General features: G+C 54.2%; 52 protein-coding genes, 1 pseudogene and 1 riboswitch (1 of these 54 running past the window's edge). Of the genes and pseudogenes, 32 read left to right on the top strand and 21 right to left on the bottom strand.

Annotated elements, in window-relative coordinates; all coding sequences use genetic code 11:
• Positions 1 to 484 precede the first annotated feature (484 nt).
• Complete coding sequence (locus FHS30_RS03205; RefSeq protein ID WP_183908239.1) at positions 485 to 3,298, top strand: CHASE domain-containing protein; 2,814 nt, start codon at positions 485 to 487, stop codon at positions 3,296 to 3,298.
• Between the two features lie 17 nt (positions 3,299 to 3,315).
• Here the strand turns inward: FHS30_RS03205 and FHS30_RS03200 are convergent, their stop codons facing one another.
• Positions 3,316 to 4,104 (bottom strand): ABC transporter substrate-binding protein, encoded by a 789-nt coding sequence (locus tag FHS30_RS03200; protein WP_183908237.1) that lies wholly within the window; start codon positions 4,102 to 4,104, stop codon positions 3,316 to 3,318.
• Positions 4,105 to 4,225: 121 nt separating this feature from the next.
• Between FHS30_RS03200 and FHS30_RS03195 the strand changes: the two genes are divergently transcribed.
• The gene (locus tag FHS30_RS03195; protein ID WP_183908235.1) at positions 4,226 to 4,894 is read left to right on the top strand and encodes a tRNA (adenine(22)-N(1))-methyltransferase TrmK; all 669 of its coding nucleotides are present in this window, start codon (positions 4,226 to 4,228) and stop codon (positions 4,892 to 4,894) included.
• Between the two features lie 73 nt (positions 4,895 to 4,967).
• On the opposite strand, the gene FHS30_RS03190 is transcribed toward FHS30_RS03195, so the two are convergent.
• Positions 4,968 to 5,426, bottom strand: coding sequence for a thioesterase domain-containing protein (locus FHS30_RS03190; protein ID WP_183908233.1), 459 nt, complete (start codon positions 5,424 to 5,426; stop codon positions 4,968 to 4,970).
• A gap of 54 nt (positions 5,427 to 5,480) precedes the next feature.
• Entirely contained in the window at positions 5,481 to 6,686 is a 1,206-nt protein-coding gene (locus tag FHS30_RS03185) for an MFS transporter (protein ID WP_183908231.1), read from the bottom strand.
• A 158-nt stretch (positions 6,687 to 6,844) separates the two neighbouring features.
• Here FHS30_RS03185 and FHS30_RS03180 point away from each other — a divergent pair, with 158 nt between their 5' ends.
• From FHS30_RS03180 to FHS30_RS03170, 3 genes are read left to right on the top strand one after another with little or no spacing between them, the layout of a single operon-like run.
• A complete protein-coding gene (locus tag FHS30_RS03180) occupies positions 6,845 to 9,277 on the top strand; it encodes a TonB-dependent receptor (protein WP_183908229.1) in 2,433 nt (810 codons plus the stop codon).
• A 50-nt stretch (positions 9,278 to 9,327) separates the two neighbouring features.
• Entirely contained in the window at positions 9,328 to 10,224 is an 897-nt protein-coding gene (locus FHS30_RS03175; RefSeq protein ID WP_183908227.1) for an ROK family protein, read from the top strand.
• Entirely contained in the window at positions 10,221 to 11,309 is a 1,089-nt protein-coding gene (locus tag FHS30_RS03170; protein WP_183908225.1) for a glycoside hydrolase family protein, read from the top strand. Before FHS30_RS03175 ends, FHS30_RS03170 begins: the two co-directional genes overlap by 4 nt.
• A 1-nt stretch (position 11,310) precedes the next feature.
• Here the strand turns inward: FHS30_RS03170 and FHS30_RS03165 are convergent, their stop codons facing one another.
• From FHS30_RS03165 to FHS30_RS03135, 7 genes are all read right to left on the bottom strand, one after another.
• Positions 11,311 to 12,333, bottom strand: coding sequence for a LacI family DNA-binding transcriptional regulator (locus tag FHS30_RS03165; protein ID WP_343048906.1), 1,023 nt, complete (start codon positions 12,331 to 12,333; stop codon positions 11,311 to 11,313).
• 96 nt (positions 12,334 to 12,429) lie between these two features.
• Positions 12,430 to 13,383, bottom strand: a complete 954-nt coding sequence (gene meaB, locus FHS30_RS03160; RefSeq protein ID WP_183908223.1) for a methylmalonyl Co-A mutase-associated GTPase MeaB — start codon at positions 13,381 to 13,383, stop codon at positions 12,430 to 12,432.
• Positions 13,384 to 13,428: 45 nt separating this feature from the next.
• Positions 13,429 to 15,570, bottom strand: a complete 2,142-nt coding sequence (gene scpA / locus FHS30_RS03155) for a methylmalonyl-CoA mutase (protein ID WP_183908221.1) — start codon at positions 15,568 to 15,570, stop codon at positions 13,429 to 13,431.
• A gap of 101 nt (positions 15,571 to 15,671) precedes the next feature.
• Positions 15,672 to 16,082, bottom strand: coding sequence for a methylmalonyl-CoA epimerase (gene mce, locus FHS30_RS03150; RefSeq protein ID WP_183908219.1), 411 nt, complete (start codon positions 16,080 to 16,082; stop codon positions 15,672 to 15,674).
• A gap of 3 nt (positions 16,083 to 16,085) precedes the next feature.
• A complete protein-coding gene (locus tag FHS30_RS03145; RefSeq protein WP_183908216.1) occupies positions 16,086 to 18,944 on the bottom strand; it encodes a biotin/lipoyl-containing protein in 2,859 nt (952 codons plus the stop codon).
• 41 nt (positions 18,945 to 18,985) lie between these two features.
• Positions 18,986 to 20,665: an acyl-CoA carboxylase subunit beta gene (locus FHS30_RS03140; RefSeq protein ID WP_183908214.1), complete on the bottom strand. Its 1,680-nt coding sequence runs from the start codon at positions 20,663 to 20,665 to the stop codon at positions 18,986 to 18,988.
• 339 nt (positions 20,666 to 21,004) lie between these two features.
• Positions 21,005 to 22,045 carry an AraC family transcriptional regulator gene (locus FHS30_RS03135; protein WP_183908212.1) on the bottom strand — a complete coding sequence of 347 codons (1,041 nt, stop codon included), beginning with the start codon at positions 22,043 to 22,045 and terminating at the stop codon, positions 21,005 to 21,007.
• Positions 22,046 to 22,296: 251 nt separating this feature from the next.
• Between FHS30_RS03135 and pepN the strand changes: the two genes are divergently transcribed.
• From pepN to FHS30_RS03100, 7 genes are all read left to right on the top strand, one after another.
• Entirely contained in the window at positions 22,297 to 24,909 is a 2,613-nt protein-coding gene (pepN, locus tag FHS30_RS03130; protein ID WP_183908210.1) for an aminopeptidase N, read from the top strand.
• A 143-nt stretch (positions 24,910 to 25,052) separates the two neighbouring features.
• Entirely contained in the window at positions 25,053 to 25,619 is a 567-nt protein-coding gene (locus tag FHS30_RS03125) for a cob(I)yrinic acid a,c-diamide adenosyltransferase (RefSeq protein ID WP_183908208.1), read from the top strand.
• Positions 25,616 to 26,269 (top strand): Rossmann-fold NAD(P)-binding domain-containing protein, encoded by a 654-nt coding sequence (locus FHS30_RS03120; RefSeq protein ID WP_183908207.1) that lies wholly within the window; start codon positions 25,616 to 25,618, stop codon positions 26,267 to 26,269. Before FHS30_RS03125 ends, FHS30_RS03120 begins: the two co-directional genes overlap by 4 nt.
• Positions 26,270 to 26,338: 69 nt before the next feature.
• Positions 26,339 to 26,698: a DUF6249 domain-containing protein gene (locus FHS30_RS03115; RefSeq protein WP_183908205.1), complete on the top strand. Its 360-nt coding sequence runs from the start codon at positions 26,339 to 26,341 to the stop codon at positions 26,696 to 26,698.
• Positions 26,699 to 27,244 (top strand): sigma-70 family RNA polymerase sigma factor, encoded by a 546-nt coding sequence (locus FHS30_RS03110; RefSeq protein WP_183908203.1) that lies wholly within the window; start codon positions 26,699 to 26,701, stop codon positions 27,242 to 27,244.
• Positions 27,231 to 27,572, top strand: a complete 342-nt coding sequence (locus tag FHS30_RS03105) for a hypothetical protein (RefSeq protein ID WP_183908202.1) — start codon at positions 27,231 to 27,233, stop codon at positions 27,570 to 27,572. Before FHS30_RS03110 ends, FHS30_RS03105 begins: the two co-directional genes overlap by 14 nt.
• Before the next feature lie 92 nt (positions 27,573 to 27,664).
• The gene (locus tag FHS30_RS03100; RefSeq protein WP_183908200.1) at positions 27,665 to 28,246 is read left to right on the top strand and encodes an acyloxyacyl hydrolase; all 582 of its coding nucleotides are present in this window, start codon (positions 27,665 to 27,667) and stop codon (positions 28,244 to 28,246) included.
• Here FHS30_RS03100 and FHS30_RS03095 read toward each other — a convergent pair.
• Positions 28,243 to 28,428 (bottom strand): sterol desaturase family protein, encoded by a 186-nt coding sequence (locus FHS30_RS03095; protein ID WP_183908198.1) that lies wholly within the window; start codon positions 28,426 to 28,428, stop codon positions 28,243 to 28,245. The two genes, FHS30_RS03100 and FHS30_RS03095, sit on opposite strands and share 4 nt — an antisense overlap.
• A 107-nt stretch (positions 28,429 to 28,535) precedes the next feature.
• Here FHS30_RS03095 and FHS30_RS17055 point away from each other — a divergent pair.
• Positions 28,536 to 28,752, top strand: a pseudogene (locus FHS30_RS17055) (ATP:cob(I)alamin adenosyltransferase).
• Between the two features lie 799 nt (positions 28,753 to 29,551).
• On the opposite strand, the gene FHS30_RS03085 reads toward FHS30_RS17055, so the two are convergent.
• Complete coding sequence (locus tag FHS30_RS03085) at positions 29,552 to 32,425, bottom strand: TonB-dependent receptor domain-containing protein (RefSeq protein WP_183908196.1); 2,874 nt, start codon at positions 32,423 to 32,425, stop codon at positions 29,552 to 29,554.
• An 895-nt stretch (positions 32,426 to 33,320) separates the two neighbouring features.
• On the opposite strand from FHS30_RS03085, the gene FHS30_RS03075 reads away from it, so the two are divergent.
• Complete coding sequence (locus FHS30_RS03075; RefSeq protein ID WP_183908191.1) at positions 33,321 to 33,770, top strand: acyloxyacyl hydrolase; 450 nt, start codon at positions 33,321 to 33,323, stop codon at positions 33,768 to 33,770.
• Here FHS30_RS03075 and FHS30_RS03070 read toward each other — a convergent pair.
• Entirely contained in the window at positions 33,767 to 34,576 is an 810-nt protein-coding gene (locus FHS30_RS03070; protein ID WP_183908189.1) for a sterol desaturase family protein, read from the bottom strand. The genes FHS30_RS03075 and FHS30_RS03070 overlap by 4 nt on opposite strands.
• Before the next feature lie 62 nt (positions 34,577 to 34,638).
• Here FHS30_RS03070 and FHS30_RS03065 point away from each other — a divergent pair, with 62 nt between their 5' ends.
• The 10 genes from FHS30_RS03065 (at position 34,639) to FHS30_RS03020 (ending at position 40,619) form a co-directional block, all read left to right on the top strand.
• Positions 34,639 to 35,025: a MerR family DNA-binding protein gene (locus FHS30_RS03065; protein ID WP_183908187.1), complete on the top strand. Its 387-nt coding sequence runs from the start codon at positions 34,639 to 34,641 to the stop codon at positions 35,023 to 35,025.
• Positions 35,026 to 35,105: 80 nt separating this feature from the next.
• Complete coding sequence (locus FHS30_RS03060) at positions 35,106 to 35,336, top strand: GDCCVxC domain-containing (seleno)protein (RefSeq protein ID WP_183908185.1); 231 nt, start codon at positions 35,106 to 35,108, stop codon at positions 35,334 to 35,336.
• A 20-nt stretch (positions 35,337 to 35,356) separates the two neighbouring features.
• A riboswitch (yybP-ykoY riboswitch) is annotated at positions 35,357 to 35,446 on the top strand.
• A 78-nt stretch (positions 35,447 to 35,524) separates the two neighbouring features.
• Positions 35,525 to 36,085, top strand: coding sequence for a TMEM165/GDT1 family protein (locus FHS30_RS03055; RefSeq protein WP_183908183.1), 561 nt, complete (start codon positions 35,525 to 35,527; stop codon positions 36,083 to 36,085).
• A gap of 82 nt (positions 36,086 to 36,167) precedes the next feature.
• On the top strand, positions 36,168 to 36,938 hold the full coding sequence (locus FHS30_RS03050) for a hypothetical protein (protein ID WP_183908181.1): 771 nt from the start codon (positions 36,168 to 36,170) through the stop codon (positions 36,936 to 36,938).
• A gap of 111 nt (positions 36,939 to 37,049) precedes the next feature.
• A complete protein-coding gene (locus tag FHS30_RS03045) occupies positions 37,050 to 37,394 on the top strand; it encodes a metalloregulator ArsR/SmtB family transcription factor (RefSeq protein WP_343048926.1) in 345 nt (114 codons plus the stop codon).
• Positions 37,395 to 37,409: 15 nt separating this feature from the next.
• Positions 37,410 to 38,408 (top strand): ArsJ-associated glyceraldehyde-3-phosphate dehydrogenase, encoded by a 999-nt coding sequence (locus FHS30_RS03040; RefSeq protein WP_183908177.1) that lies wholly within the window; start codon positions 37,410 to 37,412, stop codon positions 38,406 to 38,408.
• Between the two features lie 4 nt (positions 38,409 to 38,412).
• Entirely contained in the window at positions 38,413 to 39,597 is a 1,185-nt protein-coding gene (gene arsJ / locus FHS30_RS03035; protein WP_183908175.1) for an organoarsenical effux MFS transporter ArsJ, read from the top strand.
• A gap of 106 nt (positions 39,598 to 39,703) precedes the next feature.
• Positions 39,704 to 40,063, top strand: a complete 360-nt coding sequence (locus FHS30_RS03030) for a mercuric transporter MerT family protein (protein WP_183908173.1) — start codon at positions 39,704 to 39,706, stop codon at positions 40,061 to 40,063.
• Positions 40,064 to 40,099: 36 nt separating this feature from the next.
• Entirely contained in the window at positions 40,100 to 40,405 is a 306-nt protein-coding gene (gene merP / locus FHS30_RS03025) for a mercury resistance system periplasmic binding protein MerP (protein ID WP_183908171.1), read from the top strand.
• The gene (locus tag FHS30_RS03020) at positions 40,398 to 40,619 is read left to right on the top strand and encodes a GDCCVxC domain-containing (seleno)protein (RefSeq protein WP_183908169.1); all 222 of its coding nucleotides are present in this window, start codon (positions 40,398 to 40,400) and stop codon (positions 40,617 to 40,619) included. The genes merP and FHS30_RS03020 overlap by 8 nt, the downstream gene beginning before the upstream one ends.
• 9 nt (positions 40,620 to 40,628) lie before the next feature.
• Here FHS30_RS03020 and FHS30_RS03015 read toward each other — a convergent pair whose 3' ends face one another.
• Complete coding sequence (locus tag FHS30_RS03015; protein ID WP_183908167.1) at positions 40,629 to 41,426, bottom strand: DODA-type extradiol aromatic ring-opening family dioxygenase; 798 nt, start codon at positions 41,424 to 41,426, stop codon at positions 40,629 to 40,631.
• Positions 41,427 to 41,483: 57 nt separating this feature from the next.
• Complete coding sequence (locus FHS30_RS03010) at positions 41,484 to 41,870, bottom strand: DoxX family protein (RefSeq protein ID WP_183908165.1); 387 nt, start codon at positions 41,868 to 41,870, stop codon at positions 41,484 to 41,486.
• Positions 41,871 to 41,989: 119 nt separating this feature from the next.
• Here FHS30_RS03010 and FHS30_RS03005 point away from each other — a divergent pair, with 119 nt between their 5' ends.
• Positions 41,990 to 42,895, top strand: coding sequence for a LysR substrate-binding domain-containing protein (locus tag FHS30_RS03005; RefSeq protein ID WP_183908163.1), 906 nt, complete (start codon positions 41,990 to 41,992; stop codon positions 42,893 to 42,895).
• Here the strand turns inward: FHS30_RS03005 and FHS30_RS03000 are convergent.
• Positions 42,892 to 47,250 (bottom strand): PAS domain S-box protein, encoded by a 4,359-nt coding sequence (locus FHS30_RS03000; protein WP_183908161.1) that lies wholly within the window; start codon positions 47,248 to 47,250, stop codon positions 42,892 to 42,894. The genes FHS30_RS03005 and FHS30_RS03000 overlap by 4 nt on opposite strands.
• A 45-nt stretch (positions 47,251 to 47,295) precedes the next feature.
• On the opposite strand from FHS30_RS03000, the gene mgtE reads away from it, so the two are divergent.
• From mgtE to FHS30_RS02970, 6 genes are all read left to right on the top strand, one after another.
• Positions 47,296 to 48,654 (top strand): magnesium transporter, encoded by a 1,359-nt coding sequence (gene mgtE, locus FHS30_RS02995; protein ID WP_183908158.1) that lies wholly within the window; start codon positions 47,296 to 47,298, stop codon positions 48,652 to 48,654.
• Between the two features lie 94 nt (positions 48,655 to 48,748).
• Positions 48,749 to 49,711: a sensor domain-containing diguanylate cyclase gene (locus FHS30_RS02990; protein WP_183908156.1), complete on the top strand. Its 963-nt coding sequence runs from the start codon at positions 48,749 to 48,751 to the stop codon at positions 49,709 to 49,711.
• A gap of 95 nt (positions 49,712 to 49,806) precedes the next feature.
• Entirely contained in the window at positions 49,807 to 50,538 is a 732-nt protein-coding gene (locus tag FHS30_RS02985) for a TSUP family transporter (RefSeq protein WP_183908154.1), read from the top strand.
• A 77-nt stretch (positions 50,539 to 50,615) separates the two neighbouring features.
• On the top strand, positions 50,616 to 52,388 hold the full coding sequence (locus tag FHS30_RS02980; protein ID WP_183908152.1) for a DUF885 domain-containing protein: 1,773 nt from the start codon (positions 50,616 to 50,618) through the stop codon (positions 52,386 to 52,388).
• A 97-nt stretch (positions 52,389 to 52,485) separates the two neighbouring features.
• Positions 52,486 to 52,935 (top strand): hypothetical protein, encoded by a 450-nt coding sequence (locus tag FHS30_RS02975; protein ID WP_183908150.1) that lies wholly within the window; start codon positions 52,486 to 52,488, stop codon positions 52,933 to 52,935.
• Positions 52,932 to 53,327 carry a thiol-disulfide oxidoreductase DCC family protein gene (locus FHS30_RS02970; RefSeq protein ID WP_183908148.1) on the top strand — a complete coding sequence of 132 codons (396 nt, stop codon included), beginning with the start codon at positions 52,932 to 52,934 and terminating at the stop codon, positions 53,325 to 53,327. The genes FHS30_RS02975 and FHS30_RS02970 overlap by 4 nt, the downstream gene beginning before the upstream one ends.
• Positions 53,328 to 53,423: 96 nt before the next feature.
• Here FHS30_RS02970 and FHS30_RS02965 read toward each other — a convergent pair whose 3' ends face one another.
• The 4 genes from FHS30_RS02965 to FHS30_RS02950 all read right to left on the bottom strand — a co-directional run bounded on the left by FHS30_RS02965 (position 53,424) and on the right by FHS30_RS02950 (position 56,368).
• A complete protein-coding gene (locus tag FHS30_RS02965) occupies positions 53,424 to 53,642 on the bottom strand; it encodes a TIGR02450 family Trp-rich protein (protein ID WP_183908146.1) in 219 nt (72 codons plus the stop codon).
• Between the two features lie 102 nt (positions 53,643 to 53,744).
• Positions 53,745 to 54,353, bottom strand: a complete 609-nt coding sequence (locus FHS30_RS02960) for a YhgN family NAAT transporter (RefSeq protein WP_183908144.1) — start codon at positions 54,351 to 54,353, stop codon at positions 53,745 to 53,747.
• A 187-nt stretch (positions 54,354 to 54,540) separates the two neighbouring features.
• Positions 54,541 to 55,365 (bottom strand): substrate-binding periplasmic protein, encoded by an 825-nt coding sequence (locus FHS30_RS02955; protein ID WP_183908142.1) that lies wholly within the window; start codon positions 55,363 to 55,365, stop codon positions 54,541 to 54,543.
• A gap of 265 nt (positions 55,366 to 55,630) precedes the next feature.
• Positions 55,631 to 56,368: a substrate-binding periplasmic protein gene (locus tag FHS30_RS02950; protein WP_183908140.1), complete on the bottom strand. Its 738-nt coding sequence runs from the start codon at positions 56,366 to 56,368 to the stop codon at positions 55,631 to 55,633.
• Between the two features lie 258 nt (positions 56,369 to 56,626).
• On the opposite strand from FHS30_RS02950, the gene FHS30_RS02945 reads away from it, so the two are divergent.
• Positions 56,627 to 57,031 (top strand): DUF1761 domain-containing protein, encoded by a 405-nt coding sequence (locus tag FHS30_RS02945; RefSeq protein WP_183908138.1) that lies wholly within the window; start codon positions 56,627 to 56,629, stop codon positions 57,029 to 57,031.
• A gap of 213 nt (positions 57,032 to 57,244) precedes the next feature.
• Here the strand turns inward: FHS30_RS02945 and FHS30_RS02940 are convergent, their stop codons facing one another.
• Positions 57,245 to 57,671, bottom strand: partial view of a GNAT family N-acetyltransferase gene (locus FHS30_RS02940; RefSeq protein WP_183908136.1) — the 3' portion only. The gene runs 110 nt beyond the window's last position; 427 of the gene's 537 nt are visible here — the last part of the coding sequence; its start codon lies beyond the right edge, outside the window — the gene reads right to left on this strand; the stop codon is at positions 57,245 to 57,247.

The following is a 57,671-nucleotide window of genomic DNA, read 5'->3' as shown; positions in this document are numbered from 1 at the left end:
TCACTTACCTATGTACGCTCGGCAATTGCTCCTGCATTGCTCTAATCAGCTACGTCCTGTAGCGATTCGCTTTTAGTGCCTTGGGCGCCTTATCTCACACCACTACACTTTGAAATTTTTTCTTTATAGAGAAGCCTAATGCGGCGTTGCTCTGCGGATTCAAAGTGCTCATGTACATATGTACACTCCGCGCTTTTCACCTTGAGTGCCTTGCCTTAGCCCCCCCTATTTCGAAATTTTTCTGCGTGAATCTCTACTTCTATTAGGAAAAATTCACTCAAAAATTCTGGGGTAACGGATAAGCCGTTACGGCTAGAACACCGGCGGCGCTGGGCCGTCGGGTGGGAGATTATAGGAAATCCCTAGGTTTATATCTATGGGCAATATGAGGTGACTTCAAGGTCTAGCGGGTAATATCCGCCCGCGGCAGGCAAAGGTAGGGGTGCTGAGCTAAACTTCTGGGACTTTGTCTGGGTCTAAATTTATGCACCTACTGTATGTGCTGCTAGCCGCTGGAGCCTACTATATTGCGGGCCGTTTGGGGTTGATGCTCGCCATTCCACCGGGATTTGCCTCAGCTATATGGCCCGCCGCCGGCATTGCGCTAGCCTGTGTGATGCTATTGCCACGCACTGCGGCACTTCTCGGCATAGCGCTGGGCTCTTTTTGTTTGAATTTGGGTGTGATCAGCAATGGGTTTACAGCGCTAAGCTGGGGCCTCTTGCCCCTGCCCGCAATGATTTGCGTTGGCGCCGCCACTCAGGCCGGCGTGGCCCACTGGCTTTATCGGCGCTTTTTAGGAGAAGTGTTTTGTATCGACACCCCCCGCAACATTGGCTATTTTTTACTCTTGGTCAGCCCACTGGGGTGTGTGATAGGCGCCTCCTTTGGGAGCTCTGCGCTGCTAGCCAATGGCCTCATTAACGCTGGCAATCTGCCATTTACGTGGTTTACCTGGTGGGCGGGCGACACCATTGGCACCATGCTCTTCGCCCCCCTGCTGCTCACTCTGCTTTCGCAAGACAAGAACCTTTCAACGGCTCGACGCTTCAGCATTGCGCTGCCGACAATTTCGATTTTCATGGCCATTGTGTTGGTATTTATGTGGTCTGCGGAGAACCGCAAGCTGCAAATAGAGCAACAACTTAAACTTGAAAGTGCCGACATATTTCAAGCCGCTGAAGAGCGCCTTGGGGTAGCTCAGAATCTGTTGAAGGCCTATGAGGCTGTCATCATTGGATCTGAATCAATTAGCGCCGACCGATTCAATGCCGCCTCTTCCATCTTACTCGCCGAAGACGACCTGATTACTGCGGTAGGATGGATACCTGTGCTGAGCAATTCTGATCGCCCGGAATTTGAACGACAGATGCAGCAGCAGTTAGGTGATGCCTTTCGCCTTACTGAGATTGGCAGCGGTGGCGAGCTCGTAACCGCAGAGCAGCGGTCACGCTACTACCCTGTACAATACATTTACCCGCAGCAAGGAAATGAGCGGGCCGTAGGTCTGAATTTAGGCGCCAATGCCTCGCGACTTCGCGCACTTGAAAATGCCCATGCTTTGCGGCGACCCGTGGCGACCCAGCCATTGCAGTTAGTACAAGCCACCGAAACGTCGATGTCTGTTATCTTATATCGACCGATTTACCACCATGTCGCCAGCCAAACCGCCAATGCAAACACAACCTTATATACACCCACCAGATTACTTGGCTTTATTAGCGGCGTGTTTACGTTCAATAGGCTTTTTACAGACCTAATTGACAAAGCCAAAGTGAAGAACTTTAACTTTTCACTGATGGACGTCACAGATCGAAACCAATCAATAGACTTAATAAACAACAAGGCCACCGCTTCCCGCGGATACTCAAGCATCGTTTACACTGCAAAATTTGGCGAGCGAACCTTAGCCTTTACATTTTCGCCGGATGAAAACTTCGCTTTGATTTCAAAAGATTGGAGTAGCTGGAATATTTTGACGTTTGGGTTTTTACTGGCGGCGCTCATTCAAGGGTTCATCCTGCTCATCACTGGTCACACGGCCTCTGTTCAAGAAGAAGTCAAGCTAAAAACCAGTGAACTGCAAAAAGCAAAAGAACAGGCGGAATTCGCCAACAAAGCAAAAACAAACTTTTTGGCCAATATGAGCCACGAGCTGCGAACGCCCCTGCACGCGGTCACAGGATTAATATCTTTATGCATGAAAACAACCACTACCCCAGAACAAACTCACTACTTAACCAAGGCTAAAACTGCCGCAAGCGCGCTAATGGATTTGATCAATCAAACGCTAGACTACTCCAAAATCGAGTCCGGACAATTCGCTCTAGACAAGCATCCGTTTAATTTGCGCGAATCCCTGAAAAGAATACACGCGATCTTTTCAACTGAAGCACAGGCTAAAAACATAGATTTTATCTTCGACCTGCCAGAGCGCGCACCAGAGCGGTTTATTGGCGACGGATTAAGAGTGGAACAAATACTTCTAAATATCTGCGGCAACGCAATCAAGTTCACCTCGCGCGGCCAGGTCAAACTCAGCTTATCCATTTCCGACCTAGACCAAACGGGCAGCACGGCCGACTTGACATTTACCGTACAAGACACAGGCATTGGCATAGATAAGGCTGAGATTCATACACTTTTCAACGCCTTCCACCAAGCCGATGTAAGCACCACTCGAAAATTTGGTGGGACCGGACTAGGACTCAGCATATGTAAGAAATTGGCGGAGTCTATGGGAGGCTCCATAGAAATAGAGAGTGAACTGTGCGTAGGAACCCAAGTCACCGTACGTCTGACATTGGCCGTGGAAAATCCAGACGCCAGCATCAGTCTTGAACATATCGACCAACAGCCACAAGCCACCACTACAGAAGTGGTTCCAGACGACTACACGCAACTTTTGCGAGGAAAGAACGTATTGATCGTAGAAGATATTCCAATAAATCAGGAAATTGCACGGTTTATGATGGAAGATTTTGGCGCGACAGTAACACTGGCCAACAACGGCGTTGAAGCCCTTGAAATTATTAAAAACACACCGGCATTCGACCTAGTACTTATGGATATCCAAATGCCAGAAATGGATGGAATTGAAGCCACTCGACAGATTCGTGCACAGGAGTCGCACAGCAATCTACCCATCATCGCCATGACCGCGAACGCCGTCAAGAACGATGTCGACGCCAGCCTAAGCGCCGGCATGAACGCCCATGTAGCCAAACCCATTGACGAAGTGGATCTAATCGAAAAGATTCGAAAATGCTTAACTGAGACTAAGCAAGCAATAACGTGAATAGTAAAATTCTGAAACTACTTGGCCGTTAATGCCTGCAGATGATCACTGTAGATTGCTTCGTATCGGCCACTCTCGCGCACCTTCTTTAGCGCAGCGTTAAATGTTTGGCAAAGCGCAGCGTCCTTGAACCCCATACGCGACTCAATTTTTGGAAAGATGTCATGAACAACCACTTCACTCAAAGAATGTGCACGCTGCTCAAGCTTCTTTTTTGCATTTAGGAAAATAAACAAGTCACCCACACTGACTTGGTAACGCAGACTAAATAATATTTTAGCTTGTAGCTCTGGCTTGCCCACTTCCTGATAATGTTTGTCATCGATCAATTGCGAAAACTCGCTCCCAAAAAAGTTCCGAGCTCCCTCAAATGTCACAATACTTTTACCTTTCAGTGCTGACACCGTCGAAATCGATATGGCGTCTTCCGCCAATGTAATCGCCACGTCCCGAAACCGAAATACAGGGTCGCTCCTACATGTATCTATGTCGGCAGAATCAAAAAGGTTAGCTACGGCATCCAGTCGACCCGCATTATAGTTGGCCAGCAGCGAGTTATTACTGTGTCCAAATACAAAAGCAGGTTCGGCGTTAGGAATCTCAGAAAATATCTCACGAATAAGATCGGCAAAAATTCCGGATTGATTGCGCTCAACAAAATAGGGTTCGAAATTCCCCATACCAATGGTCACTTTTCGAACATGTTCACCATCGTCCGCCACGCGCTCTGCAGCAGATTGAGATGCGTATAGACATGCTGCCAACACGCATGCTGCAACGTTAAACGATGAAACGACCTTGTTCACAGCCACCATTCCTATGAAAACAATCACCTAGCAGCAAATATAGTCTAATTTCTGAGCTGTCATTGCCATAATGGCAATGATATCTGCTAGCATTGCTGCCTTATTCGGACACACTGTCACCATGGATATCCAACTCGGCAAACGCCTCCAGCTCCTCGCCCGCATTATTCATAGCCAACACTCACGCACTCCCTACGATCAAGTGTGGGATTGCTGCTGTGATCACGGCTTACTGGGGCGCTACTTGCTCACCCGAGAAATCGGCAAGCAGGTTCATTTCGTCGATCGCGTGGCCGACATCATGGCCCTACTCCCACCGTTGCTAACCCACATCGACAGCAGCCGCTATCAACTGCTAACGCAAGACGCTGCCACACTCCGCCTGAAATCCGGCCCGCGACATGCTGTCATCATCGCAGGCATAGGCGGCGAATTGGCCACCAGCATGCTGGACGCCATCGTCACCAACAATCCAGACGCCACTGTTGATTTTCTGCTGTGCCCCAACAATTCGATTTTCGATCTGCGAGACTATTTAGCGGGCGGCCCTTTTACACTGCTACACGAGCAGCTAATAAAAGAGCGGAAATGGTTTTATGAAGCAATATTGGTCAGGAAAGGCAGTGAAGGTAAGCAGGTCTCGGTGACGGGCGAATTCTGGGAGAAAAATAATAGGGATCATGCAGAATATATGCAGCGGCTGATGGGCCACTGCAACTCATTGCTGCATTCTTCAGATAAGGAATTGGCCAGAGAAAGAATTGAGCGTTATTCAGCGTTTACAGAATGACATTAAAAACTCCAACTAATTTAGGGCTGAAAATAAATACAAGGGTATTCTTGAGCGCGCCTGTAATAACTCCCTAAGCGCCTAGAATCGCGTACTTCCCCTCAAACTCCACCGCCAGCCGACCACTGCATTCTATGGTGGCGCTCAGCCAGATACTGGCTTTGCCGTTGCTATTGAAGGCGTCAAATAAGGCGTTTAGTTGGTCCGGCGATGGCGCTTGGCAGATGGCACGGATATCACCTTGCACCGGGGCTTTGTATTTTATTTTGCCCTCGGCGACCACTTGATTGCATTTCACGCCGCGCGCTTGTGTCTGCAGGTAGATCATGCCCCAGCAGGCCATAACCGCCGCATTGTAGAGGCTGCCGCCAAAGGCGGTGGATTTATCATTGATGTTCGGCGCCAGTGGCGCCTTCAGTACCAGCGTCTGGCCGTCGTAGTGGTCCAACCGCAACCCCATGAAGCCGGTTAACGGCAGGTGCTCGTCAAAAAAAGCGTTGAGTTTGTGGGCGACATCGGTAGGCGGCAGCATAGAAATTCCTGTGATAAATTTCCGCTATTGTAAATAAATCTGCCGCCACCCACATCACACACCTATCGCCAATCGCTCGGCAGCGGGATCTTTCAGCCAGTTGAATACGGCTCCCAGCCACAGCAGTGCTGCACAGATCAGACACAGGACAAAGCCGTAGTTGATATGGCCCAGCCAATCCCCCAGAACACCCATCAGAAGCGGACCGAGTGCAGCGGCTACTGCCGTGAAAAACAAGATCAAGCCAGCCACTGCCCCGTGCTCACAGACCGGAAAGCAACTGATACCCTTGGAGTTCAACGTTGGGTAGACGATCGACATAAACAGCCCAGACAATGGCAGTAGCCAAAGCGCCACGTCCACGCCCAGCGCAACACTTAACATGTAACAAACCAGAATCCCGCCAGTAAACAGCACCAGCGCCAGCTTCCAATCCAGGATCATCAGGATCCAAGCGCCAAGGAATCGTCCGGCGGCGCGAAACACGAAGAATATCGACAACGCATAAGCCGCCAGCTCAGTCCAGTCGCCCTGGTAGTCCAACAACAGCGTTGGCATCCACACATAGATTGCCGCCTCAACCACCACATACAAAGCAATACCAGCAGAAAAAAACAAAGCATAAGGATCGCGCATCTTGGCGAAGGCCGCCGTCCACTTTACGGGGCGCTGCGGCTGTACATGCCTGGGATAGCGGGTGCGCGAAGCGAGCATGAGCAGCAGCACTGCACATATCCCGGCCAACAGATATACATAGGTCCAGTCGACGCCGCGACTCAGCAAATAAGTGACCAGGGTCGGGCCCAGAATTGCTCCCACGCCAAAAAAGCCCTCCACCAGATTCATGGTGGAAGTGTGCTCCCGACAATCCACCGATATGTCTCCCACCAAAGCCAACGCCGCCGTCTTAAACACACCAATGGCCACGCCAGATACCAGCAGCAGGCAAAGAAAATAGATAAAGCCGCTACCCAGCACAAACAGAAAGCAGGCCACGGAAAATAAGCCCAAACCAAGCAAGATAGCCAGTTTGCGCCCCAACCGGTCTGCCAGAAACCCAAGGCAAATGCCACTCAGGGCAATCGCGATCATAGTGCCGTAATGGAAGGTGGCCGCTTGGGTAAGGCTCAGGTCAAACTGCCGGATTACCTCGGGAATGATGACTCCGACGGCGTCCGTAGTCATCGCAAAAATGAAGAACATCATGTAAGTCAACAGCTTGATTGACCGGAAGTCGGGCCTAGCGGCAGCAGGTTTCATGGAAAGCTCTCACAGTGGTTTATGGTTATTTTTTGAATTGTATGCACAAAAATTACCCATTGCAACCGGTTGCAAAGTATGCTGCAATCGGTTGCAACAACTATGCGCTCTATAGAGCCTACGAATACCATCAACAACAATAATCGGAGAGCAACGCCATGATGAAGCCTACCCCTTCATTTTCCCCCCGTCCCCTCGCCCTGCTGATCGCGGGCCTGTCGCTGGTCTGTTCAGCGCCAGTCCTGGCGGAAACACTGGCTCTGGAAGAGGTGGTGGTCACAGCCATCCCCGGCGCAAAATCCAAAATGGACGCCTCGGCCTCGATCACCACAGTCAGCAATGAACGGATCGACAACACCGTCCCCCGCTCCACCACGGAAATATTCCGTTCGATCCCCGGCATCCGCTCGGAGTCCTCCGCGGGAGAAAGCAATACCAACATTTCCGTACGCGGTATTCCGGTGGCGTCGGGCGGCGGTAAATTCCTGCAGCTGCACGAAGATGGGCTGCCGGCACTGCAGTTCGGCGACATCATCGTCGGCAACGCCGACAACTTCATCAGCTACGACTGGAGCGTTGATCGCATCGAGGCGCTGAAGGGCTCAACCGCCGCCACGATGGCGAGTAACTCGCCCGCCGGGGTGATCAACTTTGTCAGCAAGACCGGCGAGGAAGAAGGTGGCTCCATCGGCCTGAGCGCCGGGCTGGACTACGACAGCACCCGCTTGGATTTTGAGTACGGCTTGCCGGTGGGCGACTGGGCTTTCCACGTGGGCGGCTACTACCGTCAGGGTGAAGGCGTGCGCGAAACCGGTTTCAACGGCAATGATGGTGGCCAGATCAAGCTCAGCGTGCGACGTGGCTTCGAGCGCGGACATGCTCGAGTCTACGTCAAAATGCTCGACGACCAGACCAGCACCTACCTGCCGATGCCCATGCTTGCCAGCAGCGACAGCGTGCCCGGCTTCGACGCGCTGACCGGCTCCAACCTGCCGGCCGAAATGCTGCGTGTACGCACCGGCGATGGCGGCACGGGCATCCGCAACGCCAGCATCGGCAACGGCAGCAAGGTGAGCTCCCACGTGATTGGCGGCGAATTTGAGGTGGACTTTACCGACAGCCTGACGCTGAAAGAAAAAATCCGGGTGGCGCAGAACAGCGGTAATTTCTTTGGCGCCTTTACCGCAGCACTGGGCAGCGCAGAGAACCCATCCGGCATCTCCGGCGTGCTTACTGATGCCGACGGCCTCGCCTACGCCAGCGGCGCCAATGCCGGCCAGTTACTGACGGCGTCTGAATTGGCCAACCTCAATGGCAATGGCCTGATCCAGAATATCCGCAGCTTCGACAATGACATCAAAAGCCTGAATAACTTCACCAACGATATCAGCCTGACCAAGCGATTCGAGAACATGGAAATTACCGGTGGCTACTACACCGCCAGCCAGGATGTGGATGTGAACTGGTACTGGCAAACCTACCTGGCCGACGTGTCGGACGATGTGCGCCTGCTGGATGCCTATGAAGGCAATAACGCGCTTACCACCGGCGGACTGGTGGCCTACGGCGCGCCCGACTGGGGCTACTGCTGCTACCGCGACACAGAACTGTCTACCCAGGTTGACGCGGTCTATCTGGCTGTCAGTGCCGACGTCACCGACACCCTCATCCTGAGTGCCAGTGTGCGCTACGACGATGGCGAAGGTGTGGGACACTATGCATTTGGCGAAAATGCCGCCATTGATTTCAACAACGATGGCAACATCAGCCTGGCTGAAAGCCACGCCCAGGTCATCACCCAGGCCGCCATTGCCGGCTCGCAATACCGCTATGACTGGGCCTACACCTCCTATGCACTGGGGGCCAACTGGCTGCTGAACGACAACACCGCACTGTTTGCCAACATCAGTGAGGGTGGCCGCGCAAACGCCGACCGGCTGGGTGACGGCGGCTTTATTACCAACGGCCGGGTAGTGGATGGCGCGGTGGAAAACATGGTGCGCCAATATGAGTTTGGTGTGAAAAATGAGGGCGATGTTTTCGGGATTTTTGCCACCGCCTTCTACGTGGAAACCGACGATGTGAACTCCGAAGGCACCAGCGGCGCCACCAATACCGCGCGGGTACGTGAATATGAATCCACCGGAGTGGAACTGGAGGCGATCGCCAACTTCGACAAGCTGTCACTGTTTGGCACACTCACCTGGACCGACGCCGAAATCAGTGCGTCCAATGACGCCAGCCTGATCGGCAACAAGCCACGCCGACAGGCCGATCTGGTCTACTCGGCTAACGCCACCTACTTCTGGCAGGGTCACTCAATGGGCGTCAACCTGATTGGTACCGCGGATTCCTACGCCCAAGACGCCAACGACTACAAGCTCGATGGCTACGCCTACCTTAACGCGTTCATTCGCTATCAACTCGCCGAGGGCGTTACCGCCACGCTGTCCGTGAACAACCTCACCGATGCAGTGGGCATGACCGAGGCGGAAGAAAACACACCGGTCGCCATCAATGGCACAGACTATGTCCGCGGTCGCTCCATTGCGGGCCGCTCGACCAACCTGTCACTGAAATACGAGTTCTGAAAACAATCCTAGTTTGCCGGGTCTGCGACCCGGCTTTTTTGGAGCCCCAAATGCAGCGCCCACTAATTGCCGCCATTGAAGCGGGAGGCACGAAATTCAATCTTACGGTGGGATACTCACACGACCAGCCGTTAGAGAAGATCCGCTTCAGCACCACCCATCCGGAGCAAACTTTTCAACGCTGCCAGGCATTTCTCGCGGAGGCTGCCGATCGCCACGGTCCGCCGGCGGGCATTGGCATCGCCAGCTTCGGCCCAATCGATATCCGGCCCGACAGCCCGAGCTATGGAACCTTTATGGATACCCCCAAACCGGGTTGGACCGGTGTGGATTTCCGAGCTGCGCTGGCGCAATTTCGCTGCCCGGTGGTGATTGACACAGACGTCAACGCCGCCGCGCTGGCGGAGTACCGGGCGCGAGCCATGCATGGTAAAAGCCTCGCCTACATCACGCTCGGTACCGGCCTGGGCGTGGGACTCTGTAACGATGGCAGCAGTCTCCATTCCCACCTGCACCCGGAGCTCGGGCACCTGCACAGCGAAGCCTTGGCAGGCGAACCCTCGGGCACTTGCCCGTTCCACCCACGCTGCATCGAAGGGTTGATCTGCGGCCCGGCGCTAGCCAAGCGCTGGGATATCCGACCTGAGCAGGCGCCCGACGACCACCCATTGTGGGACAACCTCGCCCACCACCTGGCTACTCTGTGCCGAACAGTTACCCTGGCCTATTCACCCCACAGCATCGTGCTGGGGGGCGGCGTCATGCAGCGGCCGGGGCTATTCCAGCGACTGAACGCAGCCTTCTCCTCCCAGATCGGCAACTATCTGGCGCACCAGCTGTTCCCCCAAGGCATCGACCAATTTATTGAGCCGCCATCGTATGCCGATGCCGGCCTGGTGGGCGCGTTTTATCTGGCACACGCACGCATAGCAGGGCACGAAGTATGATTCCCGAACCCGAAAAACAAACTTTCCGTGCCGGTATTGCGCACCCAGCGCTGTACCTCTGGGACGCCTGGTCCACCCGTTCCGGCGACACGACCCACCTCTATTGCCTGGCGGTAAGTCGCCAGCTCCCTGATGGCACTGCGCTCGAAGCGAACCAGCGTAATCACCAACCTTTCCACATCCGTCACTTCAGTTCACAGGACGGTGGCGCAAGCTGGCGCGATCTAGGCGTTTTTCAGCGCCACGGACAGGCCCGAGACCGGCATGATGAGCGTACTATCTGGAGCGGCTCGGTGATGCAACTTACGGATGGCCGCTGGCTGTTTGGCTATACCGGGATACGCGACCGCGGACCAGACCGCCTGTTCGTGCAGAATCTGGCCTGCGTTCTGGCGCAGGATTCAGTTCGCCCCACCGACGGCAGCCAACAACTGTTGTTGTGCCCTGAGCGCGACCGGGACTACATCGAGTCGGCGGGATACTACCTAGGTGACGCAGGCGAGCTGGGCAGCAATCAGGGTGAAGCCGGCGGGCCCATTCTCGCGTGGCGCGACCCGTTCATGTTTTACGACCTGCAGGGCGAGTTGATGATGGTATGGGCGGCAAAAAATACTGCCCGGCAGAATGCCATGGGACTGGCGCGCCTGACGCTCGACGGCGACGCACTTTCCGTCGCAGAACTCTATCCGCCGGTGCAGATGCCCGACAGCGACGAATACAGCCAACTTGAGGTGCCAAAAATCTATCCCGACAGCACCCGCAATCGGTACCTATTGGTTATTGCAGCCTCCACCCGTCAATCCGAGCAACAACCCGACGAGGAGGTGGAAAAAACCATGCGGATTTACTGCGGCAACGCACTGCGCGGCCCCTGGCATAAGGGCGCGCGCACGACCAGCGTCCTCGGCAATACCCAACACCTGTTTGGCATGACCGTGCTGGCTGCCGATTGGCAACAGCAGCGCCTATGCTGCATTGCGCCCACCACTGAGCGCGCGGACAAACCGCTGACCTTCGCGCCCCGGTTTGAGGTAGATATTACTGACCTGGGTGGGGAAAACCCGCTGCGAGCAAGGGCACTGTGAACTAACTGGAACCGCGCACTATGACGCCCGGGTTCAGGCTGACGAACTCGGGCGTGTGACCTGCCAGTGCCTCCAGCAGGTTATCCACCAGAACCTTGCCACCCAATGAAAGGTTCTGGTGCACTGTGGTCAGCGGCGGATTGTAGTAGGCAGCAAGGCTTATGTCGTCGTAACCCACTACCGATACCTGGCCCGGCACCTGCAGACCATTTTCCTTGAGCGCAAGGATCGCCGACATCGCAAGTACATCGCTCACTGCAAAAACACCATCGAACGCGATGCCCGAATCTATCAGGTGGCACATGGCACTATAGCCATCGGCTTCACCATAGCAACCATCAATAACCAGCTCGGACTCAACTGCTATACCCGCCACGTCCAGCGCATCACAATAGCCTTGATAGCGCTGCAACACTTCTGGTAACGACTTGTATCCGAGAAATACGATGCGCTGGCGTTGGCGTGATAAGAGATGTTCTGTTGCTCTGCGCCCGCCAAGTACATTGTCGCTGCCCACCACCGGGTAGTTCTGATTCTCACTGATTTTCGCTCCCCACACCGAAATCGCCTTGAAGTGCTCGGCAATGCGGTCGATGGTGTCGTGGTGCGAGCCCTGACCAATAAGGATCACGCCATCGGCCGAACGCTTATCAATAAACTCCTCAATCCACTCGCCCTCCTGAGGAGAGATACGCGACAGCAACAGCTGATGGCCGTGTTCGTCCACCGCCTCGGCGATTGCCGCGAGCAATTCCAGAAAGAAGGGGTCTGAGAGTTTAAAGTCCACATCACTGGCACTGGGCAACAGCACAGCAAACGTGAGTGATTCTTTTAACCGGAAGTTGCGAGCGGCGGTATTAAGCCTGTAGTTCTGCTCGCGGGCGATACGCATTACCAGGTCGCGGGTCTGCTGATTGACCAAGGTGGATCCGGACAATGCGCGCGACACAGTGGACTTGGACACACCGGCCAAGCGCGCGATGTCAGACATCTGCGGGTACTGTTGCTTGGGTTTATCAGCCACCGAGGGTTTCCTGCCTGTTGGTCCATCAATGCCGGGGGGGGTCCCGGCGCCTGGCAAGTGTGCCACAAGCGATGAATCGATACCAAGCGGGCCGGACTACAGCAAATCGAGAATTGTTTTCGCCGCATTATAGGGCGTCACGCGATTGTCGATGACGCCGGCCTGCAGTTCCGTCATCTTGTGTTTAATCGCGGGGTTTTCGGTGAGTCTGCGCTCCAGCATTTGATGGATCAGTTTTTTCATCCACTCGGCGTTTTGACGGGCGCGCTTGCCGTGGAAGGCACCGTGTTCATCGGCTTGCACTTTATAGTCCTCGATCATGGTCCACACTTGATCGATACCGGATTTATTGAGGGCCGAACAGGTTTCCACGCGCGGCGTCCAAAAGGCGCCGTGCCGAATGAGGTGAAACGCACTTTGGTAGTGTTGTTGTGTGCGCGTGGCCAGGTTCAAACTTTCGCCATCGGCCTTGTTGATTACCAGCGCATCGGCCAGTTCCATTATGCCGCGCTTAATGCCCTGCAATTCATCGCCGGCATTGGGCAGCATCAACACCAAAAAGAAATCCACCATAGCGGCCACTTCGTATTCGGATTGGCCCACTCCGACGGTTTCCACCAGGATCACATCGTAGCCCGCCGCCTCACAGAGCAACATGGTTTCGCGGGTCTTTTGTGCAACGCCGCCCAATGCGCCTTCCGAGGGCGAGGGGCGAATAAACGCATTGGCTTCGCGCGAGAGTTCTTCCATGCGCGTCTTGTCGCCCAGAATACTGCCTCCGCGCACTGGTGACGATGGATCAACGGCTAGCACCGCCACCTTTTTACCCAGCGCAATAAGGTGCTTGCCGAAGGCCTCAATAAAGGTGGACTTGCCCACGCCCGGAATACCGCTGATCCCGATGCGGATGCTCTTGCCTGAATCTGGCAGCACCGCCTCTAGCAATTGCTGCGCTTGATCGCGATGGCTATCGAGCTTGCTTTCCACCAGCGTAATGGCTTTCGCCAATGCACGCCGGTTGCCGGCTTTTAATAACGCAATGTCGATCATAGAATCACAAACTCAAATGGCCACATAAAGTAGAGTGCGACGCGCTTATGCGCGCGCCGCTTTAATGGCCTCTAGTACTTGGCGTGCAGATACGGGAATTTTAGTCCCGGGCCCAAAAATGCCTTTAACGCCCGCCTGCTCTAAAAACCCGTAATCCTGCTTTGGAATCACACCGCCTGCCACCACGATGATGTCATCGGCGCCCTGCTTCTTCAGCTCGGCAATCAATTCAGGAATGAGCGTTTTATGGCCCGCGGCCTGCGAGGACACACCCACAACGTGTACATCGTTTTCCACCGCTTGACGAGCCACCTCTTCGGGGGTAGAAAACATGGGTGATAAATCAATATCAAAGCCCACATCGGCAAACGCTGTCGCAATGACTTTAGCGCCTCGATCGTGGCCGTCTTGGCCCATCTTGCACACCAGCATACGCGGGCGGCGCCCTTCACTCGCTTCAAAGCGTTCGATATCGGCTTTAATAGCGGTCCATTCAGGGTCGTTTTCGTAGGATGCGCCATACACGCCTGATATGGTGCGAGCTTGCGCGTTATAGCGCCCAAATACCTCTTCCATAGCGTCAGATATCTCCCCGACAGTGGCGCGCAATCGCGCGGCCTTGACGGACAAGTCTAACAGATTGCCTTGGCCGGTCTTCGCCGCAGCGGTAATGTCAGCCAGCGCTTGGGCAACGGCGGCGTTATTGCGACTGGCACGCACTTCGTTGATGCGCTTAATTTGCGAATCGCGCACCGCTACGTTATCGACTTCAAGAATCTCCAGATCGTCTTCTTGATCGAGCACATATTTATTCACGCCCACGATCACATCTTCACCGCGATCAATGCGCGCTTGTTTTTTAGCTGCCGACTCTTCAATGCGCAATTTCGGCAAGCCGGCCTCAATGGCTTTCGCCATGCCACCGTTTTCTTCAATTTCTTCGATCAGCTCCCACGCTTTGTCGGCAATTTCTTGCGTGAGCGTTTCCATCATGTAGGAACCGCCCCAGGGGTCTACCACCTGCGTGATGCCCGTCTCTTCCTGAATAATAATTTGCGTGTTGCGGGCAATGCGCGCCGAGAATTCGGTGGGCAGGGCCACAGCTTCATCGAGCGCATTGGTATGCAGCGACTGAGTGCCGCCAAACACCGCGGCCATGGCTTCAATAGTGGTGCGGATGACGTTGTTGTAAGGGTCTTGCTCAGTGAGCGACCAGCCCGATGTTTGGCTGTGGGTGCGCAGCATGGAAGACTTTGGATTTTGCGGTTTAAACTCCTCCATAATTTTGTGCCACAACAACCGGCCCGCGCGCAGCTTGGCAATCTCCATGTAAAAATTCATGGAAATTCCCCAGAAGAATGACAGCCGCGGTGCAAAGGCGTCCACATCGAGACCTGCGGCCAGTGCCGTGCGCACATACTCACGACCATCGGAAAGCGTATAGGCCAGTTCCAGTGCCGCGTCGGCACCGGCCTCTTGAATGTGGTAGCCGGAAATGGAAATAGAATTGAATTTCGGCATGTGTTGGCTGGTGTAGCCAATAATGTCGCCGATAATTTTCATGGATGGCGCAGGCGGATAAATATAGGTATTGCGCACCATGAATTCTTTTAAGATATCGTTCTGAATGGTGCCCGCCAATTTATCTTGTGTTACGCCCTGCTCTTCCGCAGCAACGATGTAATTGGCCAGGATGGGTAGCACCGCGCCGTTCATGGTCATAGACACGGACACTTTATCCAACGGAATACCGTCAAATAAAATTTTCATGTCTTCCACGGAATCAATAGCCACTCCCGCCTTACCCACGTCGCCGGATACGCGCGGATGGTCGGAGTCGTAGCCGCGGTGAGTCGCCAAATCAAAAGCCACCGACACGCCCTGCGCCCCGGCTTTTAGATTTTTGCGATAGAACGCATTGGACTCTTCCGCCGTAGAAAAGCCCGCGTACTGGCGAATTGTCCAAGGGCGGCCCGCATACATGGTGGCCTGTGGACCGCGCACATAGGGTGCGAATCCGGGCAAGGTATCGGCGTTGGGCAATTTATCCAAATCTGCACGCGTGTAGAGCGTTTTAATGTGGATGCCTTCGGGCGTGTGCCACACCATTTCCTCAGGCGTGAGCCCCTTCATCTGCTTGGTGGCCAGCGCTTCCCATTCGGCCAAGGTGTATTTTTTCTCTGTCATGTTTGCCTCATTGCCCACAAATTTGCGGGCTGAATTCTGCTTAAATCGTACATAGTCAATGCGGGTACCCCACGTAATAGGGTGATTACTCAACCCCGCCGTCAGTGCTCGCCCATGGGTTGGCTTAACTCTATAAGCACACCGTCGCAACTTTTAGGGTGAATGAAGATCACTTTGCAGTTGTGCGCCCCAAGCGAGGGCTGCTCAGACAAAAACTGGTAACCTTTTTCTTTAAGCCGGGCGACGTCTGCCTCAATATCATCGGTACGAAAACACAGGTGATGCAAACCACCGCCACGCTTTTCCAAATAGCCCGCGATCGGACCCTCGCCATTGAGTGGATGTACCAATTCAATTTGCGTGGGCGGGAGCGGAAAAAATGCCGTACTGGTTTTGGCGGTGGCCACGTCTTCGCGACCGTTGTAGTTTAAACCAAAGTCCTCCATAAACCGCTTGATCGCCTTTTCCAAATCGGGCACGGCAATGGCAATGTGATCGAGTGCAGTGATCATTAGCTACCCCTTAATGCTCGCCAGAAACACATCCGTCCGCTCTCGGCGGCGCGCGGTAATCGTTTCGGGCGATTCAAATTCAATTTTTTCAGCCGGCGTAATCTTAAACAGCGGCTGTCCTTTCTTAATGATGGCGCCATCATCGGGCACGAGAATTTCATCAATGGTGCCCGCAAAGGGTGCGTTCACCTTATTGAACATTTTCATCACTTCCACGATGTAAAGCGGATCACCGGCGTTAAACTCACTGCCCACAGTGACAAAGGGCGGGCGATCTGGCGCTTCACGGGCGTAGAACATACCGCCACTGGCCGCCAAGATTTCGTCTGACTTGGCCTGCGGCGGGGGCACTAACACCTTCGCCATCGCCGATTGCAGCGCGGTCTCGGTTAACCGGTCGGGAATGGTAATCGTCAGATCTTCATTCACACACAGATCGAAAAAGTCCGTTTCACAGGCGAGGAACATGGGCAGCGCGAGTATATCCATGCCCGCTTGATAACCGCGGTGCGCTGCCTGAATGTGGGCCCAAGTTTCAGCGCTAAAATCTGACGGGGCGTCACCCTGTAACAGGGTATCTAGCGCGCGATAATCGCGTTCGCCCAAGGTATCTTCCAACTGGCTGTAGAACGCTAAAGCCTGCGTCAGAATTTCGTGATCGTGATCCCAAATCATATTTGCCGCTGGCCGGCCCGCGCGATAATCCATATTGAGGAATGTGTAGGTATCGGCCAATAGCTGCACCGGATTGATCTGCCAAACTACGCGCTGATCTTGCAATAGTGCGTGGCATTTATGAACGGAAACCCAACCGGCCAATATGTGGGGCGACTCCAACAACATGGCAATGGGGCGGGTAATCAGCAATTGCTTGCGGGCTAATACCGATTGCAATTCAGCTTGCTGCGCCGTCGGCGCGTCTGCCACTGCGTGCGCACAAAGCTGTTGATAGGCATAGGGCAGGTCTTGATTGTTCGCCGCCTGTTTCAACAAACCCACGGCCGTTAAATAGGGCACGATAAACCGCGTGGTGGGACGCGCATTGATATTGTTGCCCAAAAACCAATTGACCAATCCGTAGTGAAACTCGAGATTGGTGGCCAAATCCTTGCCGCGCAATTGTGTAACGCGCAAGATTTCCGCCATGCGCTCGTAGGTTTGCCGACGGTTTTCGCCCACGCTTAGCAGCAATGCAATATTGGAATCGTAGGCCCCTGCCAAATGGTACTTCATGAATACATCGGTGTCGGGATTGTGCAGACTGATGCCCTGATCATCGCGTATTTCGCCGGCAATGGCGTCGGACCACTTTTCAATCATGCCGCCCGCGTGTGGTTGCAGTGCTTGGTTGGTGGCATTCAAGCGCGCTTCAACCGACGCGGTATGGCGCAATACACGGGTTGGCTTTGGCAAGCGTGGTCCGTGAGCCGCCAGCAATACCATTGCCTCCACCAATGAGTGGACCACAAAACTTTCATGGGGCTCATCCGGGTTGGTAAAACGCAGCGCGTAGCACAATTCCGTGACGCGATGCTCCACTTGAATACGCGTATTCATTTCCATGAAGAAATGTTTGTCGCGATCCACAATACACTCAAAAGTGGACACCGAATCTAGGCCCACTGCCCGACCGAAAATTTCAGACTCCTCTTCCATTTTCTTGAGCGTGATAAGGTCCTGACGCAGCACCTTGGCTTCAGCTTCGTTGCCGGCCTGCTCGGCGGTGGCTAACGCCTGCTCCAGATCTTCGGTAATGACCGACACTTCCAACAGTTTTTGTTCGTGCATTTGCAGCGAGCAATCGCGACCGCCCAGTGCCAGTGCCCATTCGCCATTGCCGATCACCTGAATTTCTTGGTGACGGGTGGTTTCGATATTCAGTTCCACCAGTACGTTTTTGTTATCGCCAACGCCCGTGGTTTTAACTTCATTGAGAATTTCTAACACCAATTCAGGTGCCTTGGCGGCGGCCTGTTCGATACGACTTTCGAGCTCACCCTCGTAGGCCGCCGGCGACGCTAAGATGCGCTGCCCCTTGCCGCCCCCACCGCCAATGGCCTTTAAACGAATGCGGTTCTCAGGGTAGTCGCGACTCATTACCATGACTTGTTCGCGAATGGTTTCTGACAGCTCTGCAATGGTGTACAGGTCGATGCCCTTGTCGTAACTGGCGGCCAACACCATATCGGCTTTATCCGCTAAGGACACCTCGGCGCTATCAAACTTTGCGGAGTCTACGGTTAATGCCTGCGTTGCAATCACATCGCGCAGCGCGGCTTCGTCTGGGTATTTTTTTAACAAGGTGAGCGCAGTGGCGTTATCCACACCGGGCGTCACCGAAACACCGACTTTTAACGCAGTGCGCTTGGCCTCGTCTTTCAAACCGGCGTCGTGAACGGTGCGCGAGCAGGGCCCAATAAAATTGAGGCCAGCAGCTTCCATGGCCGCCACCATGGTTTCATCTTCGGCCATAAAGCCGTAGCCGGCGTAGATGGCGTTGTAACCATTGCCCTGCGCGATATTAATGATTTGGCGAATGCGCTCTTCGCGCTCGGCCTTGGTGGCGCCGGTGTAATCGGGCACGCGGTGTACGCGGTTGGGATCGGTAAGCTTGCGCAGTTCGGGCGCCAAGGCATTTTGATAGACGATGGAATCTTTTTCAGACAGCAGAATGCCGTAGTGGCCGATGCCCATCTCTTCGAATACATCCATGGCTTCTTTGCGAATCGGGCCACGGCAAATAATTAGCGGACGAATGTGTGCGCAGTCAAAGGATTTAATCCATGCGCTGTCAGCTAAGCCCAGTCGGCGGTCGCGATGAATGAGCGGGTTGTTCAAATAATAATTGTTGGAATGTTCCACTGTTTCAATCTCTCAATATTCGGTTGCGGCTTGGCCGTGGCTCAGTGAAATTCGCGCTGAACGCCGTTAAAGGGTTCGGGCACATAGTGTCTCAAATGGAACGCCATGTTTTTGCACAGCAGCGCACGTAGGTCACAGGGCATGACAATCTGTGAAATTGAGCCCAGCGACAGCGCCTCGTTAGGATTCATCAACTCCTGCTCGTAGCGCGTTTTCAGCGCGGCCTCCTGTTGCACCTGCCAGGCCTGCACGGCCGCGGCATCTTCGCCGTCGGCCAAGCGCTGTTTGACCGCGCCGCGAATTTTTTGCAGCTCTTCTTTGTAAACAAATTCAACACCGGCTGGCCCCATAACCGCAGCGCGCGTTGAGGGCAGCGCCACCACTAAGTCGGCACCGGTGGGATAGTTGTTGTAGGAGGCGTAGGCACCGCCAAAGGCGTTGCGAATAATGACCAAAAAACGCGGTGTGCGCAGGTCGATGATCGCATCCAACATGGCGCGACCGGCTTGCACAATGCCATTTTGCTCTTGCTCTTTACCCGGCAAAAAGCCCGTGGTGTCTTCCATAAAAATCACGGGGATGTTGTACAAATTACAGAAGCGAATGAAGCGCGCATTTTTGTAGGCCGCATCAATATCGATCTGACCAGAGGCGACGGCGGAGTTGTTGGCCACAAATCCGACCACGTTGCCGCCCATGCGGCCCAGGGCGGTGACGGTATTGCGCGCGCGATCGGGTTGCACTTCCATGAAATCGCCGTGATCACACAGCTGCTGGATGATGATGGAAATATCCAGCGGCGTGTTGAAACCACTGGGCGAATTAAAGGCCTTTTTCAACAGGATATCGATATCCCAGGTTTTGCGATCGACGGGGTCCGAGGTGGGCTGAAACGGTGCGAGTTCGCCATTGTTGCTGGGCAAGTAACGCAACAAGGCTTTCACTTTGCGCAGTGCCGCCACTTCATCGGGCACCACAAAATCCGTCACACCCGATTGTGAATGGACGCCAGGGCCGCCCAATTCATCGGGGGTCACGTCTTCACCCAATACCGATTTCACGACGCCGGGGCCGGTCAAGCCGAAAAATGTATCGTTGGGCTGAATCAAAAAACTGCCCTGGCGGGGCAGGTAGGAGCCGCCACCGGCGTTAAATCCAAACATGCACATGATGGACGGCACCACGCCAGAGATTTTGCGCAGCGCGGTAAACGCCTCGGCATAGCCGTCAAGGCCACCCACACCAGCGGGCACGTAGGCACCGGCAGAATCGTTCAAGCCCACCAAGGGAATGCGGCGCTTGCCGGCAAGCTCAAATAATCGCGCCAACTTCTTGCCGTTGGTGGCGTCCATGGAGCCCGCGCGCACGGTGAAATCGTGGCCGTACACCGCCACATCGCGGCCGTTAATTTTGACGATGGCGGTCACCAAGGAGGCACCATCCAAATTCTTGCCCCAGTTCTGAAACAGCACGGTGGGCTCCTCGTCGGTGAGCACCGACAATCGCTCCCAGATGGTCATGCGGTTCTTGGCGTGCTGGCGCTGAATATTGCGCTCGCCAGCGGCTTTACGGGGCCGTTGAATCAGGTCGTAACCCTGCTGCAGGTTGGCTTCATACAAGCCCGGCTCATAGCTGGCCTGCCCGGGCACACTGAATTCTTGCGCGGGCGATGCATCAAAGGGATTGTCCAAGCTCACTTGGGGCGTGGCAGTTTTAGTCATGGTGTTTCCAACCGTCGTCTTCAAATTGGTAAAGGGCCAAAATAGACCCGTCTATTACAGATGGCGCGATGATAAACAAGAATGTCCACCACAAAAACACATAAAAACTGCGTGCAGCTTCCGATAAAAATCAATAAGCTGCTGTTTTTAAAGCAATTAAAATTAATTGCATACGTAACCAATCACAAATACGCATACATTAAATAGACATATTCGATCACAAGCTGATGCTATATGTCTTTTGTATTGGCAGATTTTGTCTATTGTGGATGATTGGTCAGATTGTGGCACCCAGACAGCATAGCCCACCCAGGGTATGAACCTAGCGCAGAGGTGGGGCTAGCGGAATAGGTGGTCTGGCAGGTCTAGCGCGCCGCGCGCCGCGCGCTCGGCGCGAAACTCGGTGGGGGTTTTGCCCTGCCACTGTCGAAATGCGCGGGTAAAGGCGCGCGGCTCGCTGAAATCCAGCAGTCGCGCCACCTCGGCGATGGGCAGGCTGCGATTGGCCAGCAGTTCGGTGGCCATATCGTTGCGTAAATTGTCTTTGATTTGCTGATAGCTGATGCCTTCAGCCGTGAGCTTGCGGCGCAGCGTTTGCTCGCTAACCCCCACCATTCGAGCCAGCGCATCGGCATTGGGGAGGCTCAGCACTTGACCATCTTTTGGTTGTAGCAGCTGATTAATGCGCGCCGTTAGGCTGGTGTCTTCACCGGGTATGGTGAGCATATCAATGGGCGCGCGCCGCAAAAACACCTGTAGCTCACGTCTACTTTTAACCAGTGGCTGACTGAGATAGCTGCGGTGAAACACCAAGCGGTTTACTTTACTTTTTAAATGGGTGGGGCAGCGAAATAGCAGCCTAAATTCCTCGGCATCGATGGGCGTGTAGTTGATGTAGGCTCCCACCAGCTTAATGGGCTTGCCGATGTACCAGCTGGCGAACCGGTGCCAGATGACGTGCCAGTACTCAATGTAAAAATGCTCGAAATCCAACTCAGGGCGCTTAAACACGGTGGTGAGGTAGACGTGCTCGCCCTCATAGTCCAGGGACATCTGTAGCTCGTCGGTGATTTGGTTGTAGAAGCGAATACCCCTTTGCAGTAAGCCTTCCAGGGTTTCTGCGGTGGACACCCATTCGGCCATCAAGGCAAAGGTACCCAATTTCACCGGGCGCTCGGTAAAGCCCATGAATTCATCATTGAGCGCCTTGGCAATGCCGTAATACAGGCGCGCCACCAAATCCACGTGAATACGGGCCTTGGGGTCGCGCAGAGGGCGCTCGGGAATGCGCGCCATGCGCAGCAGCGCTTTGGGGTTTAAGCCCCGGGCCTTAGCGCCACCGAGCGCGCTCTTTATGTAGTGGGTACCGATAGTCGCCATGGCATTCTCGAATCGACAGAGTCGCGAGCTTACCAAACTGCAGCGCCAACGCACCAGCTGCGGCAAACGGAGCCCTAAGTGCGACAAACTGACAGACGCAGCGGCCCACAGCCATTACCCTTGCGGCCTGGTTCGGCTCAATCGTCAACAACCACAGCATCACCGCGACCAACCGGTTGCATTTCGCACGTCTCGTTGCCGCGAAACGCGGTCGATTACCGCCAATTACTCCAACAATATGGGTTATCGCTATGAAATCCTGGTTACTTCCTTTAGCAGCCATTGCCTTGTCGGGCAGTTTACTTTCGGCCTGCGCCAATGCGCCCAAACAAGCGCAATCAGTTGAACGAACGGCAGCGCCCATGCTGGAGCGCCACGTGGCCGCAGCGCGCGCCAAACGCGTCAGCGATGTGAGCTACCGCTTTGATTTGCACCTGCCCGCCGACAACGTGCCCTTTACCGGCACCGCCAATATTAAGTTCACCCTGCGCGATGCAAGTCAGCCCCTAACGCTGGATTTTGTCGACGGCGATGTGCACAGCATTACCTTAAATGGCAAATCCGTTGCCGTAGATCACAACGGCTTTTTCATTACCTTGCCAGCTTCGGCGTTGCGCGAAGGCGCACAGGATTTAACCATCGCCTACAGTCATCCCTATCGCCGCGATGGCTCTGGTTTGCATTGGTTTCAAGATCCCGAAGACAACCAAACCTATTTGTACACCCAGTTTGAAGATTATCACTTCAACAAAGTATTCCCCGGCTTCGATCAGCCCGACTTAAAAGCCACTTATGAAATGACCGTTGCTACGCCCGCCCACTGGCAGGTGTTTACGGCCATGCGCGAAGACCGCGTTGAGGGCATCGACGGCGATTACAAAGTGTGGCATTTCCCGAAAAGCGAGAAGTTTTCCACCTACATATTTTCCCTACACGCGGGCCCCTACAAAGTTTGGGAAGACAACAGTCACCGCGTGCCATTGCGTTTATTTGCCCGTCAAAGCTACGCGCAATACGTGAACGCCGAGCAATGGTTTGAAGTGACCAAACAGGGATTGGATTTTTTCGATAACTATTTTGAATATCCCTACCCCTTTTCCAAATACGATCAAGGCGTAGTGCCCGACTTCAATTTTGGTGCCATGGAAAATGTGGGCGCGGTCACCTTCACCGAACGCCTGCAACCACGCCGCGCGCAAACCCGCAAAGACCAAGAGTCTATGACCATGGTGGTCATGCACGAAATGGCGCATCACTGGTTTGGCAATCTGGTCACCATGAAGTGGTGGGACGACATTTGGCTGAACGAAAGCTTTGCCGATTTCATGGGCTACTACGCCACCGCCAAGGCCACGGAATTTACCGAGGCCATGGACAGCTTTTCTGGCAGTCGCAAGAGCTGGGGTTACAGTGAAGATCAATGGATCACCAGCCACCCCATCGTGCAAGACATTCCCAACACTGAAGTGGTTATGGCCAGCATTGATGGCATCACCTATGCCAAAGGCGCGTCTGCACTTATCCAGCTAAAGCACTACATTGGCGATGATAAATTTCAGCAGGCACTGGCGCTGCACTTTGATCGCTACGCCTTTAAAAATGCACAACTGAAAGACTTTTTGGCCACCCTGAGTGAAGTGGCCGGGCAAGACTTGAGCCAGTGGAGCGCCCAGTGGTTAGAGCAGGCCGGCGTCAATGCCCTGCAAGCCAACTTCAGCTGCGCCAACGGCAAAATCACCGCCTTCGACATGGAGCAGTTCCCCGCCAACGTGAGTGGCGCACTGCGCATGCACAAACTGGATGCACTGCTGACTGCAGCCGATGGCAGCACACAAACCATCGAGGTGAATGTCACCGATCGCCATAATCCGCAGCCAACGGCCATTGGCAAAGCGTGTCCCGTTTTTGTGCTGCCCAACGTGTCGGATTACACCTTTGCGCGCACACTGCTGGACGAAAAATCCGTCGCGTATTTGCAGAGCAATCTGAATAATTTCGACAACCCGATTCAGAAATCCATGATCTGGCGCAGCCTGTACGAATCCATGATCGACGGCAAAATGGCGGCCACCGACATGCTGGATCTGGCCTTGAAAAATCTGCCCGGCGAAACTAACCCGACCCTGCTGCGCTCGGCATTAGGCAGCGCACAATCGGCCTATAACTACTTGGTGCTGCGCCCCTTTGTGCGCGATACCGGTGGCGACTTGGCCGCACAATACCGCAAACGCCTAGAGCAAATGGCGTGGCTGGGCTACCAAAAGCAAACCGGCGCGGCGCAACGCACTTGGTTTGGCTTGTGGGTTTCCATGCTGCACACCCAACAGGACAAAGCGCTTGACCTGCTCAAGAGCGGCGATCTGAGCTTGGACGATCGCTGGCGTATAGCTGGCGCTCTGGTGCGCGAGCAGCACCCAAAGGCAGAGCAATGGGTGGCCACCTTAGCGGAGCAGGACCAGTCGGCAAGCGGCAAGATGAATCGCTTGGCAGCCCTCTCGCAAGCGCCCAATCTGGACATCAAGCGCCAGTGGATTCAAGAAGCCACCAAACAAGATAGCGAATATGCATACAGCCAATTGCGCGGCCTACTCTGGGGTTTGATTCCCGTGGAGCAGCACGGCCTAAACCTGGCACTGGAAACTGAAATCATGACGGCCTTCTTAGGCATGACCGACACCCAGTCGCCAACCATGCAAGCCACCTTCGGCGGCGCACTGTTGCCACGCAAGTGTTCACTGGACGCACAGGCCGCCTTGCTGGCACTGGCTGAAAACGACGCACTGCCAGCGACAGTGGTGAAAAACATCAAGAAGGGATCACAGGCGGAAGCGCGCTGTGTGAACGTGCAAAACAAGCTCGACTGATTGACGCGCTTGCTCAATGAAGCCACCTTCGGGTGGCTTTTTTTATGGGCGCAATTCACCGATAGCCAGCCAGCCCAATTCGTGTCACTCGCGCCCAAGCCTGATAAAGTAACGCCACTACCCTTTGTGTTTGGAGTACAACTGTGGGCAACCGACTGTCTAAAATTTACACCCGCACCGGCGATGACGGCACCACCGGTCTCGGCGATGGTGCGCGCATTGCCAAGTACGATTTGCGCATGCAGGCCATCGGCGATGTGGACGAAACCAATTGCGCGGTGGGCCTGCTTGTGGCCGAGCTGGCCGCAGACGATCCATTGCAACCCTGGCTGTCGCGCATTCAGCACCGGCTGTTCGATTTGGGCGGCGAACTGTGTCTGCCCGACTACGAGCTGATTAAAGCCGAACACACCCTTGAGCTGGAACAGTGGCTGGATGAGCTCAACGAAGACCTGCCGCCACTGAAAAACTTTATTTTGCCGGGCGGCACCAAAGCGGCCGGCTTCTGCCATCAAGCGCGCGCCGTGTGTCGCCGAGCTGAGCGCAGCATCGCGGCCCTGTCTGCCACCGATGCCGACACCACAGTGCCCGGCATTCGACCCACGCTCAGCGCCTACATCAATCGCCTGAGTGATTTTTTGTTTGTGGCCGCGCGGGTTATTGCCCGCCGCGATGGCGGCAGTGAAGTGCTCTGGCAACAAGGTCAATGAGAGTACTTATTCTGGGCGCCACCGGCGCCGTGGGTGGCCAGTTGTTGGCGGAATCGCTGGCGCGTGCAACGATTACTTCCGTGATCGCGCCCACACGCAGGCCGCTGCCGCCGCACCCCAAGCTGATCAACCCCGTGTTGGATTTTAGCGAAGCCGACGCTGAGGCGGACTTTTGGCACGTCGATGTGGCCCTGTGCGCGCTCGGCACCACCCGCAAACAAGCGGGTTCAGATGCTGCATTCATCAAAGTGGACAAAGATATTCCGATCGCAGTGGCGCAGTGTGTGCTTGCGAAGAACGCCCATACCTTTGGCCTGGTTTCCTCTGTGGGTGCACGACTGGGTCGCAATCTCTACCTCAACACCAAGGCGGAACTTGAACTCGCGCTGCAAGCTTTGGGCTTTGCGCACACGGTGATTGTGCGGCCGTCGCTCATCGACGCGCACCGCGCCGACCGGCGACCCGGCGAATCACTGGGCTTGTGGCTTGCCAAGGCACTGGGTAAATTACTGCCTGCTCGCTACCGACCGGTACCGCCCGCCGTCATTGCCAAGGCACTGCTTAACGCCAGCCTTGCCAAGCCCGTTGTTCAAGGCTCGACAACCACCACGCTAGAATCAGAACAATTGAAAAAAATTGCCGAGAGCTGAATCCAAAACCTGCATTTGGCCTGTCTAACTTCATAACACACTATTCACTACCCACCAGAGAGAGACAGTATGGACGGCATCCTCATCCCCATTTTTGGCATTATGTTCACCTTCGGCGCGCCGGTAATCATTGTTTGGCTAGCGCTGAGATACAACGAGCGCAAAAAAGCACTGATGCACGAGACGATCAATAAATTAGTTGAGACAAACCAGCCGGTACCCACAGAGTTAATTAGCGCATTCGAACAACGCCCGCGCACCAACATGCTGCAAAACGGCATCATTCTGTTGGGCGTGGCTGTGGGACTGTTTGTGTTTTTACAAACGCTCACTAGCATCAAAATAGCATCGGTGGCCGCCATCCCCTTGTCATTGGGGCTTGCGTTTTTACTGATCGCGCGCATGGAAAAAAGCCAAGACGCAAATTAAGTGGAAACCGCTGCGCTCATTAAACGCGTACTGCAATTCGGCGATCAACACGCCTTTGCCCAACTGGTGCAGCAGCACCAGTCGGCGCTGCGTTATAGCCTGCGCCAGTGGGTCGGCTGGGATACCTCGCTGGCGGATGACCTAGCTCAAGAAGTGTTTTTAAAAGCCTATCGAAAATTGCATCAATTTCAGGCGCAGGCAAAATTTTCAACCTGGCTGTATCGCATTGCCTACACCACTTGGCTGAACTACATCGACAAACAGCGGGTGCAAGAGGCACCCCTGGATGAGTTGACCGAGGCGCGTTGCGACAAATCTATTCAACAAGCCGGTGCGGCCATCGATATTGAGCGTGCGCTGCGCCAATTGACTGTGCCACAGCGCGTGGCGATCCATTTGTGCCTACAGCGTGGCTTTAGCCATGGGGACGCTGCCGACATTATGAATTTGCCGCTCGGCACCGTGAAAACACACGTCAACCGCGGGCGCGAACAACTCACACACCTCATGCGCGATTATCAGGAGGCCGCCAATGGCAACGCATAATGATTCGTTGACAACCCAACTTCAGCAAGCGGAACCGCACATTGCCGATGGCGGTTTTACCGATCAACTGATGCAACAGATTGCCGGGCAGCCGCACGTCATTCGCCCCAAACAGCAACGCGCCATGTGGCTGGCCGTCGCGATCACGTTACTCGGCTCAAGCGTGGCCGCATTCGGCTTAAGTCACGCCAGCGTGCCCGACCTACAACTATTATTGGTGCCGTCCTGGCGCACTGGATTCACTCCCGCCGAACTAATGGCCATGTTGGCCGCCGGCTGGTGTAGTGCATTGTTCATGGGTGGATTGGCACTGGTAAAGCTGCGCTGACATTTATGATTAGCCGTGACGCAGCGCCTACAGCTCTGACGCAATTCGCGCTACCATGGTGCGCTCTGCCGCATAAAGAGCCGAAACCTATTATGACCAAACGCAATGTCCCCGCACCTCAACGACACAGCGCGCACGCACTACTATTGGCACTCACGCTCTGTGCAACATCAATGGTCCAAGCTCAGGTGATACAGGATACCGATTTATGGCTCTATGCGGGCGGCGGCAAGCAACTACACACCGATGAACAAGACAATCGCGTAGTGGGTATCGACGTCAACCTTTGGCACCACCCCTACAGCGATATTCAAACCTGGAGTCTCGGGGCGGGCGTTTCCAAGCTCACCGCCGATCACGGCGATATTCGCGAATTGACCGCGGTATCGATATACCCACAGCTAACACTTAAATTACCGGTTACCCGCTGGGTAAAACCCTTCTTTTTTGTACGCGCCCTTGGGCCAACCTATTTGTCGGAACAGGGCTTGGGCGAGCGCAAACAGGCTTACTTCTGGGCCTTTCAATCGCAGGTGGGCGTGGGCGCCTATCTCGGTGACACCGGCACTTGGACGGCCAATGTTTCGTTTAGGCACTACTCCAACGCGGGCACCGGCAAACCCAATGAGGGCATTGATACATTGATGGTCCTGACCTTGGGCCATCGCTTTTAACCCGACGTTTCGGCAACCGTCTGCGACGATTCCTCGGCCGTGGCTGCGCGTTTAAAATCGGCTTTGTAACCGGGAAACTCGGTGCCCATCCAACGGTCCCACCAAGTAAAATACAAACCGTAGTTGCCGTTAAATTTTTGATGATGCAAGTCGTAGTGCGTGGGCGTTGTGAGTGCATCCAAGGGCGTGTCTACCCGACTACGAGCTGATTAAAGCCGAACGCACCCTTGAGCTGGGCCGGTAGCTGGATGAGCTCAATGAAGACCTGCCGCCACTGAAAAATTTTATTATGCCGGGCGGCTCCAAAGCGACCGGCTTCTGCCATCAGGCGCGCTGTGTGTCGCCGAGCCGAGCGTAGCATCGCGGCCCTGTCGACCACCGGTACCGACACTGCAGCCCCCAGCATTCAACCCACGCTCAGCGCCTACATCAACCCCCTGAGTGATTTTTTATTTGTGGCCGCGCGGGTTATTACCCGCCGCGATGGCGACAATGAAGCGCTCTAACAACAAGGTCGATGAGGCTTTTGATTATGGCGCAACCGGTGCTGTAGGTGCTGTGTGCTGTAGGTGCTGCATTATTACAGCAGGCACGCAAACATGAGGGCATTACACTGGTAATTGCCTCCACCCACAGGCCATTGCAAACCCAGCCCACGCTTATGAATCCGGTAGTGAATTTTGACGCACTGAACCCAGAAGTAGATTACTGTCCTGTGGACATTACAATTTGTGCAATCGGCTGCACACGCAAACAGGCGGGTTCAAACGAACAGTTTATTCGCGACGACAAGGGCATTTCCTTAGAAGTAGCAGCCCTCGTAAAAAAGCCTATGCAATTTGCTTTGGTATTGTGTCAGTACTGGGCGCCAAGGCCTGCAATAGAATTTATTTGAATACCAAAGCAGAGGCGAAAGAAGTGGTGCGCGAGCGGGGATTTACGCGCACTGTGGTTGCACGCCCCAGCCTCATAAATACCAAGCGCGACTAGCAGAAAGCGCAGGCCTTCAACTGGCAAGCATAATTGGCCCTTTGCTGCCGCCCTATCCGGCCAACACAAGTTCCACAGGCTCCTCTCACGCAATGTCTCTTTCACGAGCCCAGGCAACGCATACTGAAAAGTAGCGAATTACAGTCACACTAGACTAAGAAAGTCGCCCAGAAAATCTTTGTATTTACTTCTTATCTAACCTACCGATATCCCCAGTGCTCTCAGAGTACAAATAAAAAAGCCGCACTCAAGGTGCGGCTTTAAAAGCGAGGCCGTTGGCCTCGTTAAACACTAACTAAAACTCAAAAATGAAATTTAGAATGTGTAGTTCATACCTAGATAATAGGTACGACCCATGGTGTCGTACATACCAGAACCACCACCAGTACCTGAGAGGTATGCTGGCGGCGCCTTATCTTCCAGGTTATTTACACCACCGTAAACTTCAATTTTGTCCTCGTAGAGATAGCTGGTGCGCAGGCTGTTGTAGCGCACTTCGCCGGTATACGAAGGCGCAGCCGCTTCAGCTTCTTCCATGCCGACATCGTACAAGGCTTGATCACCAATGTAACGATGACCCCAGTTCATTGAGAAGTTGCCGTAGTTATAGGAAACATTCAAGTTGTAGGCATCTTTTGGATCACCCAGCTCGCCTGCAACAGGGTCGACGCTATCGGGTTCGTCCTGGAAAGAGTAGTCATCACGTTCGAACAGGCGGGTACCCTGCACAGCGAATGACAAACTACCCACGTCAGACGAAAACAGATCTTCCAACGCCAAATCATAGCGAACTTCGTAATCCACACCTCGAGCAGTGAGCTTTGAAGCGTTTAAAGAGGAGCTGGTTAAAGACACCAAATCGCCATTAGCAGCGCGCTCGATATTTCCGCAGAACGCGTTATTGATTGTGGCGCCATCAACACACTTATCCAAAATAGTTTGACCAGAGTATGAAGAAATCGCATCTTCAATCTCAATATCCCAGTAATCCACTGTGATGGTCAGGCTATCTGCGAAGCGCGGTGTAATCACCACACCATAGGTCAGAGTTGTAGCTGTCTCTTCGATTAGGTTTGGGTTGCCACCGCTAAACCCGCCAAGTGTAGGACCGCCGTTCCAAGGACTCTCGTAATCTGGGCTCAAGCCCAACGCGGCACAGTTGGCGCGACGGAGTTCTGGATCGGGGGCGCTTCCCAACTCACGGTAGTCACATGGATCACTGATACTGAAAAAGTTTTGTCCAAGTGGCGCAAACAGCTCATCAATGTTGGGGGCACGTACCGCCTGCGAAGTTGTCGCCCTGAAGCGAACATCTTCTGTGATCGTCCAATCCACACCCGCCTTCCAAGCGTCAGTGGTACCCACCGTAGAGTAATCTGCAACACGATAAGCGGCGTCTACAGCCAAGTTTTCAACACCGGGCAAGCCTGCAACCAAAGGAGCAGAAACCTCAACGAAGGCCTCAGAAACATCGTACTCGCCTTCAGTAGAAGCCAAGGCGTTCATGAAAGTTTCACCGTTTTTGATAACTTCGTCGTAGTCTACGAAACTAGTTTCCTCACGATATTCCAGACCACCAACAACCGATAATGGCCCGGCTGGCAGGTCGATAACACTGCCCGTGACATAACCAGAAAACACGGTCTGGGTCATTTTTTCTTCAGAGCCAGTATTATCAAGCATAACCCAATCAACGGCACTGTCTGCATTAAGTCCGTAGCCAAACAAATTGAGGGGTTCGCAGCCAGCAGCTCGCGCGTCGGCATCAGCACAAACAATTTCGCCATCTAATTCAATTGCATCAATGGCCTGCGCAAATCGCTCGTTATAGCGGTTATTAACATAGTCCACTTCAGCATTGTACTCACCATAAACAACACTGGCTTCATAGCTCCAACCGCCACCGAAGTCACCTTTGAGGCCGGTCACAAAGCGCATCGTCTCTCGCTCGGCCAAATTACCACGGTAACCCAAATCAGAGTGCATGCGATACATGCCAAAGGCCGGCACACCGTCAGCTACTAAGCGGTCTGAAAGATCTTTGTCGAGGAAAGGGTTTGTCGAAGAGTACACATTATAACTAAAGCTTGCTTGCCCCCAGCTCTCCGCCTCATGCATGACATATTTGGCTTCACCAAATAACTGCATGGAATCAGTGATGTCAAAATGACCTTTCACGAATATATTTGAAGTGTCCATGCGTGGATACATTTGGTACTGACCAACAAATGCATACCCATCACCGCCAGAGCAGCGGCCATTGATGTCACAGATATCGCCAGGAATTACCGGGCGCGCGGTCCCATCATTATTAAAGGTGTAATCACCGTACGGCAGGAAGGCGATACCGTTATCGCTAATAAATGGAATTCGGTAGTCCGGAACAACAATACGATCTGGTACACCGTTATCAGGAATTACTGCACCGGTGTTAGGATCGACGTCGTCTGGGTTGACCAGAGTACCCCACCCCTTGGTGATCCAATCACGACTAGTACCATAGACATCGCCACGGGTAGTATGTTGAACACTACCGGAAATATTGGCGCGATCATCAAAAAAGTTCTGACCGAAAGTCAGCGACAGCTCGGTGGTTTCCGCACCGCCGCGTTCGGTATCGCTACCGAAAGCGCTAAGTTTTATGCCCTCGAAATCATCTTTCAATATGAAGTTAACAACGCCGGAAACAGCATCAGCACCATAAATAGCGGAAGCGCCGCCAGTAATTACGTCAACACGCTCAATCAGATCTTCTGGAATCGTATTCACGTCCACCGCTGAAGTGCCGATAGAGGAAGAAATATGACGGCGACCGTCTTGCAAGACCAGCGTCCGCGCAGTGCCCAAGCCGCGTAGGTCAAGCAAATTCAAACCCACCGTACCAATAAAACGACCAGAGTTTTGACCTGAATAGGTTGAGCGCAGAGCTGGCAAGGTGTTCAGGAAATCACCCAAATTGGGCTCGCCACTAAGACTGATGTCTTCAGCAGTAAGTGTGGTAACAGGTGTAACGCTGACAGCATTAGGACGTGCGATTCGGGAGCCGGTAACAATTACCTGCTCAATAGTGCTATCGTCGATTGTTGAACTGTCTACCGATTGGTTATTGTCCTGCGCTAAAGCAGGGCTTGCACCGATTGCGACCAGAATTGCGGCACGAATGGCCATGGATAGTGGCTTATCTTTCATCTTCTTAACATCTCCCAAAGGATTTTTATTTTTAAATAGGCGGTACGACCGTCGCGCTCGAATCCGCTTTATTTAGACGTATAAGAAAAATGCCACCACATTAAAAAGCGAGACAGAGCAACAAAAGACCAATAAACAAGGGAAATCTTTGTAAAAACACCAAAAAAGCAACAGTTAGCACGCTTCATCCCAACGCCACTTGTGTTTTTCAGCTCATCGCATCCCAAATAGACTTCATCGCATCACCCTAAATACACCTAATGGAACCATTCACTCCATAGAGCTCTCCCCTCCCCGCTACCTTATGCGCTGTACCCAAGCATCTTCGACTTTCGGCTAAACTCAAACACGACTGGCCCAACAGATAAAGTTTAACCAAATGACCAAGGCATACCCGACGACACCTCGGCCACAGGCCGGCTGCGCCACACGGCGCGGTAGTGATAAAACGGTACAGATGGATGCAAGTGATGGGATAGGTGGTAATTATGCATGGTCAACTACGGGCACAACAGCCAATCTGCATACAATAGATTAGCAGTTGCCTTGTGGGGGTTATCTTTGGCGTGCAAGGCCAGTGCCGCTATAGTGATCGGGATCGACACCCGGTGCATTCACTTGCCGGTGGTGCTACATATGCATAAAACGAAATTCACGAAAAACGGCACTGGCGATTGCAGCACAGTGCTTGGAAAACTGGCTCCGTCGTTCAGCCAACGGTGGCGGCTTACCCCGCCGTGCGCCGCATCGTGGCCCAAGGCAAACACAGCGTAAGCAGCAATGGCATCAATGAGCACAGCCAGCCCCCAATGTAGCCCGTCTGCTTGGCTGCACGTTTACACTCCTTGCCACCACTCTTGCGCAGGCACAAACCACTCAAAGTGCCTAGCTTTGGATGTACCCCGGCGGCGGTAAACAGTTACACACAGTTAACCAGCACAACCAGATTGTGGATGTGCTGCATCACCAATACAGAGATATTCAAACTTGGAGGTTGGGCGCGGGCATAACCCACCTGAAAACAGATCAAGGCGAGATAGGCGAACTGGTGACGATTTCTGTCTACCCGCAGCTCACCCTTAAATTGCCCACAGCACAAGGCATTAAACCCTTTTTCTTTGTGCGTGGACTGGGGCCTACTTATTTATCTGCGCGCGGCTTGGGCGAGCGCAAACAGGCTTACTTCTGGGCCTTTCAATCGCAGGTGGGCGTGGGCGCCTATCTCGGTGACACCGGCACTTGGACGGCCAACGTTTCGTTTAGGCACTACTCCAACGCGGGCACCGGCAAACCCAATGAGGGCATTGATACATTGATGGTCCTGACCCTGGGCCATCGCTTTTAACCCGACGTCTCGGCAACCGTCTGCGACGATTCCTCGGCCGTGGCTGCGCGTTTAAAATCGGCTTTGTAACCGGGAAACTCGGTGCCCATCCAACGGTCCCACCAGGTGAAATACAAACCGTAGTTGCCGTTAAATTTTTGGTGATGCAAGTCGTGGTGCGTGGGGGTTGTGAGTGCATCCAAGGGCGTGTCTACCCACCAGTGCGGGTGAAACTCCACGCCGCAATGCCCCATGGCATTGCGCACAATCATAATGGCCAAAAACGCAAAAATTACTGAAACGTGCAGCGGCAAGAGCACCACGATAATGGGCATAAACAGCGCCATTAACACCGCCTCGCCCGGCGCAAAACTGTAGGCGGCCCAGGATGTGGGCGTGCGCGATAAATGGTGTAGACGGTGAAAACGTTTAAACAATACCGGGTGATGCATCGCCCGATGAACCCAATAAAAATAGGCATCGTGGGCGATGAGCACCAAGGGCAAACTGAGCGCTGTATACCACCACCCCCACTCGGATACCGACAGGTAGATTTGCGAATAACCGCTTTGCTCCACCCGCACGGTAAACAAACCAACCAACGCGTACACGGCCGTGGTGTTTAACGACCAGATAATTTCACGGCGAACATCGCCGTTCGTGGCGCGGCGCGCCTGAATCCGTCTCCGCTCAGACCAACGGCGCGCCACCACGAAGAGCACAAACACCACCGCGCCAACACCGGCAAAGTAGCGCAGCGTGTCGACTGTAAAAATCGCCAGCCACAATTGACCCTCGCGCACCAATAAGTCCGTTAAACCCGCCATTGGGTGTTCTCCGTTTCAATCATTGCTATGATTTGATGATTCTCCATTACACGCGGTTCCCTATGAGCTTGACCATCGGCCAACTGGCTAAATCCCTAGACATCGGCACCGAAACCATTCGCTACTATGAACGCGAAGGCCTCATAGCGCAGCCAGAAAAACCCGCACAGGGTTATCGCCGCTATTCCGATAGTATCAAAGCGCGCTTGCATTTTATCCGCAAGGCGCAGGGATTAGGCTTCAGTTTGGCGCAAATTAAACACCTGCTCAGCTTAGACAATGCCCCCTGCAACGAAGTCAGGCAGCTCGCCACCGAAAAGCTCGACGAGGTGCAAAGCCGAATCGACAATTTGCAGCAATTGGCCGAAGCCCTGCAAGCGCTCATTAGTCAATGCAACAGCAATAAGGGTGAGCAGTGCCCGATCATCGAAATCTTCTCAGACACTTGACCCCGTACCTGACTACAGAGTTTATAATTGGAACCCCAAATTAAATAGGTCACTGAGCGCTATCGCTTGGGCACTACGCCATGTTGAACCACGCAAACAGCCTGCAAATTCGAAGCCTAGTGACCTGCCCCGAGTGCCGGGCGGTGGCAATTGAACACATGCCTGTGGACGCCCGCCAGTGGTTCTACCGCTGCAATACCTGCGACCACCTGATCACGCCAAAGTCCGGTGAGTGCTGCGTATTCTGCGCCTACGGCACCATTCCCTGCCCCTCGGTACAACTCGGCACAACTTGTCGCAAACACGCGTAATCGCTACACTGGCCTCTCTTTAGGGGAGTAGCCCGCCGCCCTGCGGTGGTGTCGTCAACACACTTGCGCCGCATGCGCATGGCGACACCGCAGATTCGAAGGAATCTGTCGGCAAGACCTAAGGCCGGGCATGCACTCAGGTGGGAGGCATCCCTGCCTTTGGTACAGCCTCCCGCCGGACTTTGAAAATGGACGCTTTTTTCACGGCCACATTGGCCGTCGCACTCGCTGAGATCGGCGACAAAACCCAATTGCTTGCCCTGTTACTGACACTGCGCTTCGCCAACAAACCGGCGCTCGTTGCAGGCATATTAGTGGCCACACTGGTCAACCACGGCCTCTCTGCCTGGCTGGGGCACTGGCTGGGGGGTCAGCTCAGCAGTGGCTGGGGCGAGGCGTTCATCGCCGCCAGCTTTATCGTCCTGGGCCTGTGGCTGCTCATCCCCGACAGCGCTGATGACGAGGACCCGCGCTTCGATCGCTTCGGCGCCTTTCTGGTGGCCACGATGTTGTTTTTTGTAGCCGAAATAGGCGATAAAACGCAGGTGGCCACAGTCATGCTGGCCGCAGAATTTCAAGCACCATTTTGGGTGACCACCGGCACCACGCTGGGTATGCTTATTGCCAACGTGCCCGTGGTCTACTGGGGCAGCGCTATAATGCAGCGCATACCTTTAGCGTTCGCCCAGCGCTTAGCGGCAGGCCTGTTTATCGCCATCGGCATATGGCTAGGCTGGCAGCTGGTCTGATTTTCTGAGCGTTTTCGACTATAAATTTATCGACTTTAGAGTTATCCACCACTTTAGGCGCCACCACGATCAGCGGTTCACCATGACATGTTTGCCAAACAATAGTCAGCGCACCTTGCGCGCACTTATTTGGATACTGTGCCTTTGTACCGCAGCGGGCGCCTGTGGCTCATCCACGGCGGCGCAAAGGCCCACGATCACGTTTAGCTGCGCCGTGACACCCGACTCAAAACTCATTGGCCATTTGCACGCCTTGTACACGCAAGCCTTCAGCCAGCTTGGCTACAACTTTGTGTTGCGCGATCGACCCGGCCGCAGAAGCCTATCCGATGCCAACGAGGGCATAACCGACGGTGAATGTGCGCGACTCGGCAAACTGAATGACAATCCAAGCTATCAAAATCTAGTGCGGGTGGACGCCCTGCTCGTGCACTTTAAGCTCAGTGCCTATAGCTTTCGCGACGATCTTCCCCCAATAACAGCCGACAACATTCTCAATCTAAAGCTCCGCATAGGCTACCCAAGGGGGCATGCCGCACAAGAAGCGCTGTTAGCAAAACTACCTAGCCGCTATCTTTCGCAATTTTCAGAAATCACCCACGGCATCAGAATGCTAACCGCCAATCGGCTCGACATCATGGTAGTGCCAGAGGCACTCTTGAACGCAGCACTCGACGAAATTGGTTCACCCGCACCCCACAAGGTCGGCGTGCTCGCCGCCTACGGGGCCTACCCTTACCTCAATAGCAAGCACCGTCACCTAGCGCCCCCGCTAGCCGAAGTGATCAAAGAAATCCTCAGCGACCCCCACCACCCACTGCATAGCTTTTCCGAGTCCACCCAAGCCAACTAGTTGCCTTGACAGACGCACATTCGATATTCCATATATATGAAATTTCATATATATTGCGCCACAACATTTGCCAACCCCTGCCACCTCACGCGACTAACGAAGGAGCCCATGGTGCACCCCACCCACTTTTTCAAATTACTGGCCGACGACACCCGCCTGAAAAGCCTGCTGTTGATCTGCCGCGAAGGCGAGCTGTGCGTGTGTGAACTCACCTGTGCGCTCGGAGAGAGCCAGCCGAAAATATCGCGCCATCTGGCGCAATTGCGCCAGGCAGACGTGCTGTTGGACCGCCGTCAGGGCCAGTGGGTCTACTACCGCATCAACCCCGACTTGGCCACTTGGTGCCACGCGGTGCTGGCCGAATCACTGGCGGCAAACCCACAATTTTTATCTCAACACCTGCAACAATTGGCGCACATGGGCGATCGCCCCACGCGCGCGCAAGCCTGTTGCTAACGGAGCGAATCCATCATGAGCATTAATGTCGGCATCAACGGTTTTGGGCGCATGGGCCGCTTGAGTTTACGGGCGGGTTTTGGCCAATCACCGCTGAATTTTGTGCAGGTAAATGAGCCTGCGGGCAGTGCCGAAACCTTGGCCCACCTGCTCAATTTTGACTCGGTACACGGCCGCTGGCAGTTTGATGCAAGCCATCTAGACAACGACATTGTGATCGGCAGCCAAGCCATTCGCTGCAGCCAAAATACGCGCATTGGCGACACCGATTGGTCCGGCTGCGACCTGGTGATTGAGGCCTCTGGCAAATTTAATCGCAAGGCAGACTTGCAGGCCTACTTAGACCAAGGTGTGAAGCGGGTAGTGGTCACGGCACCAGTAAAAGAGGACGGCGTGCTCAACGTAGTGATGGGCGTCAACCAGCATTTGTACCAGCCGGATGCGCACCCCATCGTGACGGCCGCCAGTTGCACCACCAACTGTCTTGCACCCGTGGTCAAAGTGATTCACGAAAAATTGGGTATTGTGCACGGCAGCATGACCACCATTCACGACCTCACCAACACCCAAACTATTTTAGATGCCCCGCACAAAGACTTGCGGCGCGCGCGCGCCTGCGGCCAAAGTTTGATTCCCACCACCACCGGCTCGGCCACCGCCATCACCCACATCTTTCCCGAATTGAAAGGCAAACTGAATGGCCACGCCGTGCGCGTACCGCTAGCCAACGCCTCGCTCACCGACTGCGTGTTTGAAGTGGCGCGCGCCACCACTGCGGAACAGGTGAACCAGTTTCTGGCCGAAGCGGCAGCGGGTGAACTGGCCGGCATTTTGGGCTATGAAACCCGCCCCTTGGTTAGCGTGGATTACAAAACCGATCCGCGCTCCAGCATTATTGATGCGCAATCGACGCTGGTAATCAACGGCACCCAAGTAAAAATCTACGCCTGGTACGACAACGAATGGGGCTACGCCAATCGCGTGGTGGATCTGGCGCGCATGGTAGGGCAATAGACCCATGGCATTGGCCAGCCCCCTGCAACAGTACGCCCTCGTTACCGGCAACTACTGGGCCTTTACCCTCACCGACGGCGCACTGCGCATGTTGGTGGTGCTCTATTTTTACGGTTTGGGTTACAGCCCGCTCGCTATTGCGCTGTTGTTCGTGTTCTACGAACTGTTTGGTGTCATCACGAATTTACTGGGCGGTTGGCTGGGCGCGCGACTGGGTTTGAATCAAACCATGAACTTGGGCTTGGCGCTGCAAATTGTCGCGCTGGGTTTATTGTTAGTGCCCGCACATTGGCTCACGGTGCCCTGGGTTATGGGGGCACAGGCGCTGTCGGGCATCGCCAAAGACTTAAACAAAATGAGCGCCAAAAGCGCCATTAAATTGCTGGTTCCGGCCTCGGCACCGGGGCAACTTTATCGCTGGATTGCCTTGCTCACCGGCTCGAAAAACGCACTCAAGGGCGCCGGCTTTTTTCTGGGAGGCGCGCTGCTAAGTGCGCTGGGGTTTACCGGCGCGGTGCTCGCAATGGCGATCCTGTTATTGCTGGTATGGTTATTCAGCCTAACCACGTTAACGCAGTCGCTGGGGCGCGCCAGCCGCAAACCAAAATTCCGCGACCTATTTTCTAAAAGCCGCGCCATCAATTTTTTATCGGCCGCACGCCTGTTTCTTTTCGGCGCGCGCGATGTCTGGTTTGTGGTGGCACTGCCGGTATTTTTGGCCAGTGAATTCGGCTGGGATCACTGGCGCGTGGGCGGTTTTCTCGCGCTCTGGATCATTGGCTACGGCATCGTGCAATCACTCGCACCCAAACTAACGGGCCGCCAACCCAGCGGCCGCCATGCGGTGCACTGGGCGTTGCTGCTAAGCCTCATTCCCGCGGCGATTGCGTTTTCGCTCACGCTCTCATGGCATGCGCCCACGGTGTTGGTAGCGGGGCTATTAACATTCGGTGCGCTGTTTGCCATCAACTCTTCGCTGCACAGCTTCCTCATTGTGAGTTACGCCAGCGATGATGGCGTGTCACTCGACGTGGGCTTTTACTACATGGCTAACGCCTTGGGGCGCCTACTCGGCACCTTGCTTTCGGGCTGGCTGTTTCAAAGTGCAGGGCTCGGCGCCTGCCTGTGGGTGTCGTCGGCATTTATCGCCGTGGCGGCGCTCCTGTCACTGGGGCTACCAAAACGCTGACGCGCGCTATCCGACACATCGTCCTTGATTCCGCAACCGCGCCCTTGACTCTGTACTTAGGTACGGAAGCTAATCTCAGATGCGATACTCAGTCGGACCCAGCCCCATGAACGAGACAATTAAGCAGAACACTGCGCGGTGGACGAGCCTAGGTGGTTTCATGGCGGCAGTTGGCGCAAGCCTGTGTTGCGCTGGGCCATTGGTGTTGCTTTCGCTAGGCATTAGCGGTGCCTGGATCAGTCACCTCACTGCTCTTGAACCCTACCGCCCAATTTTCATTATTGCCGTGTGCGCGCTGTTTGGTTGGTCTGGCTGGCAGTTATTCAAACCACAATCCGAATGTGCGGCTGAAACTGTCTGCGCCCAGGAAACCACGCGCGGGCGCAGACAAAAAATTTTTCTGATATTGCTAATCGTGGCGGCGGCGTTGGTGGCCAGCCCTTATTGGTTGCTGTGGTTTTACTAGCGCAAGCTGTCATCTACCAACCTTAAAAGGTGTGATATGAATAAATTATTGTGTGTTTTGACGGCACTGATGGTCAGTGGCGGCGCTTTGGCCGCCGATCAACAGATAACATTAGCGGTGCCCGGCATGAACTGCATGACCTGCCCCATCACTGTGAAAAAAGCCCTGCAACAGGTGCCCGGTGTGGGCGAAGTGGCGGTCAGCATGGAAACCCGTCAAGCGGTGGTGCAATTTGATGACGCACAAGCGCCAGTGGCCGCGCTCATAGCCGCCACCACCAACGCCGGCTACCCATCCAGCCTTGTTTCATCCGCCGACGAGAGCACTACAGGCAATGACTAAATCCGTGCTGCTCGACTCCACACTCACCTGCCCACAGTGCGCACACAGCGTGCTGGAGACCATGCCCACCGACGCCTGCCAGTGGTTCTACGAATGCACCCAATGCCAAACAGTACTCCAACCAAAACCGGGCGACTGCTGTGTGTTTTGCTCCTACGGCAGCGTGCCCTGCCCACCCATTCAGCAGGACGGCGGCTGTTGTTCAAAAATCTAGAGACTCGCCCTAGGCCTGTGAACTTTCTGCCCAAAAATAATTCCGCGCCGCCACGCCCATCACCTCAAAGCGCTGCACTTGCGCCGGGCCCTTGGCGGCAGCTGCGCATACCAGCAAGGGCAGCAGGTGCTCTTCGCGCGGGTGGTTAAAACGCGCATGAGGTGCCTCTTGCCAAGCGCTCAATGTGGATTCCACGGTGGCGCTCTGCCATTCAGTTACCAGCGTACGATCTAACCAGTGAGCAAAGCCGTCGCTGGCGGAAATTACCTCGGCGGATTTAGGGCCAAAAAACGCCGGTAAATTGTGAAAACTAAAACCCGAACCCAGTAGCAGCGCATCGGCGGGCAAGCCACGCGCAAGGGCTTGCCCCAGTCGCCAGTGCATTGCCGGATCGAGGCTCGCGTCCAGCGACACCTGCAACACCGGAATCCTGGCCGCCGGGTAGAGCAACAGCAGCGGCACAAACACTCCGTGATCCCAGCCGCGCTCCACCGTTTGCGCTGCCAGTCCCCAATGATTCAGCGCCGCGATCAATGATGCAGCCAATTCTGGCTGGCCTGGCGCAGGGTAGCTTAACTGGTAACTCTCGGCTGGGAAGCCTTGATAGTCGAACAGCAGGGGCGGCTGGGCCGCGGCATTGATTTGAAAGCCCCGCGCCTCCCAGTGTGCACTGACCACCACCACGACACTCGGGTGGGCAGGTAGCTGTGACCGAAGCAATGCAAAACTGCGCCGCAGTTGTGCGTGGTCTGGATCACCTAACACAGGTAGCGGACCGCCACCGTGGGAGACAAAGGCTATGTTCATAGTGGCTCCAACAATGCGCAGGCGCCTAAGACAAGCGCCCGATGGATGACGTTTTAGCTACGCAGCTTTGCGATTATCGAGGGCGATTAAACCGGGTCCATTGGCTACGATGAACAACAGCGCGCCCGCCATGCTCAGGTTTTTCATAAACATGATCATCTGCATTTGGTTGCCAAAGTCGCTGTGAAACACCACGCCGGACACCACTGAAAAACCCGCCAAGCCTAAGGCTGCCCAGCGCGCCTGCCAACCCACTGCCAACGCCAAGCCGCCAGCGATTTCTAGGCCGATCACCAGCGGCAGCAGGACGCCCGGAATACCGAAGGCCTCCATGTAGCCCTGAGTGGCGGCATAGGCGGTGATTTTACTGGCGCCAGACATGACAAATATCAGTGCCAAAAGCGTGCGGCCTAAGGGTGAAGCAATCTGTGCTAACTGTTTCATAGTGAATTCCTCTCGGTGATTAAAGTTATGGCACACGCCATGGAGACCATATTAGTTATTGCCATAAAGTAGATAAACTGGCTAAATTTCAATACATAATTGCTATTAAGAGAACAATTGTGGGACAGCTTGAAGAACTGGAAAATTTTGTGCGCATTGCAGAGGCCGGCGGCATCGGGCGCGCGGCCGAACAATTGGGTCAAGCTAAATCAGCGGTCAGTCGCAAACTCACAATGCTAGAAAACCGTTTGGGCACGCGATTGATTGCACGCACCACGCGCCGCTGGCACCTCACCGAAGCTGGCCAACGCTGCTATCAGCAGGCCCTGCGCCTACTCGATGCCAATGCCGAACTGGCTGCGCAGGTCAATCCAGACAATCACCGGTTGCAAGGGCGACTGCGCATTGCCGCCCCACTGACCTTTGGCGTTGCGCACCTACCACCGGCGATTCAGGCCTTTGGCGAGCGCTACCCAGGCTTGACCATCGAACTGGAGCTGGCGGACCAGTTCGTCAACCTCATTGAAGCAGGCGTCGATCTATCGCTGCGCATTGGCGATTTGGCAGATTCCAATTTGCGCGCGCGAAAGTTGGCGCCCATCAGCCTGTGTTTGGTGGCCGCACCCGACTACCTCAAGCGCGCGGGCACCCCCCTGCAACCAAACGACCTGCGCCACCACCGCCTATTGCATTACACCACCAGCGGCCACAGCAGTATCACGCTACACGGCCCAGAGGGTCACCCCCACTCCATCGAATGGCGTTCAAGCCTCAAAGCAAACAATGGGGAATTTTTAAATGCGATGGCTGTTCAGGGCTATGGCATTGCCGTTTCACCACGCTTTATTTGCTGGCAGGATTTGGCGGCGGGGCGATTGGTGCCGGTGTTGGGCGACTACAGTTTGGCTGGGCGCTCACTCTACGCGGTCTACCCCGCCAGCCGATTCGTGCCACAACGGGTGCGCTTGTTTATCGACTTTTTGGTGGCGTTTTTTGGCGAGCAAAGCTACTGGGAAAAACCTTAGCGCTGTTCGATGTCTTCAGTGTCTGCCAAAAACTGTTTCAAGCGCGCCGCTAACCGCGAGTTAGCGTCTTTCAATTTTCCCATACTCACCGCAATACCTGCAGAGTCGCATTGCCGAACGTAGTGCTCCAGTTGATCGGCGCAGGCCTGCAATTCTCGCCCGCCCAACTGCCCCGCGGCACCTTTTACGGTGTGCACCAATAGTTGCAGGGCGGGATAATCTTCATCGACCAACAAGCTGGCGCAACGTTCCGTGACGTCGGCATAGCTATCGAGGAAGCGCTCCAACAGCCAGCGCAATCGGTCTGTTCTTTGGCGCACTGCCTGTCGCGCAAATTTTTCATCCCACACTTCTTCGGCCGACGCAGCCATTGCACGATTGCTGCTTGCCTCAATGGACAACCATTTCTTGAGCACCAGCACCAAGTCACTTTCGTTGATGGGCTTGCTGACAAAATCATTCATACCCGCGGCCATGCACCGCTCGCGATCGCCTCGCATTGCATTGGCGGTCAGCGCAACCACGGTTAACGTCTGTGCGTGCACACCCGCCTCACCGCGACGGATTCGTCGCGTCGCCTCCAACCCATCCATTTCAGGCATCAAACAATCCATAAACACCAAGCCAATATCCTGGTTGGTCTTCAGCACAGCCAAGGCACTGCGGCCAGTCTCAGCCGCCAACACGCGACAACCGAGGTCCTCTAACATCATGGTGGCCACTTCGCGATTGATGGCGTTGTCTTCCACCAGTAAAACCTTTTGTCCCTTGGCCAAATCCTGAGTGACCGGCTCCACTGACTCCGCTTGTTGTTCGCCACGTAATAATGCGACTAGCCGCGATTCAGTCACCGGCGCCGCCACCCGATCCGTGAAACCCAATTGCGCCATGTACTGGTGATCAGGATCGACCTGCTGTCCATGTACCAACACACGGCGTTGATGCTCGCGCTGCCAACCGGGGTGTTCGGCGCTCAAGCCCTGCGCCAAACAATATTCCCGCCCAATAAATACCCAATGATAATCGCACTGCGTCAGTAACTCTGTGGTCACTTCCAAACCATCGGCTTCAAACACTTCGGCCCCTGTTGCGCGTAACAACTGTGACAGCGCCGCCCGCGACGGATTATTTTCCAACGCCACCAATACCTTTGCACCGCCCAGCCATGGCAACCGCTGACCGGGTATTTCTGTGACCGCCGCGAGCTGAATATTGAAGCGAAAGGTGGATCCCTCACCCAGCGAAGATTCAACGGCAACATCGCCGCCCAATAATTGGCAGAGCTTGCGACTGATCGCCAACCCCAATCCAGTGCCTTCGAAACGACGAGTCGAAGAACTGTCCACCTGTGAAAACGGCGTAAATAAATCAGCTAGGGTGTCTTCAGCCATGCCAATGCCGGTGTCGATGATGGCCACACTGAGGCGCAATTCATCGAGCTCAGCGCGCACGACAACCTGCCCCTGCTCGGTGAATTTTATGGCGTTGTTAATAAGATTAATTAAAACTTGTCGCAACCGATCCGGATCTGTCTCAACCGTCACATTGGGTATGTGTGATTGATCTAGCACCAGATAAATACCTTTTTCGTGCGCGGAGAGTGCGAGTATTTGCACCACATCGTCAAGCAACTGTCGCAGATCAAAAAGACGCGGCGCCAACTCCAACTTGCCGGCATCCACTTTAGAAAAATCTAAAATGTCGTTGATGGTGCTCAATAGTGTAATGGCACTGCGTTGCGCGATGTCCACATGGTGCGACTGATTGGCATTTAAGGGCGTGCGCTTCAATAAATTGAGCATACCCATAACGCCATTCAGGGGCGTTCGAATTTCATGGCTCATCATGGCCAAGAATTCGCCTTTTACTTTAACCGCTCGCTCAGCTTCTTCTTTTGCTGCAAGCAATTGCTGTTCTGCATTCTTTCGCTCGGTAATATCTTGAAAGGATCCGTACATTCGAACATTACGGCCATTTTTCATTTGCGTTCGGCCGGTGCTTGCCACCCAACGATGTTTACCATCGGCGGTTACGATGGGCAACTCAATACGCCAAGGCTTGGCTTCCTTCAAACCCTGCATCAAGCATTGAGTCATTTGTTCTGCGCTGCCCGCCGCTTGATAAAACTTAATGGTCTCCTCTACCACTGGATCAAAATCCGGCGGCACGCCGTGGATCTCTTTGGCCATCAACGACCAGGTAGATTTTTTACTGGGAATGTCGTATTCCCAGGCGCCAATACGCCCCTGTTCGCTCATGGCCTCCAACATATCCTGCTGCCTTTCGACGGCCCGCTGGACGCGCAAAGTTTCAGACATATCCACGGCGGTGGAATAAAATTTATTGCGCAGGGGATCTGCACGGGTACTCCACACCAAAGACAAATACTCACCATTTGCAGCTCTTAGTCGCGACGTAAATTCAACCGATTCTTTACCGGCACCTAAACGCCGCATGGCCGCTTTGGTTGCCTCTAAATCCTCTGGGTGGATAAGCTCCAAAATGCGCATTTTATTGAGGGCGTCCTGATCGTAGCCCAACTTGGTGACAAAGTGATTATTTACGACTTCAAAATAACCCTCGGCATTTGAAATTCCCATAAACACGGGAGAAAGTGAGAAAAAGCTGTTTAACTGCTCCTGCGATTCGATCAACTTTTGAGCTGCACGTTTGCTTGCAGTAATATCCAAGGCCGTGCCAACCATGCGGGTCGCTTTCGCGCCCATCCAACGCACCACGCGACCGCTAAAGTGCAACCACACCCAATGGCCATCAACGTGGCGCATGCGCAAATCTAGGGTCAGGTTTTCTGCGGTTAGCACCGCGGCTTTGGCGAGGAACTCTTCGATTCGTTGTTTATCTTGCGGGTGCAGCCATTGCTGCCAATCTTCCGCGTTAACGGTGTGGTCTTCGTTTAATTGCAAACCCAGCAACTGCTGCCAGCGGTCATTGACGATGATTTTTTTGGCAAAAATATGCCAATCCCAAAAGCCCACACCAGTGCTGTCGACAACTAAACTCAGTTGGCGGTTGGTATCTTCAAGTTCTCTTGAGGTGCGCTCACGCTCGGTGACATCCTCGACCATGACCCAGATATAGGGCTGCGACCCCGCGCCCGACACCCGCACCGCTTTCACCACCAATGATTGTGGCTGGGCGGATTGATCCGCTAGGGTCGCGCGCATTTCTACGGCAGACAATTCGCCTGCCAAAATGTCCGTCCAAGCGCTCGCCGACTCGCGATTTGGTTGCAACACGGCTTCAATAGGTTGTCCGCGCACATCCTCACCCAAGAGCGCTCGCAGGGTGCCGTTGTGTTCAATCACCCTACCAACACGGGCATCGCACAGGGCTAACCCCACCGGCGAGTGACTGAATAAACCCTGCAACCGCGCCTGCTCTGCAATTCGCCGCCGCAGTAAAAGCACCGAATAACCGAGCGGCGCCAGAATCAGCGCGATCAGTAACACCAACGCCCCGCGCAACCAATGGCGATTAGGCGCGTATCCAGACCAACCACCAATGGGCATTGCGGCTAGCTGCCAGCTGCCCGTGGCAAGGCCAATATCTAACAGAATAGGGGCGCTCTCAAAGGTTGCTTGATCGCCATAAAACAGCTCGCCCTCGGCACCCAAACCGTCTTTACCCCTGAGCGCGATGCGCAACGGCGCATCGTAAACGCCGCTTGCTTGATAAAAGCGATCCAGATCGATCACCGCAGAAATCGCGCCCCAGAACGCATTGTCATCACCCACAAATACGGGAATGCGCCCAATAAATGCCTGACCGCCCTGCACTAGGTTGACCGGTCCTGCCACCACAATGGCTCCGGTTTCGCGCGCGCGCAGCGCGGCTTGCTTTTGTGCAGCATTGGCGGCGAGGTTAAGGCCAATAGCACCTTCATTTCCGGCCATGGGATACATCAGCTGCATCACCATATCGGGCGCGCCGCCCAAATTGCGCAATTGATTGCGGCCGGCGAATATTTTGGCGGCGTAACGGGCAAACTTTTCTTGGTTTATGTCTGGCTCCGCCGCAATGACCGCGGCCAAGCCCAACACCGATTGAATATTGCTATTGATATTACCCTCGATCTGGGCGCGCAAGGTGGAGGCTTGCAGCAACACCAATGCGCGCTGCTCTTGCAAGTAGCGCTCGCTGTTAAGCCGGTCTAAATAGATGGCGCCCGCGCTCAGCCCCAGCCCCAGCCCCAGCACTAGAATGAGCACCCACATTAATGGCAGTGCTGAAGATGTGAGTCGGGCCAGACGCAAAGCGAACTCCGAGCAATTGGATCGATTGTGATCAATCCAGTATAGCCGGTGACTGAATTTCGGCCGGTCGTTGTAACTCATGGCCAGTGTTCCTACAATCTCGCCACCACCCGAGCAGGAAACCCCATGGATCAGGCCGAACTTCGCACGCACCTTGTCAACCTAGTGGCAGAGCCCGACAAGCACCAATTGCGGGCTCTGCTGGCACATCGCCATATCGCGGATTTGTCCGATGCCATGATGGATTTCAGCCCCAAAGAGGCAGCTGTGCTGCTGGACTTACTGACCCTGCACGACCACGCCGAGGCGTTTTCCTATATGTCGGAAGAGCGCCAAGCGATGATTGCGGCGGTGATGCCTCGCAATGATTTAGCGGCACTCTTTTCCCAAATGGAGTCTGACGAGCGCGCGGATTTGTTCAACCGCCTGACCGAGGAGCAGCGCCACGCCGTTCTACCGGGCCTGGCGCAAGCCGAACGCGAGGATGTGCGCCGGCTTGCCAGCTACCCGGAAAAGACCGCCGGCGCCCTGATGACCTCGGATTACGCCACCCTGCGCGCCCACTGGACCGTCAAAAAAGCGCTGCTGCGCATTCGCTTAGAGGCACCCGACAAAGAGACCATCTACCAGGTGTATGTGGTGGACAAAGACCGCACGCTGCGCGGCACCCTGTCACTGAAACAACTGATTCTCGCGCGCCCGGACGCCACCATCGCCGAGCTCATGCTCACCGATGTCGTGAGCGTGGCGGTGGACGAAGACCAAGAGAAAGTGGCGGAAATTGTGCGCCACTACGACTTGCTCGCAGTACCGGTGTTAGACGCCGAGCAAAAGCTGGTGGGCATCATTACCTACGATGACGCCATGGATGCCTTTGTGGAAGAAGCCACGGAGGATGCGCAAAAGAGTGCGTCGGTGGCGGCATTGGGTTCATCCTTTAAAAACATCGGCTTGGGGCAGCTTTACCTCAAGCGCATTGGCTGGTTGCTAATGCTGGTGTTTGGCGCGCTGTTTTCCGGCGCCGGCATCGCCTTTTTTGAAGACATCATTGCCCAGCAAGTGGCCTTGGTCTTTTTTCTGCCCTTGCTGGTTGGCAGTGGCGGCAACGCCGGCTCGCAGGCGGCGGCCTTGATGATTCGCGCGCTCGCCACCGGTGAAGTGCAGATGCGCGACTGGCTGGGATTACTGGGCCGGGAGATCATCGTGGCAGGCGCGCTGGGGCTGACCCTGGCGCTGGCGGTATCGGCACTCGGCTGGTTGCGCGGTGGGCCAGAGGTGGCCGTCATCGTCGCCGCGGCCATGGTCTGCGTGGTACTCACTGGCTCGCTGATTGGCCTGTGTCTGCCCTTTGTTTTATCCAAGATCAAGTTGGATCCGGCCACCGCGTCGGGCCCCTTGGTGACCACCATCGTGGATGCCACCGGTGTCATTATCTATTTGGGGTTTGCCCAACTCGTGCTGAGCGGGAGCCATTCGCTGTTTTAGGGCCGAGCAGCCGCCGCCATCTTGGCTATGCTCAATTCCTATGGCTGACTTAGAGAACACTCAGCGCCCCGTTCAACCGGCATAGGAACCCAGCATGATCGCGCCCGGCACGCCCCCAGACGAATCCGAACGATTGGCGAGCCTGCGCGGTCTCAATCTACTCGATACCGCCCCCGAGGAGCGCTTTGACCGGCTCACGCGCATGGCTAAGCGCCTGTTTAATGTGCCCACCGCGCTGGTCAGTCTGGTGGATTGCGACCGACAATGGTTCAAATCCAGGCAGGGCTGGGATCTTCGTGAAACCCCGCGCGACATTTCGTTTTGTGGCCACGCCATTATGGGCGACGACATTCTGCTCATCCCCAACGCCTGCGAAGATGAACGTTTTCACGATAACCCCCTCGTAACCGGCGCCAGTGCCATCCAATTCTACGCTGGCTGCCCACTCAACATTCAGGGCAGCAGCGGTCTGGGAACCCTGTGTGTCATGGATCAGCGCCCGCGCAATTTTAGCGATGACGATCTAACGCTGTTGCGCGATTTGGCAGCCATGGCAGCGCAAGAGCTAGAATCCTGCGCAACCAATACCGTGGATGCGTTGACTCAAATCTCAAATCGACGCGGCTTCACAGCACTGGCCGCACACGTGTTGAGCCAATGCAAACGCAAAGATAATCCCGCCACCTTGCTGCTGTTTGACCTCAATGGCGTCAATCCCATCAACAGCAATTTTGGCCACGCTGAGGGTGATCATGCACTGGTCGCCTTCGCCACGCTAATGCGAGAAGTATTTCGCGAATCGGATATTTTTGCGCGCTTCGGTGGCGACAAATTTGGCGTGCTCTTGACCGACGCCAATGATGCCGGCGCCGCCATTGGCCTCGATCGCTTCAAGAAAGCCCTGACCCAATACAACGCGCAAGAACTCCGGGGTTACGATATCCGCTTTAGCGTTTACCGACTCAGCTATAACCCAGAAACTTACCAGGATGTGGCAGACCTCATGGGCGCGGCCGACGCCACTTTTATCGACCAGAAGGGTCACAGCCAGCGCTGATTGAAGCACCCTTTGTTTAAAACAAGGCAAGTAGATTTGCAGCACCCCGCCCTTTCCAGCACTCTAGTCGCCCCATCACTCGGTGCGAGGTTTACGTGATTTACGATCCAGTATTTTGGCTACTCGGCAGCGTGGGCGTCATTCTAACGGGCATTTCTAAATCGGGCTTTGCCGGTGGTGCGGGCGTCGTGGCGGTACCGTTGCTCGCCTTGATCATGCCATTGCCGCAAGCTGCCGCACTGATGCTGCCCGTGCTGTTAGTCATGGATGCCAAAGCCATTCACTACTACTATCGCGAAACCCATTGGCAAAGCGTGCGCGCGCTACTGCCCGCAGCGGCCGTGGGCATTGCGCTGGGATCCTTGGGCATGGGCAAATTGTCGGATGCCACTTTACAACTGATATTGGCCGCACTGTGCATACTCTTTGGCTTGTGGGCACCACTCGCGCAGTGGTTTGCGCGCCTAAAAGGCGCGGCGTGGCTTTGGGGGGCAATAGCAGGCACAAGCTCCACGCTCATTCACGCCGGCGGGCCACCCCTGAATATTTATTTGCTGGGGCGCGCACTGCCCAAATTGCAGTGGTTGGCAACCGCCAGCATTTTCTTTGCGGTACTCAACGCCATAAAAGTGATTCCCTACGCTTGGCTCGGTCAATGGCATTTAGAAACCCTAACCTTGTCGCTGGCCATGCTGCCCATGGCGATGCTGGGTATTTGGATTGGCAAACGCATTGCTTTGCGCATCAATGACGCTGCGTTCATGAGGTTTTGCCGTGTATTACTCGTAGCTTCAGGCGGTTTGTTGCTGCTTAAAGCCATGCTATAGCGCGAGCGCGTTCACTGGATTCAACTTGCTCGCACGCCGTGCTATGGTGCCGGCTTGGCATATTTTGGAGTCCACCCATGCACACGTTATTTCATCGCCGTACTTTGTCGATCGGTCTGTTACTCAGCTTTCTGCTCTCATTCAGCGCGACGCAGGCCAGCACATCGGGCGACGAAGCGCTAGCAATAATCATTGAGGATCACTGGCAATACAGTCTCACTGAAAACCCGATTATGGCGGGCCGCATGGGGATCGCGGGTTACAACGATCGACTACCGGGTGTCACCGCGTCGGATCGCGAGCGCCGATTGAAATCCGAACGAAAATTATTATCGCGTTTAACAGCGCTTGACGAAAAATCACTCTCTAAACAGGCCGCCGTCAATCGTCAATTACTGAGCTGGGTACTGCAAAACAGTATTGAGGCCAATGAATTATTTTTAGATCGCATTCCACTCAATACTTTTTACAGCTTTTACGCAGAAGCGCTCGAGGCCAGCAGCGGTTTGGCCATGCGCACCGAGCAAGACTACCGCGACTACATTGCCCGCATTCGCGACTTTGGTCGCTATTTTGATGAACACCTCGCCAATATGCGCGCGGGCATAGCCAGTGGTTTTGTGTTGCCAAAAATCGTCGTCCAAGGTATTGCGCCAACGGTGCGCGCACAAGTCTATGCCGATCCAAAAAACAGCAGCCTGTACAAACCCTTCACCGAATTGCCCAGCAGTTTAAGTGCAGCCACCCAACAAAAACTACAAGCTGAAGGCGCGCAAGCCATCGCCGACGTGGCCATGCCGGCCTTTGCGCGAGTGGCTGAATTCATGGAGGGCGACTATCTGGCTGCGGCCACCGACAGTCTAGGTGCAGAGCAATTACCGGGTGGCAAAGACTACTACCGCCACGCCATTCGCACCTACGTCACCTTGGACATGGCGCCCGAGAAAATACATCAAATTGGTCTGGCAGAGGTTAAGCGCATTAAAGCCGAAATGCAGGCGCTGATTAAAGAGTCCGGTTTCACTGGTGACTTTAATGCCTTCACACACTTCCTGCGCACCGACCCTCAGTTTTACGCAGAAACGCCCGAGGCGCTGCTGAAAGAAGCCGCCTACATCGCCAAGCGTGCCGACTATAAGCTGCCCGCATTTTTCAACCGCTTACCGCGCATGCCCTATGGCATCGTACCCGTGCCCGAAGAAATTGCACCCAATTACACCACCGCCTCATACAACCCCGCAGCCATCGGCGGCGTGCGCGGCGGCGCCTATTGGCTCAACACCCACAACCTAGACCAGCGCCCCTTGTACGAGCTGTCTGCACTAACGCTGCACGAAGCAGTGCCCGGCCATCATCTACAAGGCGCGCTATCGCAGGAGCTAGAGAATGTGCCCAACTTCCGACGCAATCTTTACCTGAGTGCATTCGGCGAAGGTTGGGGTCTCTATGCTGAGCGCCTCGGTATCGAAATGGATATGTACCAAACGCCCTACGAGAATTTTGGCCGCCTGAGCTACGAGATGTGGCGCGCCTGTCGCTTGGTTATCGATACCGGCATCCACTCCCAAGGCTGGAGCCGCCAGCGTGCGCTGGACTTTTTAGCCGATAACACATCGCTCTCCAAAGACAACGTGCGCGCCGAAGTTGACCGCTACATCTCCTGGCCCGGACAGGCGTTGTCGTACAAGATGGGCGAGATAAAGATTCGCGAATTGCGCGCGCAGGCCGAACGGCGACTGGGTAAATCCTTCGATATTCGCGCCTTCCATGATGCACTCTTAAGTGACGGCGCCCTTCCCTTAAGCATGCTAGAAAATAAAATGTTGCGCTGGATAGAAGCGCAAAAGTAGAGCGATGTACCTCGGCTGAACTCGCTGCGTCAGCCGGGGTCCATTAAATCACGCAAGCAAAGCCATCCAAGTGTGTGTTCGTTCCGTAATACAAGGCATGAATCACACTTACTCATCTCGCGCCAATACCCAAGCAGCATCGCTGTTTACGACCTATATTGTGGCCTACTTGGGGCTAATTCCCTTTATGGGCGGGCTAACCGTGCTCGCCATTAGCGAAGATGCTCAGCCCGGCTTATTGGTCTTTTGCAGCTACAGTACGGCCCTTACCACCTTTCTTGCCGGCAGCCTCTGGCAGCCTCAGAATTCAAACCCTGCCCTATCCATCACCTCGACCCTGCTGGTGGTACTAGCGGTTGGGGCGCTATTTTTAAGTCTCACACGGCCAGTGCTTGGGCTTATTTTGCTAGCGATCTGCGTTTACAGCACGTTTTTTGCCGAGCGCTTTGCCGGACGCTCCCCAGCCTACGTGCGCATGCGTGGCCGGCTAACAACAAGTGTTTTACTGTTGCACGCGCTGGCTATCTATCTGGTACTTCAGCTATGAGCAAACTGACCATCTTTTACGACAGCCTGTGTCCTTTGTGTGTGCGCGAAATGCGCTGTTTACAACAGCGAGGCCAGGGGGTATTGGACTTTGAAGACATACATCAAGAGGACTTTACCGCGCGCTTTCCGAACATAGATGTTGCTGAAGCAAACAAAATACTTCACGCACAAACGCCAGACGGCACTTTGCTGCTAGGGCTAGATGTAACTGCCAGAGCTTGGGCGTTAGTTGGAAACCCATTGTTCAAGGTGCTGCGTTGGCCGCTGATAAAACCTGTGGCCGACGCCACCTACCGCGTTTTTGCCAAGCATCGCTATAGGATATCCTACTGGCTAACTGGGCAAGCGCGGTGTGACACTTGCGCCAGAGTATGTGACAAACAACAGTGATTAGTGCGCAGAGTAATAGCGCCAACAGCTCGTCGGAATTTAACTGCGTAAGAAGTTTTGTGATGCATCATGGCGGCCGCTTGCGCCCTAGCCACATCACCGCCAGCCCTGCGCCCACACTGTATCGTCTTTAAGTTCATGCCAATGCATGGATATCTGTCGGCCGCTAATGACTGCCTCAATTACGCATTCTGTAACGACTTCATCTTCATCATAGTTCATCTTGACCACTAAAAAATGGCGCTCTTTATTAGTGGGTTTTAATGCCGTCCATTTACTGAGCAGCAACTTTCTGGGGTTTATCCTGTGAGGCATTGAATTCGCACCTTGTGGCAACCGCCGACCAAACCGCATGAACGACGTATCTCGCACTGGGTTTAAGTACGTACTCGCGATCCTTGTGGATGACAGCTAGCGCTAAGGTGTTGTGAGGCTGAGCACGAATTCTCTAATACCATTGAGCAACATTTGGGTGGCCAATATCACCAATATCATTCCCATCAATCGCTCAAGTGCGCGTGAGCCCTTGGTGCCAATGACTTTCATAATCAATGGCGAAGCCAATAACAACGCCGAGGAACCCAGCCAGGCCAACAACAGTGCAACACTCCACTCAGCGATTTTTTCAGGTTGGTTTGAACTGAGTAACAACAGCACGGCTATGGTTGAGGGGCCCGCGATCATAGGCACGGCGAGCGGCACGATAAATGGCTCGTCAGATTCCGTGCTTTCCCCGCTATCGTGGGTCACGGGAAAAATCATACGCAACGAAATGATAAACAACAAAATACCGCCCGCAATATTCAACGACGGCTGAGTCAAACCAAGAAATGCGAGAATGGCATTACCCGCAAATAAAAACAGCACCAAAATGATGAGTGCGATGATCAATTCGCGCGCTAACACCGGCGTTCGGCGTTTTACATCTAACCGAGACAATACGGCATTGAATATCGGCACATTGCCGAGTGGGTCCATAATTAGAAATAGCGTAACCGCCGCTGGCGCGATGTCTGCCCAATGCATTGATCATCTCCAATGTCATCAATGTTATTCACTAACCCTAGCGCGCTGAGATCGCTAACATCCACATAAGTGAGTTCAGCATGATATGGCACGGAGTTGTGAGTGTAGCCGAGTTCGCACAAAAGGAGATCAAGCCGAACAGTGGCAACCCACTGCATATGGCGCATGAATGGAGCCGCTGACGGCGTTATGGCGTACCCATACCCTCAGTAGCCTTGCCCTCAGTACCCTTGCCCTCAGTACCCATCCCCTCAGTAGCCATGCCCTCAGCACGCTCAAGCAGTATTGCGTCAATGGCCCACTGCATGCGCTGAACTAACGCATCGTCTACGTCAAGACTAAAGGCAAAAAAGTAATCGTTTTTCTTGAGCAGATATACAGCTTCGTAGTCATCTACATCTATGCCCGAATCGGTTAGACTTTGACGCCAACCGTCTTCTCCAAATGCCCAGAGGTCGATCCGGCCGGCTTTTAACATCTTGCCTAAATTGTCCACGCTAGAGGTCAATGTGATGGCGCGCGCTGGCACACCCAGCTCCCGCAAATAGGCTTCACCCACGTCATCGCGCACGGCCCCAACGCGGTGTTGAAAAATATCAGCGGGCTTGGTGATTTGAATGGATTGCGCCCTTCTCGCCACCAAAACATATTTCTCTGTTCCGGTAGGTCCCGCCCACTTAAATAGCGTTTCCCTCTCCTCGGTACGAATCGTATTGAACAATACAGTGGTGGGCCCCTCGAGTGCATTGCGGTAAGCGCGCGCCCACGGCTGAACGAGAATGGCATCTCGCGTTATTGGGCTGCCAGCCCGTGCGGTGGCCGCCAATAACAAGTCCACCGCGGGGCCCTTGAGGACACCGTCCTCCAGGTAGTTATAGGGTGGACTGTGTTCCGTGATATAGCGTAGCGAGCTGAGCGTCGATGGCTGCGGCTGCTCGGCACACACCGAAGTGGTAGCCACTATAACCATTAGCCCAAGAAAGAATCGAATAGCCACCTGCACAGATTGCATACTTATCCGTCAAGCACCAAAGATAAACTGAGACTATCGCATACAGCGAAGAGGTGAAAATAGTCGGGGAGGCGCCAAAAAAACATTATACATGGCCAGTTTATAGTTATTGGAATCCGGCGATTGTAGACCACCGAACTAAAGCTGACCAGTAAAAATAGTGATCGCCAACTGCATGAAATTTATTTCGCATTTAGCGGTAATAATTGCGATTTATCAATAGTACTTTCGCCCGAATCTAACAAAACCTGCGCAAAATATTGGACTATTTTACAATATCTAATTGGGCGCTCTTTTCGTTCAGCAGCCGATTCAACGCCCCTTGAAATTCATTCACTAATGTTGGCGGGACATCCAGGCTAAAGGCAAAGTAGTATTGCCGCGCGGGAAAGCGGTAAATGACTTCGAGACTGTCTGGATCAATACCCGACGCTATTAGGCCTCTATGCCACCCCTGCTCACCGAACACCCATGTATCGATTCGTCCGGCCAGAAGCATTTTGCTTAAGCTCTCTACCTGGTGAGCTACCACAATATTTTCGGGATCTAAACCGAGCTCCAGTAAAATTTCATGACCGACATCATCTTTGACAGCACCAATTTTTAAATCTCGCAGCTGATCAACATGCGATAAGGAGAAGGCCCGATCTTTAGGGCCTATCAACACGTCGTGTTCGGAGGCTATGGGGCCCACCCATTGAAATTTGGCTTCACGTTCTGGCGTGCGAATCGTGCTAAATAACACGGCATTTGGCCCTGCCAATGCCCGCCTAAATCCCCGCGCCCAAGGTTGCACGCGAATATCCTTTCTCAGTACAGGGCTGCCCAAGCGCTCACTCGCAGACAACAACAGTTCCACCGCTGGGCCCTGAAGTCGGCCCTGCTGTATATAATTTAACGAGGCATCACTTTCGGTAATAAATACCAATTCATTGAACTGCTGCGCACAGAGCGGCAGGCTCACGGCATAGGCAAGACAGCCGATCATAAATCGCTTTAACAACTTGGCCCCCTGCATAGCTGTGCCCCAGTTTATTGTTTTAACGTCCAATCATACGCTGATAAGCGCCACGATGTGAATTTGCACGACAATCAAAGTCTAACCAGCCATCCATTTATTCAAAATAGATATATAAACGCAATGCAATTAGCAGGTACCGCCTGTGATACCTTTGGCACCATAGGTATCATTTTCACCTTGGCACGCGCCTGTCGCGCACGCGCTTCAACCCATGATCTACTAATAACAAAGGAATCACTCATGGACCTATCAGCACTCAACATATACGCCATTTTGGTCGCCGCGGTTTCAAGTTTCGCGCTCGGTGGTATCTGGTATTCACCGCTACTCTTCGGAAAAAGCTGGATGGTGGAAACTGGGCTTACTGAAGAAGATGCCAAGAAGCAAAACATGGCCAAGACCTTCGGCTTGGCGTTTTTAGCCAATCTGGTCATTGCGTTTAATCTGGCGATGTTTTTAGGCGCAGAAAGCACCCTGCACACAGGCCTGTTTTATGGGTTTTTGGCGGGGTTTGGCTGGGTTGCCATGTCGCTGGCCATCAACGATTTATTTGAACAGCGCTCATTTAAATTGTTTGCCATCAATGCCGGCTTTAACACCGTCATCTTTACTCTGATGGGCGCGATTATTGGTGCCTGGCATTAGGTAGAAAATGCGCCTATACCATTCTTTGCGCGCGGGGCACCGGCTCCATAGCGCGCTGAATAATCTTTAGAAGATGTGCAAGAGTGACACCGCTTAAGGAAAAACCATTAATAGTGACACCATTAACAAAGACATCACTAATAGTGTCACTCTTGCACGCCTATATCGAACACCATTAATAGCGTCACTCTTGCACGCCTATACCGAACACCATTAAACGGGTTTAGCGTAGTAAACCACTTCTGCATCCCCCAAGGGATCGCGATGCAAATCTGTTTTTAAATAGCGCATACCCAACTTTTCCATTACTGCAATTGATGCAGTATTTTCGGGCACAGCAATGGCCGATAGCGTGGCAACGTCGGCCTTAGTACTAAACGCAGCCGCGATTGCGGCTGCGGCTTCAGTGGCGTAACCCTTACCCCAAGTTTCACGCTTAAAGCGCCAACCCAACTCTAAATTTTCCCAATCCGGTGTTTCGGAAAAGAAACCCATGGGCCTCACCAAGATCCAGCCGATGAATTGTTGATCTTCGGACAGCAGCACCTTCCAAATTCCCCAACCCTTTTCCGGATTGCGATATCGCATCATGCGTGGAATCATTACGTTGTCTATATCCTGCCGCGACGTTGGCGAGCCA

This window comes from Simiduia aestuariiviva, from assembly GCF_014192475.1.
GTDB lineage: Bacteria > Pseudomonadota > Gammaproteobacteria > Pseudomonadales > Cellvibrionaceae > Simiduia > Simiduia aestuariiviva.
Note: the sequence above shows the minus strand (reverse complement) of the source record. Positions and strands in the feature narration are given on the sequence as shown.

Excerpts from the sequence above, each read along its gene's own strand:
- FHS30_RS03205 (WP_183908239.1), top strand. The coding sequence starts at position 485 with ATGCACCTACTGTATGTGCTGCTAGCCGCTGGAGCCTACTATATTGCG.
- FHS30_RS03195 (WP_183908235.1), top strand. The coding sequence starts at position 4,226 with ATGGATATCCAACTCGGCAAACGCCTCCAGCTCCTCGCCCGCATTATT.
- FHS30_RS03190 (WP_183908233.1), bottom strand. The coding sequence starts at position 5,426 with ATGCTGCCGCCTACCGATGTCGCCCACAAACTCAACGCTTTTTTTGAC.
- FHS30_RS03185 (WP_183908231.1), bottom strand. The coding sequence starts at position 6,686 with ATGAAACCTGCTGCCGCTAGGCCCGACTTCCGGTCAATCAAGCTGTTG.
- FHS30_RS03180 (WP_183908229.1), top strand. The coding sequence starts at position 6,845 with ATGATGAAGCCTACCCCTTCATTTTCCCCCCGTCCCCTCGCCCTGCTG.
- FHS30_RS03175 (WP_183908227.1), top strand. The coding sequence starts at position 9,328 with ATGCAGCGCCCACTAATTGCCGCCATTGAAGCGGGAGGCACGAAATTC.
- FHS30_RS03170 (WP_183908225.1), top strand. The coding sequence starts at position 10,221 with ATGATTCCCGAACCCGAAAAACAAACTTTCCGTGCCGGTATTGCGCAC.
- meaB (WP_183908223.1), bottom strand. The coding sequence starts at position 13,383 with ATGATCGACATTGCGTTATTAAAAGCCGGCAACCGGCGTGCATTGGCG.
- scpA (WP_183908221.1), bottom strand. The coding sequence starts at position 15,570 with ATGACAGAGAAAAAATACACCTTGGCCGAATGGGAAGCGCTGGCCACC.
- mce (WP_183908219.1), bottom strand. The coding sequence starts at position 16,082 with ATGATCACTGCACTCGATCACATTGCCATTGCCGTGCCCGATTTGGAA.
- FHS30_RS03140 (WP_183908214.1), bottom strand. The coding sequence starts at position 20,665 with ATGACTAAAACTGCCACGCCCCAAGTGAGCTTGGACAATCCCTTTGAT.
- FHS30_RS03135 (WP_183908212.1), bottom strand. The coding sequence starts at position 22,045 with ATGGCGACTATCGGTACCCACTACATAAAGAGCGCGCTCGGTGGCGCT.
- pepN (WP_183908210.1), top strand. The coding sequence starts at position 22,297 with ATGAAATCCTGGTTACTTCCTTTAGCAGCCATTGCCTTGTCGGGCAGT.
- FHS30_RS03120 (WP_183908207.1), top strand. The coding sequence starts at position 25,616 with ATGAGAGTACTTATTCTGGGCGCCACCGGCGCCGTGGGTGGCCAGTTG.
- FHS30_RS03115 (WP_183908205.1), top strand. The coding sequence starts at position 26,339 with ATGGACGGCATCCTCATCCCCATTTTTGGCATTATGTTCACCTTCGGC.
- FHS30_RS03105 (WP_183908202.1), top strand. The coding sequence starts at position 27,231 with ATGGCAACGCATAATGATTCGTTGACAACCCAACTTCAGCAAGCGGAA.
- FHS30_RS03100 (WP_183908200.1), top strand. The coding sequence starts at position 27,665 with ATGACCAAACGCAATGTCCCCGCACCTCAACGACACAGCGCGCACGCA.
- FHS30_RS03085 (WP_183908196.1), bottom strand. The coding sequence starts at position 32,425 with ATGAAAGATAAGCCACTATCCATGGCCATTCGTGCCGCAATTCTGGTC.
- FHS30_RS03075 (WP_183908191.1), top strand. The coding sequence starts at position 33,321 with ATGTACCCCGGCGGCGGTAAACAGTTACACACAGTTAACCAGCACAAC.
- FHS30_RS03070 (WP_183908189.1), bottom strand. The coding sequence starts at position 34,576 with ATGGCGGGTTTAACGGACTTATTGGTGCGCGAGGGTCAATTGTGGCTG.
- FHS30_RS03065 (WP_183908187.1), top strand. The coding sequence starts at position 34,639 with ATGAGCTTGACCATCGGCCAACTGGCTAAATCCCTAGACATCGGCACC.
- FHS30_RS03060 (WP_183908185.1), top strand. The coding sequence starts at position 35,106 with ATGTTGAACCACGCAAACAGCCTGCAAATTCGAAGCCTAGTGACCTGC.
- FHS30_RS03055 (WP_183908183.1), top strand. The coding sequence starts at position 35,525 with ATGGACGCTTTTTTCACGGCCACATTGGCCGTCGCACTCGCTGAGATC.
- FHS30_RS03050 (WP_183908181.1), top strand. The coding sequence starts at position 36,168 with ATGACATGTTTGCCAAACAATAGTCAGCGCACCTTGCGCGCACTTATT.
- FHS30_RS03040 (WP_183908177.1), top strand. The coding sequence starts at position 37,410 with ATGAGCATTAATGTCGGCATCAACGGTTTTGGGCGCATGGGCCGCTTG.
- arsJ (WP_183908175.1), top strand. The coding sequence starts at position 38,413 with ATGGCATTGGCCAGCCCCCTGCAACAGTACGCCCTCGTTACCGGCAAC.
- FHS30_RS03030 (WP_183908173.1), top strand. The coding sequence starts at position 39,704 with ATGAACGAGACAATTAAGCAGAACACTGCGCGGTGGACGAGCCTAGGT.
- merP (WP_183908171.1), top strand. The coding sequence starts at position 40,100 with ATGAATAAATTATTGTGTGTTTTGACGGCACTGATGGTCAGTGGCGGC.
- FHS30_RS03020 (WP_183908169.1), top strand. The coding sequence starts at position 40,398 with ATGACTAAATCCGTGCTGCTCGACTCCACACTCACCTGCCCACAGTGC.
- FHS30_RS03015 (WP_183908167.1), bottom strand. The coding sequence starts at position 41,426 with ATGAACATAGCCTTTGTCTCCCACGGTGGCGGTCCGCTACCTGTGTTA.
- FHS30_RS03010 (WP_183908165.1), bottom strand. The coding sequence starts at position 41,870 with ATGAAACAGTTAGCACAGATTGCTTCACCCTTAGGCCGCACGCTTTTG.
- FHS30_RS03000 (WP_183908161.1), bottom strand. The coding sequence starts at position 47,250 with ATGAGTTACAACGACCGGCCGAAATTCAGTCACCGGCTATACTGGATT.
- mgtE (WP_183908158.1), top strand. The coding sequence starts at position 47,296 with ATGGATCAGGCCGAACTTCGCACGCACCTTGTCAACCTAGTGGCAGAG.
- FHS30_RS02990 (WP_183908156.1), top strand. The coding sequence starts at position 48,749 with ATGATCGCGCCCGGCACGCCCCCAGACGAATCCGAACGATTGGCGAGC.
- FHS30_RS02980 (WP_183908152.1), top strand. The coding sequence starts at position 50,616 with ATGCACACGTTATTTCATCGCCGTACTTTGTCGATCGGTCTGTTACTC.
- FHS30_RS02975 (WP_183908150.1), top strand. The coding sequence starts at position 52,486 with ATGAATCACACTTACTCATCTCGCGCCAATACCCAAGCAGCATCGCTG.
- FHS30_RS02970 (WP_183908148.1), top strand. The coding sequence starts at position 52,932 with ATGAGCAAACTGACCATCTTTTACGACAGCCTGTGTCCTTTGTGTGTG.
- FHS30_RS02965 (WP_183908146.1), bottom strand. The coding sequence starts at position 53,642 with ATGCCTCACAGGATAAACCCCAGAAAGTTGCTGCTCAGTAAATGGACG.
- FHS30_RS02960 (WP_183908144.1), bottom strand. The coding sequence starts at position 54,353 with ATGCATTGGGCAGACATCGCGCCAGCGGCGGTTACGCTATTTCTAATT.
- FHS30_RS02955 (WP_183908142.1), bottom strand. The coding sequence starts at position 55,365 with ATGCAATCTGTGCAGGTGGCTATTCGATTCTTTCTTGGGCTAATGGTT.
- FHS30_RS02945 (WP_183908138.1), top strand. The coding sequence starts at position 56,627 with ATGGACCTATCAGCACTCAACATATACGCCATTTTGGTCGCCGCGGTT.